Genomic DNA, 57,671 nt, shown 5'->3' with positions numbered 1-57,671 from the left:
CGAGGGCCCGTTCCAGGGCGGGGACGGCGGTGTGTACGGGCAGACTGCCGAGGATGTCGTCGCGGATCACCCGCACAGTGTCGTACGGGGCCGTACGCGCGGACGACCCCGTACGGCCTCCGCCCCGTCCCCGCGCGGACCAGCCCGGTACGCGGGCCGGTCCCGTACGCCGATCAGTCCCGTACGCGGATCAGTCCCGTACGCACACGAAGATCGCCGTGCCCGGGATCAGGCTCCCCCGCAGCGGGGACCAGCCGCCCCACTCCTGGGTGTTCCAGGCCGGCCACTCCGGCTCGACCAGATCGACCAGCCGGAATCCGGCGGCGACCACGTCCCGCACCCGGTCACCGACCGTCCTGTGGTGCTCCACGTAGACCGCGCGGCCCTCCTCGTCCTGCTCCACGTACGGCGTGCGGTCGAAGTACGAGGCCGCGACCGACAGACCCTCGGGCCCCGGCTCGTCGGGGAACGCCCAGCGGACCGGGTGCGTGACGGAGAAGACCCAGCGGCCGCCCGGCCGCAGCACCCGCCGCACCTCGCGGAACACGCCCACCGGATCCGCGACGAAGGGAATCGCGCCATAGGCGGAGCAGGCCAGGTCGAACGAGCCGTCCCGGAAGGGCAGCGTGCCCGCGTCCGCCTCCACCAGCGGGAAGCTCAGCGCGCGGCCCTCGCCGATCCGCAGCGCGTGCTGGAGCTGACGGTGGGAGAGATCCAGCGCCACCGGGCGCGCGCCCCGCGCCGCCAGCCAGCGCGAGCACTGCGCCGCGCCCGCGCCGATCTCCAGAATGTCCAGCCCGCGCAGGGACTCCTGAGGTCCCAGCAGGCCGGCCTCCACCTCGTCGAGCCCCTCGGGGCACCAGACGAAACGGTCGTCGCCGAGGAAGGTGCCGTGCTCGATCTGGTAGTCGTCCGCGTTCCGGTCCCACCAGCCGCGATTGGCCCGGCTGCTCTCCGTGGCACCGCTGTCGCGGCGTGTCGCCTCGGGTTCCGTTCCCGTGGGCTCCGTTCCGGTCTCGCCGCCGGGACTCTCCCCCGACTCGCCGGGCGGGGCTTCGGGAACGGTCTCGCAGGCGGTTTCGCGAACGGTTTCGGGTTCGTGCTCTTGGATCATCGTGTCCGTCGTCGTAGTGTGCGAGGAGTCGTCATGGGCCGTTCTGGCCTCATGGAACGCTGATTGTGCCGGGTATGGGATGTTCCGCCCCCGGTGGGGGCGTTCGCGCATTGACCGTGCCCGGCTGCCCCCGTATGCTAAAGGTTGCGCTGCGGGCCTGCGCGCCTCAGACGTAGCAGCCGCGCTCGCATCTGTATGCAAGTTCCCTCGGTTGTCGAGGCGCTTTCCCTCTTGTCCGGGGCCGGCGCTTCCTTGGCTGTCCGGCTTCTGCAGAGGCGATACAGGCTCTCGGCGTAGCAGTACCTACGACTCACTGTCCGCACCGGAGCCCTTTCCCACATGACGAGCAGCACCGAGACCACCGCCACCACCCCGCAGGTTGCGGTCAACGACATCGGTAACGAGGAAGCCTTCCTCGCCGCGATCGACGAGACGATCAAGTACTTCAACGACGGCGACATCGTCGACGGCGTCATCGTGAAGGTCGACCGGGACGAGGTCCTGCTCGACATCGGTTACAAGACCGAAGGCGTCATCCCCTCTCGCGAGCTTTCGATCAAGCACGACGTCGACCCCAATGAGGTCGTTGCCGTGGGCGATGAGATCGAGGCCCTGGTTCTCCAGAAGGAGGACAAGGAAGGCCGTCTCATCCTGTCCAAGAAGCGTGCGCAGTACGAGCGCGCCTGGGGCACGATCGAGAAGATCAAGGAAGAGGACGGCATCGTCACCGGCACCGTCATCGAGGTCGTCAAGGGTGGTCTCATCCTCGACATCGGCCTCCGTGGCTTCCTGCCTGCCTCCCTCGTCGAGATGCGCCGCGTCCGTGACCTCCAGCCCTACGTGGGCAAGGAGCTCGAAGCCAAGATCATCGAGCTGGACAAGAACCGCAACAACGTGGTCCTGTCCCGCCGTGCCTGGCTGGAGCAGACCCAGAGCGAGGTCCGCCAGACCTTCCTCACGACCCTGCAGAAGGGCCAGGTCCGCTCCGGCGTCGTTTCCTCGATCGTCAACTTCGGTGCGTTCGTGGACCTCGGCGGCGTCGACGGTCTCGTGCACGTCTCCGAGCTGTCCTGGAAGCACATCGACCACCCCTCCGAGGTTGTCGAGGTCGGCCAGGAAGTCACCGTCGAGGTTCTCGACGTGGACATGGACCGCGAGCGTGTCTCCCTGTCGCTCAAGGCGACGCAGGAAGACCCGTGGCAGCAGTTCGCCAGGACGCACCAGATCGGTCAGGTCGTCCCGGGCAAGGTCACCAAGCTCGTTCCGTTCGGCGCGTTCGTCCGTGTCGACGAGGGCATCGAGGGTCTGGTGCACATCTCCGAGCTGGCCGAGCGCCACGTGGAGATCCCGGAGCAGGTCGTCCAGGTCAACGACGAGATCTTCGTCAAGGTCATCGACATCGACCTGGAGCGCCGCCGCATCAGCCTCTCGCTGAAGCAGGCCAACGAGTCCTTCGGCAGCGACCCGGCCTCGGTCGAGTTCGACCCGACGCTCTACGGCATGGCCGCGTCCTACGACGACCAGGGCAACTACATCTACCCCGAGGGCTTCGACCCCGAGACCAACGACTGGCTCGAAGGCTTCGAGACCCAGCGCGAGGCGTGGGAGGGCCAGTACGCCGAGGCGCAGCAGCGCTTCGAGCAGCACCAGGCCCAGGTCATCAAGTCCCGCGAGGCCGACGAGGCCGCCGCTGCCGAGGGTGCTGCCGCGCCCGCCGGCGGGGGCAGCGCTCCGGCCGCCTCCGGTGGTGGCTCGTACTCCTCGGAGTCCGCGGACAACTCCGGCGCCCTGGCGTCGGACGAGGCGCTCGCCGCCCTCCGCGAGAAGCTGGCCGGTGGCCAGAGCTGACGCTCCGGTCTCCTGTTCGTAGGTAGCTGAACGTAAGGCCCGTTCCCCCTCGGGGGAGCGGGCCTTACGCGTGCGTGAATTGAGGCGGAGCCCCGGAGCCCGGGGCGGTGGGATCGGTGGGATCAGGGGGTGACGGTGATGTTCGTCAGGCCCTTGCCGCCGGTCACGGTGTTGCTGCCGTAGACGGTGGTGCGGCAGCTCGAACTGTTGTTGGTGACGTTGACGGCGAGCTGGTTGGCGCCCGTGGAGCCGCGCAGATCCGAGGTGTTGGAGCGGAAGACCGTGCCGCAGCCCCAGCCGCTCTGCTGGGTGTGGGTCTCGTAGCCGTTGTTGGTGGTGTTCTTGCCGGTGTTGCCCTCGACGAGGACGTTGTTGCCCTTGACGTCCACCCAGGAGTCGTCGTAGTTGGCGCCGGTGAGGCCGCCGCCGTCGAAGGTGTTGCCGATGATGCGCGCGCCGGTGGTGCCTTCCTTGATGTCGATGTTCTCGCCGCCGACATCCGGGCCGATGGTGTTGTTGAGGATCTGCGCGTTGTCGCTGCGGTCGGACAGCGTGTTGGCGCTGCCGACGTACACGCCCTCACCCATGCCGCGGCCGTCGTTGCCGGTGTCGTAGATCCGTGAGTTCCGCAGGACGCCGTCGCTGCTGGACTGCCGGAAGTGCACGCCCTCCATGTCCAGGTTGTGCACCGTCACGGAGTCGATGACGACCCCGTTGGCCCCGTCCGCCACGATGCCCTTCTGGGCGTCGGTGATGGTGAGGCCCTTGACGGTCCAGTACGCGGCCCCGTTGAGGTGCAGGCCGTAACCCCCGCCACCCGTGGTGAGGATCGCGGCGGACGAACCGGTGAGGGTGATGCGGGAGCCGGCCGTGCCGGGCGTCGTCGCCTTGAAGTTCCCCTTGTACGTGCCATTGGCGAGCTGGATCGTATCGCCGGGACGCGCCGCGGTGAGGGCCGACTTGAGCTGGGCGGCGGTCGAGACCTGGATGACCGCGGCGGCTCCGGCGGGCGCGGACGCGGTGGGTGCGGACGCGGTGGCGGCGGCCGTGGTGGAGGCGGCTCCCGCGGTCGGGGCGACGAGCAGGGACAGCGCGCCGGTGGCGAGCAGAGGGGCCAGCAGAGCAGGAAGCAGCGTGCGGATGCGCATGGGGGGCCTTCCCGTTGAGGTCCGTGAATCGTTCTCTTATGTGGACGATGGTCGTGTTCGTGAACGCGACCATTGCCCCGTGACGGTAGGGACGCGTCCTGGGCATGTCAAGGTCTGGACCAATACCCGTCAGGCAGGTGCGCGATCCCGCCCGGCCCGCGCGCTGTTCGGTGGCGCTCGCGGGGTTAGTCCCCCCTGGTGTGGGGAATGCCCGCGCCCTGTGGGGCGTTCTTCGTTACGAACACGAGGAGGAGCGGTAATCGTGCTTGATCCGCAGGGTTTGTACGAATGGGAGCCCAAGGGCCTCGCCGTCGTCGACATGGCACTGGCGCAGGAGTCGGCGGGCTTGGTCATGCTGTACCACTTCGACGGCTACATCGACGCGGGGGAGACCGGCGACCAGATCGTCGAGAACCTGCTGGAATCGCTGCCCCACCAGGTGGTGGCCCGATTCGATCACGACAGGCTGGTCGACTACCGCGCACGGCGCCCGCTGCTGACCTTCCGGCGCGACCGCTGGGCCGACTACGAGACGCCGACGCTCGACGTACGGCTCGTACAGGACGCCACCGGCGCCCCGTTCCTGCTGCTGTCCGGCCCCGAGCCGGATGTGGAGTGGGAGCGCTTCGCGATGGCCGTACGGCAGATCGTGGAGCGCCTGGGGGTACGCCTCTCGGTCAACTTCCACGGCATCCCGATGGGCGTTCCGCATACTCGCCCCGTGGGTGTGACCCCGCACGGCAACCGCACCGACCTCATGCCCGGCCACCGCAGCCCCTTCGACGAGGCGCAGGTACCGGGCAGCGCCGAGTCGTTGGTCGAGTACCGGCTGATGCAGGCGGACCACGACGTACTCGGCGTCGCCGCGCACGTACCGCACTATGTCGCCAGATCCTCGTACCCCGACGCGGCGCTGACCGCTCTGGAGGCGATCACGGCCGCGACCGGCCTGGTGCTGCCGAGCGTCGCGCACTCGCTCCGTACGGAGGCGCAGCGCACCCAGACCGAGATCGAGCGTCAACTGGGCGAGGGAGACGAGGAACTGGTCACGATGGTGCAGGGGCTTGAGCACCAGTACGACGCGATCGCGGGCGCGGAGAGCCGCGGGAATCTGGTCGCCGAGCCCGCGGAACTGCCGTCGGCCGACGAGATCGGCCGCGAGTTCGAGAAGTTCCTCGCGGAGCGGGAAGGCGAGGGCGGCGCGTAACCGTACCCGGGCCGGATGCTCGGCCGGCCTGAGTCGGGGGCACGGCGGCCGTACGGAGTCCCTCGGGATCCGTACGGCCGCTCGTTGTTGTCCGGGCTCGCCCCCGTACAGGTACGCCCCGTCCGTACAGGTACACCCCGTCCGTGCGGGCCCGCCCCGTCCGGGGCGGTCTTCTCGTCCCGTCTAGGCTGGCCGCATGCTGAGGTTGGGACTCACCGGCGGAATCGGTTCGGGCAAGAGCGAGGTCTCGCGTCTGCTGACCAGTTACGGAGCCGTTTTGATCGACTCCGACCGGATAGCGCGGGAAGTGGTGGAGCCGGGGACGCCCGGTCTGGCGGCCGTGGTGGCCGAATTCGGACCGGACGTACTGACTCCGGACGGCGGTCTCGACCGGCCGAAACTGGGCGGGATCGTCTTCGGCGATCCGGACCGGCTGCGGGCACTGAACGCGATCGTGCACCCGCTGGTCCGCGCACGCTCGGCCGAACTGGAGGCGGCGGCGGGACCGGACGCGATCGTCGTGCACGATGTGCCGCTGCTCGTCGAGAACGGCATGGAGGCGCTGTACGACCTGGTCGTCGTCGTGGACGCCTCGCCCGAGACCCAGCTCGACCGGCTCGTACGACTGCGGGGAATGGCCGAATCCGAGGCACGCAAGCGGATGGAGGCCCAGGCGGGCCGCGAACGCCGCCGTGCCGCCGCGGATGTCGTCATCGACAACGACGGTCCGCTGGAGCAACTGGAACCGCAGGTCAGACGGGTATGGCAGACACTGGAGGACCGCGCCGCGGCCGGGCGCTGAGGGCCGGCGCGGGCAGATGCGAGGAATAGCGTCGTCATACGCGGCGTTGAACGCGCGCAGCTAGGGAAGGATGCGACCGTGTCGGAGAGTCCGGAAACCCACGTCATCGACTATCGCGCGGCGGAGCAACTCCTGGCCGCGCGGGATCCGCGCGGGGCCGTGAAGCTGCTCGATTCGGTGATCGCGGCGCATCCGGAGAACACCGCGGCCCGGCTGCTGCGTGCCCGCGCGTTCTTCGCCGCCGCCCAATTGCGCCCCGCCGAGCTGGAATTCGAGCTGGTGCTGGAGCGGGAGCCCGACAACGCGTTCGCCCATTTCGCGCTGGCCCGCACCTATGAGCGCGCAGGCCGCCCCGAGCAGGCGAAACGCCACTTCAGACTGGCGGCGGCGCTGGATCCCAAGCCGGAGTATGTGAAGGCGGCCCAGTTCGACGCCGACCCGCGCGCGGGCGACTGACTGGCGCCGACGGCTGGACGGCTGGACAACTGGACCGCTGGACGGCTGGCGGGCTGAACGACCGGCTGGACGGCTGGCGGGCTGAACGACCTGGCTGTACGGAGCCGGTGGCCCGTATGCGGCCGGCGCCACCGGCCACCGGCCACCGCGCGGGGCCGGTCAGGGGTGGTGTCCGTGCACGCTGCGATGCCGGATGCGGCCACCGCGCTGCGCCGGGTCCGGCTCGCGCATCCACTCGCGGACACGAGTGCCGAGATCATGGTCGAGACTCCGCTCGCGGTCCGGATCCGAGCCATGGGTCCCCGGCTCGTACGGGGGGACGTCTCTTCCGGGCTGATAGCCCGACCCCTGCCGGCGGTGCCGCACGACCAGGACCAGATCCGTGGCCACGATCAGCATCAGCACACCGCAGGCGAGTGCCCACCCGAAGCGCCCGGTGAACGCGAACGCCGCCGTGCCGAACGCGGTCCAGATCAGACCCCATACGCTCAGCCAGAACCGCATGCGCAGCGGACTGCGCGCGGTGACCGGCTCATTTCCGGTGCGCATGACTCCTGCACCTCCCATATCCCCGTCCCCCCAGTGCCCCCTACCCGCGTTCGCGGCTTTTGACCCGCTACGGGGGCGGTGAGGGCGGGCCCGTGCCGGACTCCGTGCCGGGGTCAGTGCGCGATGGTGTAGCTGCGCCACGGCCCTTCGCCGGGGGCGATCACATCGGACAGGGTGGTGGCGATATACGTCGTGCCCTTGCCCGTGCAGTCGGGCGTCCCGTACATCACGAAGTCGACCAGGGTGCGGTTCGTGAGCGCGACGGCACCACCGGGCGCGAGCCGGTGGCAGCCCGTGACCAGAGGGTTGGAGACCTGGACGTGCCGGCCGCGCGGGGTGTCGTACGCGACGGTCCCCGCCGCGTTCCGGCCGAGGCCCGAGCAGCCCGCGACAGTGACGGTCAGGAACGCGGCCCCGGCAGCGATGCCGAGGCGCCGGTGATGGGTCACGGACATGAGCGGGTCCTCGTCTCTGCGGAGTGCCCGGCCACGGGGCCGCCACGGCCACCGGCCACAGTGGCGGGTGCCGGCGGTGGTGGCGGGTGCCGGCGGTGCCGGTGCTGGTGGCGGGTGGCGGGTGGCGGTGGTGGCGGGCGGTGCCAGTGCCGGTGTGGGTGCGGGTGCCGGTGTGCTGGTCGGTGCGGGTGAGTCTGCTGGTCACACTGCCGGATCCCCGAGATGGCGGCACCAGATACGCGGCCGGGCGGGCTATGGCCGGGGTGTACACGATCGTGTCTACGGCCCGGTAATTTCCCCGCCGCACGCTTCTCGACCGCCGGTCATACAAGGCATACCGTAGTTATTAGCACCTCGGTCCGGCGTCGTCAGGGGGCCCAAGATGGTCGAGGAACTGGTCATTGCTGTCATAGCGGCGGTATGCGCGTGCGGGCTGTACGCGATGGCGGCCGCGCGGGTCGTCAGGCAGTACGAACGGGGCGTGGTCTTCCGCCTCGGCAGGCTGCAGGAAGGAATCCGCGGACCCGGATTCACCACGATCCTTCCCTTCGTGGACAAGCTGCACAAAGTCAATTTGCAGATCGTGACGATGCCCGTACCGGCCCAGGACGGCATCACGCGGGACAACGTGACCGTGCGCGTGGACGCCGTGATCTATTTCAAGGTGGTCGACGCGGCGGAGGCGCTGGTCCGGGTCGAGGACTACCGGTTCGCCGTGTCGCAGATGGCGCAGACGTCTCTGCGGTCGATCATCGGCAAGAGCGATCTGGACGATCTGCTCTCCAACCGGGAGAAGCTCAATCAAGGCCTGGAGCTGATGATCGACAGCCCGGCGATCGGCTGGGGCGTGCAGATCGACCGTGTCGAGATCAAGGACGTGTCACTGCCGGAGACCATGAAGCGGTCGATGGCGCGCCAGGCGGAGGCCGACCGGGAACGCCGCGCCCGAGTGATCAACGCGGACGCGGAGCTGCAGGCGTCGAAGAAGCTCGCCGAGGCGGCCAAGGAGATGTCCGGCCAGCCGGCCGCGCTTCAGCTGCGGCTGTTGCAGACGGTCGTGGCGGTCGCCGCCGAGAAGAACTCGACACTCGTGCTGCCCTTCCCCGTCGAACTGCTCCGCTTCCTCGAACGCGCCACACCGGCCGAGGCGGTACAGGCCGTGCAGGCGGTCTCGGGAGCCGTGCAGGCGGCCCCGTCGCCTCCCGCCGACAAGTCGCCCGCTGCCGCCGCCACCGACGGAGCCCACGCGGCCGACGCGGCCGACGCGGTCGAACCCGGCGCGCCCGATCTCGCGGTGCCCGGCCTCACCACGCGGCCCAAGGTGTCGTCCGTACCCACGACGTCGTCGCCCATGCCGGCGCCACCGCTGGAGGAGGAGCCACAGAAGCGGCAGGACGCGCAGCCGGTCTGAGCCCCTTCCTCGCGGACGGTTCCCCATCGACCGTCTCGCCGTCCGTTCCGCACCGAGCAGTCATGCGTCCGTACGTCCTGTCCGCTGTCTTCCCTCCCACCTCGGACCATGCTCTGAGCTGCGGAAACAGCGATTGGAGATCGACTGTCAGACCCCCGGCCTAGACTCGCAGAGGAATCAGATCCTGAGGTGATCCCGGGCCGGGAGGGAGGCGGTGACCATGACGCAATCCGTGCATCACCCCACGTCTCTGTCCGCGAATGCCGCGACGGCGGCCCTGACCCGCTGCGCCGCCGTCTTCCTGCCCGCCGGGCTGCCGCGGGAGGGGCGGGTCGCCTTCTGGTCCCCGGAGGGGGAGCTGCCCGCCGATGCTCTCGGCGCAGCCGGTACGGCACCGGGCGCGTCGGGTGATCCGGGGGCGACGGGGCTCGGACCGAGCCCGCTGACGGTCGTACGGCGTCGGGACGACGGCGCGGTCGGCGGGGATGGTGGCGCAGGCGGCCGGGGCGAGGGCGATGTCCATACGCGCTCCGTCCCCGCCGTGCTGCTGTCCGTCGCCGACGCCATCCCGCTGCTGGTGCGCGCCCGGCGCGACAGGGCCGCGCATCCCGCCGCCGCGTGCTGGGGCGCCGCCGCGCTGCACGCGCTCCAGCTGGCCGGGCGCGGCAGACTGCTGCCAGGTCTCACCGCGTCCGACCACGACGCCTGGCGCGCCGGGCCGCTGGACGCCGATGACATCGCGCAGTTGAGAGCGATCGCCGCGGCCATGCCCCCCGAGGCACATGCCGTGCCGGTCCCGGATCTGAGCCCGCTCCAGCTGCCCGATCCGGAAGCGCTGGTACGGGCGTTCCTCGACGCGGTGGCGGACTCCCTGCCGCGTACGCCCGCCGCCGCCTACGCCGCGGGCGCGCCGTTCGCCGCCCAGGAGGCGCAGCATCTGCCGGGCGCCCGGACCTGGGCCGCGGAGGCGGCGGCCGGTATGGACGCGGGGGTACGGGTCTCGCTGCGCCTCGACCTCTCCGCGTACGACCTCTTCGATCAGGCGGATCAGGTGGATCGGGTGGGTCGGGCGGAGACGGCCCCGGCCGAAGGCACCGCCTCGGATCCGGAGACGGATTCCGGCCGGGCGGGACGTCCTCCCGGTACCGGCAGGGACATCGGGCCCGGCGCCGAGGAGGCCCAGGTCGCCCGGCGGGCCGGGGCCGCCCTCGTCCAGATCCACAGCCTGGCCGACCCGACCCTGGTCATCGACGCCTCGGGGCTCTGGGCGGGCCATGGCGACGAGAGCTTCGGCCCGCGCGCCCGGATCGACGCGATGCTCGCCCTGCGCCGCGCGGCCCGCGTCTGGACCCCGCTCGCCCGGCTGCTGGAGCGGGACGTCCCCGACGCGCTGTCACTCTCCGAGGACGAGCTGTACGAACTGCTCGGACCGGGCGCGGCCCGTCTCGCCGCCGCGGGGGTCGCCGTCCACTGGCCGAGGGAGCTGGCGCGTACGCTCACCGCCGCGGCGGTCGTCCGCCCCGCGCCCGGCTCGGCCACCGACGGCACCCCGTTCTTCGACAGCGCCGAACTGCTCACGTTCAACTGGCAGCTGGCGCTCGACGGCGATCCCCTCAGCGAGCGGGAGATGGACGCGCTCGCCGAGTCGCACCGCCCGATCGTCCGGCTGCGCGACCAGTGGGTCGTCGTCGACCCGGCCCTCGTACGGAAGGCGCGCAAGCGGGAGCTGGGCCTGCTGGAGCCGGTCGACGCGCTCGGCGTCGCCCTGACCGGCACCGCCGAGGTGGACGGCGAGACGGTGGAAGCGGTTCCGACCGGTGCGCTGGCCGCGCTGCGCGACCGTCTCACCACCGGCCCGGCCGCGATCGCCCAGCCACCCGCCCTCGCGGCCACCCTGCGCGACTACCAACTGCGCGGTCTCGCCTGGCTGGACCTCATGACCTCGCTCGGTCTCGGCGGCTGTCTCGCGGACGACATGGGTCTCGGCAAGACGGTCACCGTCATCGCCCTGCATCTGCACCGGGCCCGCACCGCCCCCACCCTCGTCGTCTGCCCCGCCTCCCTCCTGGGCAACTGGCAGCGTGAGATCACCCGCTTCGCGCCCGGCGTCCCCGTACACCGCTTCCACGGCGCCGGGCGGAGCCTGGCCGGGCTCTCGGAAGCGGGGACCCCGGGCGGGTTCGTGCTCACCACGTACGGCACGATGCGCGGCAGCGCCGACGCGCTGGCCGCGCACGGCTGGGGGATGGTCGTCGCCGACGAGGCCCAGCACGTCAAGAACCCCTTCTCGTCCACGGCCAAGGCGCTCCGTACGATCCCGGCGCCGGCCAGGGTCGCGCTGACCGGCACGCCCGTCGAGAACAACCTCTCCGAGCTGTGGGCGCTGCTCGACTGGACCACCCCCGGTCTGCTCGGCCCGCTGAAGGCGTTCCGGGCCCGGCACGCGCGCATCGTGGAGAACGTCGAGAACGCGAAGAGCGCCGACATCAAGGACGCGGACAACGCGGAGGCGGTGGAGCGGCTGTCCCGGCTGGTCCGGCCGTTCCTGCTGCGCAGGAAGAAGTCCGACCCCGGCATCGTGCCCGAGCTGCCGCCCAAGACGGAGAGCGATCACCCCGTCGCGCTCACCCGTGAACAGGCATCGCTCTACGAGGCCGTCGTCCGCGAGACGATGGCCGCCATCGAGGCGGCCGAGGGCATCGCGCGCCGCGGCCTCGTCATGAAGCTGCTCACCTCCCTCAAACAGATCTGCAACCACCCCGCGCAGTATCTGAAGGAGGACGCGGCCCGGCTCACCGGCCGGTCAGGCAAGCTCGCCCTCCTCGACGAGCTGCTCGACACGATCCTCGCGGAGGACGGCTCGGTCCTGCTCTTCACCCAGTACGTATCGATGGCGCGGCTGCTCTCCGCGCATCTCGCCGCCCGCGCCGTCCCGTCCCAGCTTCTGCACGGCGGTACGCCCGTCGCCGAGCGCGAACGCATGGTGGACCGGTTCCAGTCCGGGGAGGTCCCGGTCTTCGTCCTCTCCCTGAAAGCGGCCGGCACCGGTCTCAATCTGACCAGGGCCGGCCATGTCATCCACTTCGACCGCTGGTGGAACCCGGCCGTGGAGGAGCAGGCCACGGACCGCGCGTACCGCATCGGCCAGACCCAGCCCGTACAGGTCCACCGGCTGATCGCGGAGGGCACGGTCGAGGACAGGATCGCCGAGATGCTCTCGTCCAAGCGGGCGCTGGCCGACGCCGTCCTCGGCTCGGGCGAGGCGGCCCTCACCGAGCTGACCGACCGTGACCTCGCGGATCTGGTCTCCCTGCGGAGGCTGTCATGACCCCCCGCCGCGCCCCCGCCCCACGGCACGACGACCGTCGGCGCACGTTCCCCGCGCTGCCCCCACGACCGGCGGCCGCGGGCGACTTCGCCAGCACCTGGTGGGGCAACGCGTGGGTGGAGTCCATGGAGGACACCGCGCTCGACGCGGCCCGCCTGGAGCGCGGCCGTGCCTACGCGGGCAGCGGCCATGTCGACGCGATCACCGTCACGCCCGGCCGGGTCATGGCGTACGTCCACGGTTCGAGGCCCCGCCCGTACCGTACGGAGATCCGTCTGCGTACCCTCGACGACACCGGCTGGGAGGATCTTCTCGACGCCGCGGCGGCCCGTCCGGACCACATCGCCGCCCTGCTCGACAAGGACATGCCGCACACCCTCGCGGCCTCGGCCGATCTCCTCCCCACCGGGCGCGATCTGACCCCCGACTGCTCCTGCCCGGACGACGGTTACCCGTGCAAGCACGCCGCCGCCCTCTGCTACCAGACGGCGCGGCTCCTCGACGAGGACCCGTTCGTGCTGTTCCTGATGCGCGGTCGCGGTGAACACGAAGTGCTGGCCGATCTCACCCGGCGCAACGCCACCCGTTCCGCGGCCGAACGGACCACCGCCGCGCCGCCCATGCCCACGGTCGAGGCGCGCGTCGCCCTCGCGCCCCGTACCCGCCCGGTGCTTCCGCCGCCGTTCCCCGTGCCCGCGCAGCCGGGCCGGCCCCCCGTCTATCCGCAGACCCCCGGAGCGCCCGACCCGCTCGCTCTCGACCTGCTCGCCACCGAGGCGGCGGCCCGCGCCCATACGTTCCTGACCACCGGCCTCGACCCCATCGGCGCCCTCACGCCCTGGCAGGACGCGGTACGGCTGGCCGCCGCCCACCCCGGCTCCGGGCTGACCGCCTCCACCCGTGCCCTCTACCGGGACCTGGCCACCGCGCTCGACCGCACCCCCACCGACCTGGCCCGTGCCGTGGCGGCCTGGCGGCAGGGCGGTCTGGCGGGCCTCGCCGTACTGGAAGAGCCCTGGGATCCGCCGGCCGGCCCCTTCGACCGTGCCCGCCCCGCCCTGGCGGCCGCCGACTTCCCCCACTTCCGCCCCTGGCGCAACCACCTCTCCACCCCGTCCCTCCAGCTCCGCTTCGGCCGCGATGCCCTCTGGTACGGCTATGAGTCGGACCGGGACCGCGAGGACTGGTGGCCGAGGGGCACCCCCGACACCGACCCGGTGGGCGCCCTGACGGCCCTCCTCGGCCGGTGACGCGAGGCGGTGAGGCGAGAGGGGTGACGGGGCGACGGTGGCGCGGAGGGGCGCAGGGGGCTCGGTCAGCGGGAATGACCGAAGCCGGGAGTACGGGACGAGCGCGCCGTACCGCTGCGCGCGCTCTCCGTACCCCCGGCCTCGTCAACCACTCCGCCGGCCTGCCCCGCAAGGGTGGCCCCCGAAAGGGCTACCCCCGAAAGGGATGACCTCCCCGAAGGACTGATCTCCCCGCGAGCGAGGCAGACGCCGTTGCGGGTCGGACGGTGTCGTGGGTCAGGCGGTGTGAAGGGTCAGGCCGTAACGGCCCAGGATTTCGTTGATCGGCTGGTACCAGGTCTCGCCGCCGCTGCTGCAGTTGCCCCAGCCGCCCGAGGTCACGCCCTGGGCCTGGTCGCCGCTGATGAAGGAGCCGCCCGAGTCGCCGCCCTCGGCGCAGACGCTGGTCTTGGTCATCTGGTGGACGGCGCCCTGGCTGTAGTTGACGGTCTCGTTCTTGGCCAGGAGGTTGCCGCAGCGCCAGTGGGTCGTGGAGCCGGAGCGGCAGATCGAGGCGCCGATCGGGGCCTCGTTGGAGCCGCGGACCAGCTGGTCGGAGACGGAGCCCCAGCCGAGGACCACCGGGACGGTCCACCAGCCGCTGCCGACATTGACCCACGCGTAGTCGTTGTCGGGGAAGGAAGAGCCCTGGAAGTTGCCGATGTACGAGCCGTCCCAGCCGCTCACCGAGGCGCCGGCCTGGCCGCAGTGGCCGGCTGTGACGAAGCCGCCGTGTACGGAGAAGCCGATGGAACAGCGGACGTTGCCCGTGTAGTACGGGTCGCCGCCGACGGTGCCCGCGGCGAAGGTCTGCGGAGCCTGGGCGGTCTCCTCGACCGTGACGGGGCCGGCCTGCCGGGCGCGGTCGAGGAAGTCACGGACATCGTTGTCGTTCTTCTGCGCCGCGACGACATTGACCACGACACGGTTGGCCTTGGGGTCGACATGCCAGCTGCTGACACCGGCCGGCGCGGAGAGCGCGTCGATCCGCTCCTTGGCCGCGTCGAGCTGCCGGGCGCTGTGCTCGACGAGCTGTACGGTCGCGCCGGTCGCCCGTACGGCGTCGGCCTTCTGGGCGCTGGTGACCGTGACGGTCAGCGTGCCGCTGTCCGCGTTGAACCAGGAGCCCCCGTACGAGGCTCCCGCCGCGCGCTTCGCCTTGCCCTCGACAGCCGTCGCTGTCTTCTCCGCGGCCAGACGCGCCTTGGCCTGACTTGCCGTCAGGCCGAGGTCCTTCTGCATGGCGGTGAGCAGACCGGTGGACGCCGGTGCCTCGGAGGCGGGGGAGGGCGCCGCGGCGGCCGGCGCGAGACCGGCGGCGGCCCACGTGCCGAGGAGGAGGAGTGCGGACAGACCGGTGCGTATCACTGTCGTACGTCTCAAGGGATGTGGCCCTTCTGTGTTCCAGCATGGTGGGGGTGGAACAGCAGGCGCCTGAGAGCGCTCTCAGGCGGTGCCAGCCGGAGCGTAGCCGAGGATTCTGAACAGGTCCATGCCAACGGGCGGCGTCCGGTGAACCCGCCGGTCAGGGCTTCGGTCATCTCGGTACAGGTGTGCGGGCACCGGCCGCCGCCGTCAACAGCCGCCTCCGCCCGGCCTCTTAGGATGGGATCATGGCCATCACGGAACCCGGCGCGTCAGCACGATCGCTCTACGATCCGACGAGCGAGCTGCTGGCGGATCCGTACGAGGTGTACGCGCGGCTGCGTGAGACCGCGCCCGTTCGGCGGATCGTCGGGCCCGACGGACGGCCCGCCTGGATCGTCACGCGCTACGAGGACGTACGGACGTCGCTCGCCGATCCCCGGCTCTCCCTCGACAAGAGCCGCGCGCTGCCCGGTGGTTACCGGGGCTTCGGGCTGCCGCCCGCCCTCGACGCCAACCTCCTCAACATGGATCCGCCGGACCACACCCGTATCCGGCGCTTCGTCGCGCGGGCGTTCACCACGCGGCGGATCGAGGAGCTGCGGGGGCCGGTCAGGCGCACCGCCGACGAACTGCTCGACGCCCTCGAACCCGGCGGTCGCGCTGATCTGATCGCCTCGTACGCCGCGCCGCTGCCCATCGTCGTCATCTGCGAACTGCTGGGCGTACCCGCGCGCGACCGGCGTGACTTCCGGGAGTGGACGGACGCCCTGATCGCCCCCGATCCCGCGCGGCCCGAGCGGATGAGGGAGGCGATCGCCGCCATGCTCGCCTTCTTCACCGGACTGCTCGCCCATAAGCGGGCCGAGCCCGGGGAGGATCTCCTGTCGGCGCTGATCGCGGTGCGCGACGAGGGTGAGGAGGCCGGCGACGGCACGCCGCCCGGCGCGGGAGCGTCACGTGGCGACGGCGGCGACCGGCTCAGTGAGGACGAGCTGATGTCGCTGGCCTTCCTCATCCTCTTCGCCGGGTACGAGAACACCGTCCAGCTCATCGGCAACTCCGTCCTCGCCCTGCTCCAGCACCCCGAGCAGCTGGCGGCCCTGCGCGCCGAGCCCGGCAGGACGGCCGCGGCGGTCGGGGAGTTCGCGCGGTACGAGGGGCCCGCGCTGCTGGCGATCCGGCGCTTCGCGGTGGAGGATCTGACGATCGGCGGGGTGGCCGTGCCGGCGGGGGAGACCGTCATGCTGTCCCTCGCCGCCGCCAATCGCGACCCGCGCCGCTTCACCGACCCCGACCGGCTCGACCTCGACCGCGATACGGCGGGGCAGGTGGCCCTCGGGCACGGCATCCACTACTGCCTCGGCGCGCCGCTCGCCCGGCTGGAGACGGAGATCGCGCTCAACGCGCTGCTGGAGCGGTTCCCGCGGCCGGCGCTCGACGTCCCGTACGAGGACCTGCGGTGGCGCCCCTCGACCCGTGCCCGGGGCCTGATCGAGCTGCCCGTACGGCTCTGAGCCGCCGGGGGCCGGAGCCGCCCGGGGCGCGCGGGTCATTGGCGGTAGCCGCTCAGGAAGCGGCCGATCCGGCTGATGGCCGCGTCGAGATCGTCCGCGTACGGAAGCGTCAGGATCCGGAAGTGGTCGGGACGCGGCCAGTTGAACCCCGTACCCTGCACGACCTGGATCTTCTCCCGCAGCAGCAGGTCCAGCACGAACCTCTCGTCGTCGTGGATCCTGTGCACCTTGGGATCCAGCCGGGGAAAGGCGTACAGCGCGCCCTTCGGCTTCACGCACGAGACCCCGGGGATCTCGTTGAGCTTCTCCCAGGCGCGGTCGCGCTGTTCGTACAGCCTGCCTCCCGGCGCGATCAGCTCCTTGATGGACTGCCGGCCGCCGAGCGCGGCCTGAATGGCGTACTGCGCGGGCGCGTTGGGGCAGAGCCGCATCGAGGCGAGCATCGTGAGGCCTTCGAGGTAGCTGCGGGCATGCTGCTTGGGGCCGGTGACCACGAGCCAGCCGGAGCGGAAACCCGCCACGCGGTACGTCTTCGACAGCCCGCTGAAGGTGAGGACCACCAGATCGGGGGCGAGGGCCGCGGCGGTGTGGTGGACCGCGTCGTCGTAGACGATCTGGTCGTAGATCTCGTCCGCGAACACCATGAGCTGGTGACGGCGGGCGAGATCGAGGATGCCCTCGACGATCTCGCGCGGATAGACCGCGCCGGTGGGGTTGTTGGGGTTGATGATCACGACGGCCTTCGTACGGTCGGTGATCTTCGACGCCATGTCGTCCAGGTCCGGGTACCACTCCGCGGACTCGTCACAGAGATAGTGCACGGGACGGCCGCCCGCCAGCGTCGTGACAGCGGTCCAGAGCGGGAAGTCGGGGGCCGGGATCAGGACTTCGTCACCGTCCTCCAGAAGCGCCTGGACAGCCATCGAGACCAGCTCGGAGACGCCGTTGCCGAGGAAGACGTCATCGACCGTGACCTCGGGCAGCCCCATGGTCTGGTAGCGCTGCGCCACGGCGCGGCGCGCGGAGAGGACACCGCGCGAGTCCGTGTAGCCGTGTGCCCGGGGCAGCATCCGGATCATGTCCTGGAGGACTTCTTCCGGCGCCTCGAACCCGAAGAGGGCGGGGTTGCCGGTGTTGAGGCGCAGGACGCTGTGGCCCGCCTCCTCCAGGGCGTCGGCGTGCTCGATCACCGGGCCGCGGATCTCGTAGCAGACCTCGCTGAGCTTGCTCGACTGCCGGAATTCCATGCGGTGGCCTCCCAGACCTTGGTGCGATACTTGGTTTTACCAAGTCCGAGCTTGGAAAGTCCAACAACATGTCTGGAATCCGTCACATGTCACGTCGCCGAAGCTACGACCAGTACTGCGCCACCGCCCGTGCCCTCGACTCCGTGGGTGACCGCTGGACCCTGCTGATCGTCCGGGAGCTGCTGGCGGGCCCCCGCCGGTACACCGATCTGCACGCCGATCTGCCGGGTGTCAGCACGGATGTGCTCGCCTCCCGGCTCAAGGACATGGAGCGCGATGACCTGGCCCTGCGCCGCAAGCTGCCGCCCCCGGCCGCGGCGTATGTGTACGAGCTGACCGAGCGGGGGCGGGGGCTGCTGCCGGTTCTCACGGCTCTGGCGGAGTGGGGCGCGCCGGCGCTGGAGGAGCGCAGGCCCACCGACGCCGTACGGGCGCACTGGTTCGCCGTGCCGCTGCTTCCGGTGCTGGACGGGCTGTCGGGCCCGGCGGGCCCGGGAGCGGACGGCGGGACGGGGGCGGGCGTGGTGGAAGTCCGGCTGGACGAAGGGGCGTTCCATGTGCGGCTCGGGGAGGGTGATCCGGTGTACGGCGACGGGCCGGTGGAGAGCCCGGACGCCCGCCTCGTGCTCGACGCCGACACCTGCCGCGCGTTGAGCGGGGGCGCGCTGACGGTGGGCGACGGGGTGCGTGACGGACGGATCGAGGTGTCGGGCGACGGGCCGCTGGCCAAGGTGCTGCGAGGGGAGTGAGCGAGGCGACCGCCGCGGCCGCGCCCGGTGACGTTCCGTCGCCCCGTCGCCGACGTTCCGTTGGCGTATCGCCAAAGGTGACAGAAATAGCCGTATTCGTCACTGATGTCATACTTGGAGGCGTCAGTAGCCACTGGAGGTCCGCCGGGGCCGGGATCTCTTCCCCGGCGGTCGGGGGCAGGCAGGGTGAGATGAGCGACGATGAGGCGACCGGACTCCGCGCGGGACGACCAGCCCGTCCGGTCGAACGATCCCGACACGACCGATCCCGACGCGACCGATCGCCACGACGAGCCGCCCGATCCGTTTGACGAGGCGGCCACGGCCAGGGTGGTCATCGACGCGCGGGGCACCGTGACGGACTGGAGCGAGGGCGCCCGCAGGCTCCTCGGCCACCGGCCGTCGGAGATCATCGGCCGGCCGGCCGCCGGGCTGCTCGCGGACGGTGCGATGGCGCGGTCCCGCTCCGGCACGCCCGATCCGGTGGAGCTGGACCCGGCGGCGCTGGACCCGGCCGCCCTGCCGGACCGATGGAGCGGGACGGTGACGCTGCTGCACCGCAACGGCGAGCGTCTGGACGTACGGCTGCTGGCACACCGCCGTACGACGGACGACGGCGCCACCGAGTGGTTTCTCGTCTCCCCGCTGACGGGGACGGCCCCGCGCTCCGAGGACCCGGATTCCGAGGACCCGGATTCCGAGGACCCGGATTCCGAGGATCCGCGCCTGCTCGAACTGGTCTTCATGCAGTCGCCCTGTCCGATGGCCGTCTACGACGCGCGGCTGCGGCTGCGGCACGTGAGCGAAGACATGGAACGACTGCTGGGCCTCGCCGAGGACGACGTACGCGGGCTGCGGCTGCCCGAGGCCATGCCCGCCCCGGAGATCGACAACACCGAACGGCACATGCTGCGGGCGCTGGAGACCGGCGAATCGCAACGCCTCGAATTCTCGCTGCGCCTGCCGGGCCGCGACCAGGAGTTCGCCTGGTCGGTGTCCATCGCCCCGCTGCGCGACGGCGACGGCCGGACCTGCGGTGTCGTCGTGGCGGTACACGACATGACCAAGCAGAACCGGGCCCAGCAGCGGCTGCTTCTCGTGAACGAGGCAAGTACCCGTATCGGCAGCGCCCTCGACGTCGCGAGCACCGCGCAGGAACTGGCCGATGTCGCGGTCCCCGTCCTCGCCGACTACGTCACGGTCGATTTGCTCCCCGAGGTCAGCGGGGGCAGCCGCGAGACCCCCGCGGGACCGCTGCCCGGCCACATCAGGCTGCGGCGCGTGGCCCTCCGGTCCGTCCTCGATGGGGCCCCCGAAGCCGCGGTCGAGCTCGGGGACACCTCCTTCTACCCCGACAGCTCACCCGCCGCCGAGTCCCTGCTCACCCAGCGGGGCGTCATGAAGAGGGTGACGGACTCCTCCGTGGCCATCTGGGAGCTCACCGACCCGGTGCGCGCCGCCAAACTGCGCGCGTTCAAGTTCCACTCGAACATGGCCGTACCCCTGCGTGCCCGCGGCGCCATCCTCGGTGTGGCCACCTTCTCCCGGCACCGGAGCCCGGCCCCCTTCGAACTGGACGATCTGCTGCTCGCCGAGGAGATCACGGCGCGGGCGGCCGTCTGTATCGACAACGCCCGCCGGTACACGCGCGAACGAGAAACGGCGCTCGCCCTCCAGCGCAGCCTGCTGCCGCGCGCGCTGCCCGACCACGCGGCGGTCGAGTTCGCCTTCCGCTACCTCCCCGCGGACACGGGAGCCGGGGTCGGCGGCGACTGGTTCGACGTGATCCCGCTGTCCAGCTCGCGGGTGGCCCTGGTCGTGGGCGACGTGGTCGGCCACGGCGTCCAGGCGTCGGCCACGATGGGCCGGCTGCGTACGGCCGTCCGTACCCTCGCCGATGTCGATCTGCCGCCCGACGAACTGCTCACCCACCTCGACGACCTCGTCAACCATCTGGCCGCGGAGGCGTCGAGCGGACAGAACGCGGGTGCCGCGGCCGAGGGCGCCGGGGATGTCGGCGCCACCTGCCTCTACGCGGTCTACGACCCGGTGTCCCGGCGCTGTTCCCTCGCACGCGCCGGACACCCGCAGCCCGCGATGGTCACCCCGGACGGCACCGTCGACTTCCTCGACCTGCCCGCGGGGCCCCCGCTCGGTCTGGGCAATCTGCCCTTCGAATCCGTCGAGGTGGAGCTGCGCGAGGGCAGCGTGCTCGCGCTGTTCACCAACGGGCTCGTCGAATCACGCGAGCGCGGTATCGACGAATCGTTCGCCGCGCTGCGCACCGCCCTCGCACAGCCCGCCGCGCCGCTGGAGGACACCTGCGACAACGTACTGAAGGCGCTGCTCCCCAGCCGCCCGGCCGATGACGTCGCGCTGCTCCTCGCCCGTACCCGCGCTCTCGACGCGAACCAGGTCGCGACGTGGGAGCTGGACTGCGATCCCGCCGGGGTGGCCCAGGCGCGCAGGGACGTCGCCGGACAACTGGCCGCCTGGGGGCTGGAAGAGGCCGTCTTCACCACGGAACTGGTGGTCAGCGAACTGGTCACCAACGCCATCCGATACGCCGAGGCACCCATTCAGCTGCGCCTCATCCATGACCGCAGCCTCATCTGTGAGGTCTCGGACGGGAGCAACACCGCCCCGCATCTGCGCCGGGCCCGGGTGTTCGACGAGGGGGGCCGCGGCCTCCTGCTCGTCGCTCAGCTCACCCAGAGCTGGGGCACCCGCCAGGGCACGGCCGGCAAGACCATCTGGGCCGAACAGGCGCTTCCCGTGGCCGGGATCTGAGACGGGCCGGGACCTGAGACTGGTCGGGATCTGAGACGGGCCGGGACCTGAGACTGGTCGGGATCTGAGACCTGCCGACCGGAGGCCGGTGGGGGCGACGCGCGGTGAGTGAGCGGTGCTGGACGATGATGGGCTGGTGCGACTCGAAGCGATCACGTGGGAGCGGCTGACCGAGGCCGTCGCCGACCGGGTGCTGGAGACCGGGGCGGCGGACGGCGGTCCCTGGCTCCGTGTCGCCATCGACGGCGCACCGGCCGCCGGGACCGGCGAGCGGGCCGCCGCGCTCGCGGAGGCGCTGCGCGTACGAGGCCGGTCCGTACTGGTCGTCGGGACCTCCGGATTCCTGCGGCCGGCGTCGCTGCGGTACGAGTACGGGCGCGAGGACCCGGAGTCGTACTACAGCGGCTGGTTCGACACCGGGGCGCTGTGGCGGGAGGTCTTCGGGCCGCTGGAGCCCGGCGGTACCGGGCGGGTGCTGCCCGACCTCTGGGACCCGGCCACCGACCGGGCGACCCGCAGCCCGCACCGCGAACTCGCGCCCGGCGGTGTGCTGGTGCTGCACGGACCGCTGCTGCTGGGGCACTGGTTCCCGTTCGACCTCACGGTGCATCTGAGGCTGTCGCCGGCCGCGCTCCGGCGCCGTACCGACGAGCGCGAACGCTGGACGCTTCCCGCTTTCGAGCGGTATGAGCGGGAGACGGACCCGGCCGGGGCCGCCGATGTGGTCGTACGGACGGACGATCCGCGCCATCCGGCGTGGGGCGGCCTCGGCTGAACGGCCGTGCCGGGGCGACCTCGGACCTGGGCTGACGGCTGCGGACCGACGGTTTCGGACGGCGTGGGGCTCCGCTGCTGCCCCCCGCGTCAGGGTCGGCCACCCACTGTCGCCACCGCTCGCGCCCCCGCCCCGCAGCCCGCCGCCGCGGCCGCCACCGGGTCCGCCCCCGCGAGCCGGGCAGCGAGGAACGCGCCAGTGAAGGCGTCGCCCGCACCCGTCGAGTCCACGGCACGCGCCGGGACCGGCGGGACCCGGGCCGTGACGGTCCCCGCCTCCGCCACCAGCGCGCCGTCCCCGCCCAGGGTCACCACCGCCACCCCCGCCCGCCGGCTCAGCGCGGCGGCCGCGTCCGCCACGCTCGTCAGCCCGGTGAGGAGCCTGGCCTCGTCCGCGTTCGGGAGCAGCGTCTCCACGTCCTTCGCCGACGCCAGAAAACGGTCCGCGCCCAGCTCCTTGATGAACCCCGCGGAGGCGGGGTCCACACTCACCGGGATGCCGCGCTCCCCGGCTGATTCCATTGCGGCGAGGGCCAGTTGCCGGCTCGCCCCCGCGAAGAAGAGATAGCCGGAGAGATGCATCCGGCCGACCCCGTCCAGCAGGGAAGGCGACCAGTCGGCGGGAGACAGCCGCAGCGCGGCGCCGCTGTCGGTGAGCAGGGTGCGCTCGGCGGACGCGTCGACCAGACAGATCACCGTCGCGGTCGGCACCCGGTCGTCGACGACGAGACGTGGACGTACCCCCGCCTGTCGCAGCCGCTCCTCGTGCCACTCCCGCGCCTCCGTCCCCACCCGCGCCAGGAGCCGTACGTCCGCGCACCCGGAGCGCGCCGCCCAGCAGGCCGCGTTGGCCCCGGCGCCGCCCGGCAGCGTACGGATCTCGGCGGCCGTGTCCGTGCCGTGCGCGAGCGGGGTGCGGTAGCGGGCCACCACATCGGTGACCACGTCCCCGATCACCAGCAGCCCACCGCCCGTGGCACCGGCGCTCATCCGCCCGCCGCGGTCCGCGCCGCCGTGGTCCGTGCCACCGCGATGCGCGCCGCGAGCCACACATTGCCGCGCACCGCCGCGAGATTGGCCTCCAGCGACGCGCCGCCCGTCCGCCGCATCAGCTGGTCCAGCAGGAACGGAGTGACGGCCTGGCCGCTGATACCCCGCTCATGACACTCCGTCAGCGCCTCCGCGAGCACCGCGTCGTGCAGCCTCGGATCCAGCTGCTCCGCTTCCGGTACGGGGTTGGCGACGATGAGTGCCGCCTCCGGCCCGCCGAGCGCGTCCTGAGCGTCCATCACCGCCGCGACCTCCTCGGGCGTACGGACCGTCCAGTCGACCGGCTCGCCGGACGAGGCCAGATAGAAGCCGGGGAACCGGTCGGTCCCGTAGCCGAGCACGCCGACGCCCAGCGTCTCCAGCCGCTGGAGCGTCGCCGGTACGTCGAGGATCGATTTGACGCCCGCGCACACCACGGTGATCCGGGTCCTGGCCAGCAGCCGCAGATCGGCCGACTCGTCCTGGGTGTCGGTCCAGCCGCGGTGGACCCCGCCGAGCCCGCCCGTCGCGAAGACCCGGATCCCGGCCCGCGCCGCCAGGAACGCCGTCGCGGACACGGTCGTCGCACCGCTCGCGCCCGCCGCGAGCGCGGGCGCCAGATCGCGCTGGCCCAGCTTCCGTACGGAGTCGTCCTGGGCGACCCGTTCCAACTGGTCCTTGGACAGGCCCACCTGGGGCCGGCCGTCCAGCACGGCGACCGTGGCGGGTACGGCGCCGCTGGACCGTACGAGCGCCTCCAGTTCCTCCGCGACCGCGAGATTGCGCGGGCGCGGCAGTCCGTGCGCGATGATCGTCGACTCCAGGGCGACCACGGGACGGTGCGCGGCGAGCGCCTCCCGTACCTCGGGGGAGAGCTGCGAAGTGATGTCTGGCATGTCCCCATCCATGGCACATCCCGCGCGGACGCAAACGTCGACGCGGGGAAACGCGCCGGGTGAACGCCCGCCCGATCCCTCGTGCCCCGATCCCCCGTGCCATGTGCCCCGTGCCATGTGCCCCGTGCCCGTGCCGGAGGGCGCGGTGCCGACCGCGCCCTCCACCGCTCGGGAATCACTCAGGCGGCCACCACCCCGTTCAGCGCGCCATGCGGATTGAGCACGTACTTCCGGCTCGCGCCGTGGTCGAACTCCTCGTAGCCGCGCGGGGCGTCCTCCAGCGAGATCACGGTGGCGTTGACGGCCTTCGCGATGTGGACCCGGCCGTGCAGGATCGCCATCGCCAGGCCGCGGTGATACTTCATCACCGGGCACTGTCCCGTGCTGAACGTGTGGCTCTTCGCCCAGCCCAGGCCCAGCCTGACCTTCAGCGTGCCGCTCTTGGCGTCGTCGTCGATACCGCCCGGGTCGTCGGTGACGTACAGCCCCGGGATACCGAGCGCGCCGCCCGCCCTGACCACACCCATAAGGGAGTTGAGGACGGTCGCGGGAGCCTCCTTGGAGTCCTTGCCGTGCGCGCGTGCCTCGAAGCCGACCGCGTCGACCGCGCAGTCCACCTCGGGCTCGCCCAGGATCTGGGCTATCTGGTCCTCGACCGATCCCTTGGTGAGATCCACGGTCTCACAGCCGAAACTGCGGGCCTGCGCGAGCCGTTCGGCGTTGAGATCGCCGACGATGACGACCGCGGCGCCGAGCAGCTGGGCCGAGGCCGCGGCGGCAAGACCGACAGGTCCCGCGCCCGCGACGTACACCGTGGAGCCGACGCCCGTGCCGGCCGTGACCGCGCCGTGGTAGCCGGTGGGGAAGATGTCCGACAGCATCGTCAGATCGAGCAGCTTCTCCAGCGCCGCGTCGCGGTCGGGGAAGCGCAGCAGGTTGAAGTCGGCGTACGGCACCATCACGTACTCCGCCTGTCCGCCGACCCAGCCGCCCATGTCGACGTAGCCGTACGCCGCGCCGGGACGGGCGGGATTGACGTTCAGACAGATACCGGTCTGGCGCTCCTTGCAGTTCCGGCAGCGGCCGCAGGCGATGTTGAAGGGCACCGACACGACATCGCCGACGTTGATGAACTCGACATCGGGGCCGCGCTCGATGACCTCACCGGTGATCTCGTGGCCGAGGACCAGACCTTCGGGTGCCGTGGTCCGGCCGCGCACCATGTGCTGGTCGCTGCCGCATATGTTGGTCGCGAGTACCTTGAGGATGACCCCGTGGCGGCATTTCCGGCCTACGTTCGCGGGGGCCACACCCGGCCCGTCCTGCAGTTCGAGCGTCGGGTATTCGGTGGTCCTCACATCCACCTCACCCGGCTTGATGTATGCGACTGCCTTGTTTCCTCCGCTCATCCTGACTCGCCGTCCCTTCGGCTCTCCTCGTCCAGCGGATGACTCGGCCTGTGTGCTGGAGACGGCCACCGTCCGGGCAGTGCGGCCGAGGTGCGTGCCGGTACGGGACGTGCCGGTACGGAACGTGTCCCTCCCCGGGGCAGGTCGCCCCGGGGAGACATCTGCGGCCCGCCGGGCTGTAAGCGCCGTGGTTCTCCACCGATAAGCCTAATCCCGGCACTGAAAGCGGACAAGTGGCGGTAAATGCGCATAATCCGGCCTGTTTCGGGTACGACAGGCGGCTCAGAAGAGTGGTTCCGGGAGCACGCCCTCCAGAGCCAGCAGCCGCCGCTTCGTCTCAAGGCCGCCCCCGAAGCCGCCGAGTCCGCCGTCGCTCTCCACCACGCGATGACACGGCACCACCACCGGCAGCGGGTTGGAACCCATCGCCGCGCCGACCGCCTGGGCGGCCGAGGGCCGGCCCACCCGCCTGGCCAGATCGCCGTAACCGACCACGGTGCCGTACGGGACGCCCGTCGCCAGCTCGCGCAGCACCTGCCGGTTGAAGCCCGTGGAGAGCGACCAGTCGAGCGGCAGCCCGAACTCCCGCAGCTCGCCCGCGAAGTACGCGGACAGCCTGCGTATCGGCTCGGCCAGCAGCCCCGACGCCGACTCGGCGGGCTCGGTGCCCAGCCGGTCCCTCAGCTGTCCGAGCGCCTTCTCCCGCACCGGTCCGTCGACATGGAAGACGACGCTCACCAGCCCCTGGCCGGTCGCGGCCAGCAGCAGCGGCCCGATGCCGGTCGGCACGACCGTCCACTCCACCGGCGACCGCCCGTAGTTGTCCATGCCGACCACGGTACGGGCCACCACCGACAACGGCCCCGGGGCCGGTCTCCGGCCCCGGCGCACCGGCCTCAGCCCACCGCGTCCCGCACCAGGTCCGGCTTGTTGGTGATGATCCCGTCCACGCCGAGATCCCGGACGCGCACCGCGCCCGCCGCGTCGTCGACCGTCCAGGTGCTCACCGTGAGCGGCTTGCCGTGCGGGCCCCTGAGCCGGTGCACCGCGGCCACATAGTCGCCGGTGAGCGCCGCGTGCGCCGGGTTGATCTGGTCCGTGAACGCCGCGTACGCGGGCAGATCGGCCACCGCGGGCGCGCCCAGGAAGCCGGTCGTGAGGTCCGGGCGCAGCTGGTGCACCGTACGGATGCTGTCCGCGCCGAAGCTCTGGATGACCAGCTTGTTCCGGACGTGCGAGCGGCTGAGCCAGCCCTCCTGGCCCAGCACCCGCAGGATGTCCTTCTCGACGCCGGGGTACTGCTCGGGTGCCTTGATCTCCAGGAGCAGCTTCTGCCGGTTGGACTCGACGGCGTCCAGATACTGCCGCAGCGTGGGTACGCGCTCGCCCGTCCACCGCTCGCCGAACCAGCTGCCCGCGTCCAGCCGGGCGATCTCCGCCGCCGTGAAGTCCTTGACCTTCCAGGGCGCCCGGTCGGGGAAGACCTCTTCCACGTCGGTGGTCCGCCGGAGGTTGTCGTCGTGGATCACCACGAGCCGGCCGTCCTTGGTGCGCTGGACGTCGTTCTCCACCCAGTCGATGCCCAGGTCATCGGCCGCTTCGACGGCCGCGAGCGTGTTCTCCGGGGCGTAGGCGGAGGCGCCGCGGTGCGCGATGACGACCGGGCTCCCGCCCCTGGGCCCGGCGGCCGGGCCGGCGCTCGCGGTGGCGGCACCGGGCAGGACCAGTGCCGTGACTCCCAGCAGTGCGGCGGCCGTTGTCACTGAGGTGCGTGTGGACACGTGTACTCCTCGCGTCGTGCGATGACGGTCGGCCAGAGCGTGGCAGCCCCCGGCCAACGGGGAACAGGCGAAGGCTGGCCACCACGTGAAGTCACGCGGTGGACCGGGACGACGGGGTGAGACCATGAAGCCACACCGGCGCGGGGCCGCCCCGTATCGTGGGTTCGCGCCGTTTCGTGTCGACAAAACGCCGGTCGCCTGTTTGCTAACCGGGCCGGCCGTCCTACCCTCGCCCGAGCCGGCGCTTTCGCACAGGGAGCACGAGGGGTGAGGGGCATACCGCTATGCAGGGCACGATCGACGGATTCAGCTACGGTCTCGTCACCCCCGTAGTGGCCTTTCTGATGGCCTGCCTCGGCGCGGCTCTGGGCCTGCGCTGCACGGCGAGATCCCTCCGTACCAGACGCTCCTGGAAGCCCGGCGGGCTCGCGCTGGGATCGGCCGCGATCGGCTCCGGTGTCTGGACGATGCACTTCATCGCGATGATGGGGTTCAGTGTCTCGGAGGTGCCGGTCGGCTACGACCGGCTCACGACGTTCGCCAGCCTCGTCGTGGGGATCGTCATGGTCGGGGTGGGGATATTCATCGTGGGGTACCGCGGCACGACCCCGATGACCCTCGTCACCGGCGGCATCATCACCGGCCTCGGTTTCGCCACCATGCACTACCTCGGCATGGCCGGTTTGCGGCTGCAGGGCCGCGTCGGATACGACACCGTCACCGTCGCGCTCTCCGTCATGATCGCCGTCGTCGCGGCGACGGCGGCGCTCTGGGTGGTCGTCTCGCACCGCGGGTTCCTGGCCGGTCTGGCCGCCAGCGCGGTGATGGGCGTCGCGTCGACCGGAATGCACTACACCGCGATGGCCGCGGTCCACGTCCACCTGGACGGCGCCGTCGACGACTCGGGCGGCGCCCCGCCCACCGAACTGCTGGCCCCGATGCTGGTCGGCCCGGCGTTCTTCCTGCTGCTGGCCGGGGTGGCCGTGCTGGTCGATCCGCTGCTGGTGACGGGCCGTCCCGAGCGGTCACGCTCCGCGGGGTCCGTGACCGGGCCGTGCGGGCGCGGCGGCGTGCCCGCCCAGCGGATCAGGCCGCGGCCCGCCCTTCGCGAGCACGCCGACCGTACGGCCGCCCGCTCCCCGCGCCGCGGCTCCCAGGACCTCCACGACCGGTGACGCGGGTGAGCAGACGGTCACCCCGGGTGATCCGCCACCGCTCACCGCCCCACTGTCGGTGCGGGGTCGTACGGTGGATCCATGCGGCCCGTTTCCAAGATCGAACGTACGGTGGCGCCTTTCGAGGTCGTCAGCTCCTACCAGCCCAGTGGCGACCAGCCGACGGCCATCGCCGACCTGGAGCGGCGTGTCCGCGCGGGCGAGAAGGACGTCGTCCTGCTCGGCGCGACCGGCACGGGAAAGTCGGCGACGACCGCCTGGATGATCGAGAAGCTCCAGCGGCCCACGCTCGTGATGGCGCCGAACAAGACGCTCGCCGCCCAGCTGGCGAACGAATTCCGCGAGCTGCTGCCCAACAACGCCGTCGAGTACTTCGTCTCGTACTACGACTACTACCAGCCCGAGGCGTACGTCCCCCAGTCGGACACCTACATCGAGAAGGACTCCTCCATCAACGAGGAGGTGGAGCGGCTGCGCCACTCCGCGACGAACTCCCTTCTCACCCGGCGCGACGTGATCGTCGTCGCCTCGGTCTCCTGCATCTACGGCCTCGGTACGCCCCAGGAGTACGTGGACCGGATGGTGCCGCTGAAGGTCGGCCTTGAGCTGGACAGGGACCAGCTGCTGCGCCGCTTCGTCGACATCCAGTACACGCGCAACGACCTCGCGTTCACCAGGGGCACCTTCCGGGTCCGGGGCGACACCATCGAGATCTTCCCGGTCTACGAGGAGCTGGCCGTCCGCATCGAGATGTTCGGCGACGAGATCGAGGCGCTCTCCACGCTCCACCCGCTCACCGGCGAGGTCATCAGCGACGACGAGGAGCTGTACATCTTCCCGGCGAGCCACTACGTGGCCGGCCCCGAGCGCATGGAGAAGGCGGTCAACGGCATCGAGCGGGAGCTGGAGACCCGGCTGGCCGAGCTGGACAAGCAGGGCAAGCTGCTGGAGTCACAGCGACTGCGGATGCGTACGACGTACGACATCGAGATGATGCGCCAGATCGGCTCCTGCTCGGGGATCGAGAACTACTCGATGCACTTCGACGACCGCGCGCCCGGCTCCGCGCCCAACACGCTCCTCGACTACTTCCCCGAGGACTTCCTGCTGGTCATCGACGAGTCGCATGTCACCGTGCCGCAGATCGGCGCGATGTACGAGGGGGACGCGTCCCGCAAGCGGACGCTGGTCGACCACGGCTTCCGGCTGCCGTCCGCACTCGACAACCGCCCGCTGAAGTGGGAGGAGTTCCAGCAGCGGATCGGCCAGACCGTCTATCTCTCCGCCACCCCTGGGACCTACGAGCTGTCCCGCTCCGACGGCTTCGTGGAGCAGATCATCCGTCCCACCGGCCTGATCGACCCCGAGGTCGTCGTCAAGCCCACGGAGGGCCAGATCGACGATCTGGTCCATGAGATCCGCGAGCGGACCGCGAAGGACGAGCGCGTCCTGGTGACCACGCTCACCAAGAAGATGGCCGAGGACCTCACCGACTACTTCCTGGAGCTGGGCATCCAGGTGCGGTACCTGCACAGCGACGTGGACACCCTGCGCCGCGTCGAGCTGCTGCGTGAGCTGCGCGCCGGTGAGTACGACGTCCTCGTCGGCATCAACCTGCTGCGTGAGGGCCTCGACCTCCCGGAGGTCTCCCTGGTGGCGATCCTCGACGCCGACAAGCAGGGCTTCCTGCGCTCGGGCACCTCACTGATCCAGACCATCGGCCGGGCCGCGCGCAATGTGTCCGGCCAGGTCCATATGTACGCGGACAAGATCACGCCGGCGATGGCGCAGGCGATCGACGAGACGAACCGGCGCCGTGAGAAGCAGATCGCGTACAACACCGAGCGCGGTATCGACCCCCAGCCGCTCCGCAAGAAGATCAACGACATCGTCGCGACCATCGCGCGCGAGGAGGTCGACACCGAGGCCCTGCTCGGCACGGGCTACCGGCAGTCGAAGGACGGCAAGCCGGCCAAGGCCCCGGTCCCCTCGCTCGGGGCGAAGGCCGCGAAGGGCGGCAAGGCCGGGACCGCGGGCGCGGTGCTCACCGACCGGCCCGCCGCCGAACTGGCCGGGATCATCGAGGAGATGACCGACCGGATGCGGGCCGCCGCCGCCGAGCTGCAGTTCGAGATCGCCGCGCGGCTGCGCGACGAAGTGGGCGAACTCAAGAAGGAATTGCGGCAGATGAGGGAGGCGGGACTCGCCTGACACACCGGGACACCTGGTGTGTTGCAAGACCGACACAAAAACGGTCCACGTCTCCTGCGCTGTCCGCGTGACTGCGTAGGGTGCTGCGCAACCGCATACGGACGGTTGCGGGGGAACCATTCGAGAGGGGACAGCGCGTGGCGGACGTATCCAAGGGCGGCGCGCCCGGAGGCCCTGGCGTCAATCTGACCAAGGGTCAGGCCATCAGCCTGGAGAAGAGGGGTGGCGGCACCCTGACGGCCGTGCGCATGGGGCTCGGCTGGCAGGCCGCCCCGCGCCGGGGCCTGTTCGGCTCCCGTACCCGCGAGATCGACCTGGACGCCTCGGCGGTGCTGTTCGCCGACAAGCAGCCGGTCGACGTGGTCTTCTTCCGTCATCTCGTCAGCGACGACGGCTCGGTACGGCACACCGGCGACAACCTCGTCGGCGGCGCGGGCCAGGGCGGCGACGACGAGGCGATCCTCGTCGACCTCCAGCGGATCCCGGTCCATATCGACCAGATCGTCTTCACGGTGAACTCGTTCACCGGCCAGACGTTCCAGGAGGTCCAGAACGCCTTCTGCCGCATCGTCGACGAGACCAACGGCCAGGAGCTGGCCCGCTACACGCTCGACGGCGGGGGCCAGTACACCGCGCAGATCATGGCGAAGGTCCACCGCGTCGGCTCCGGCTGGCAGATGACGGCCCTCGGCAACCCGGCCAACGGCCGTACGTTCCAGGACCTGATGCCGTCGATCCTGCCGCATCTGTAGGACGCGGCGACGCCGTTGTCCCGTACGCGCAGCTCCCGGAGGCCGGCGCAGGCCACCGGGGGCTGCCGCGCCTCCGGCGTCGCACCGCACCCTCGCCCCCGCACCTGAGCATCCGCACCGGAACACCCGTACAGAGCTGTACGCCCACAGAGCTGTACACCCACACCTGGACACCGACGCGTAACCAATGAGGGGACAGAGGCGATGACGGCCGAGCTGGTCCGGGGGCAGAACCACCCCTTGCCCCACACCCGACTGGAGATCCGGGTGACGGCCGGCACCCCGGTCATCGGGTGCGCGACGCTCGCGGACGACCGGGGCACCATCGGCGGCACGGAGTGGATCGTCCACCCCGGTTCGCCCTCGCTCCCGGGCATCGAGGTGTCCCGCCAGGCCGCCGCGGGCCTGCGCTTCCATGTCGATCTCGACGCCCTGCCCCCGCGCGTGCGGCTGGTGCGCGCGCTGCTCGCTCTCCCCGAGGGGGTCGGCGGTCCCGCCCGCTTCGGCGCCACCGCGGCCCCCTTCGCGGCCGTCACCGCCACCGGGGGCGCGGAGATCGCCAGCTTCACCCTCACCGGACTGGACTCCGAGACCGCCGTCGTGGCCCTGGAGCTGTACCGCCGCCAGGGCGCCTGGAAGGTCAGGGCCGTCGGCCAGGGGTACGCGGGCGGCCTCGCCGAGCTCTTCGGCGACCAGGGTCTGCCGCAGGCCCTGGTCTTCGCCGCCGGTATCCAGGAGGCGGTGGCCCGGCATCTGGCCGACGCCGTACAGACACCGCTGCCGGGTGCGGCGGACGGCAGACGGCGCAGGTCCGAGGGGCTGCCCCCGGCTCCGGGGCCCGCCCCCGCGCCGCAGTCCGCGCCCGACACCGTGCCATCCGCCGGGCCGTCGCCCTCCGGACCGCCATCGCCCGGCGGTCCGCACCCCGGTACGGGCGGGACGGGCGATGTGGGCGGCGCGGGCGGGGCGGTCAACTACACGCATCCGGGCCGCCGTACCTCCACGCCTCCGACTCCGCCCCCGGCCACGGCCCCCGCGCAGCCGGGCCGCCCGCCCCGCCCCGTCGCGGGCGACGCCACGGGCTGGTCCATGGACGAGCGCCTCTACAACCAGGTCTGGGGCATGTTCGAGGACCTGGCTCGTACGGTCGCCGCGTACCGCAGCGCCATGGACTTCGCCGAGTCGCGGCTCGACCAGGAGCTGGACGGCGTCCTGTCCGACCCCCGCCGGCGCATCGGCGGCGCGGGAGACACCGCCCGCGAGGCCGCCCGCGCCAAGCACGACCAGCTCGCCGGCCAGGCGCGCGAGGCCCTCGACCGCGATCTCGCCCAGCTCGTGGCCGAGTCCGAGGTCGTCGAGCCCGCGCTGCCGCCCGCCTACGCCCGCTGGGACAACCCCGTCTGGCACGGCTACCGCGTACCGATGGAGATCCCGATGGCGCTCCGCCTCGGCGATGTCCATCTGCCCGAGCGTCCCGACCTGCGGATACCGATGCTGGTGCGGCTGCCCCTGGAGCGCGGGCTCTGGGTCGACAGCGGCCGTTCCGGCTCCGAGGCCGCGCTGATGATGGACGACGCCCAGCTGCGCGGGCTGGCCATGGACACCGCGGTCGCCCATGCCGCGCGTCTCCTGGCCGTCTACCCGCCGGGCGAGTTCACCGTCCATGTGATCGACCCGGCCGGCTCGGGGGCGCGCTCACTGGTCCCGCTGACCGCCTCCGGGGTGCTGGACCAGCCGCCCGCGGCGGGCGCCGGGGGAGTGTCGACCGTCCTCGCGGCGCTCACGCAGCGGGTGGATCTGGTGCAGATGGCGGTTCGCGCGGGGGCGGCCGAATCCCTGCCGCCCGGTCTCGACACCGCCGAGCAGCTGCTGATCGTCAATGACTTCCCGCACGGCTTCGACGACCGCGCGGTCACCCAGCTGCGCTATCTCGCCGACGAGGGGCCCGCCGTCGGTGTGCATCTGCTGATGGTCGCGGACCGCGAGGACGCGAGCGGCTACGGACCGGTGCTCGATCCGCTCTGGCGGACCCTGCTCCGGGTCACCCCCGTCCCGGACGATCACCTCGCCGATCCCTGGGTGGGCCATGCCTGGACGTACGAACCACCGGCGGTGCCGCCGCGGAGCGGGGTGCTGCGACAGGTGCTGGAACAGGTGGCGTCCGCTCGCCGTACGTGGCGTCGCTGATCCCCTCTGAACCGCTCTGACCTGCACACTTGGCGATCGTTTACCTCTTTCTTTACCTTTCCTTGGCCTTTCCTGTACTCTTCTTGGCAGCGGAGGGGAGTACTCCCACATCGCGACGTGCCCGTCAATACGGATCGCCATCGATCCCGGGGCGTCGGCCCGGGGAGCGGCGGAAGCCGCCCGGGTGGAAGAGACCTCCGGCAGCGACGACGCTGATTTGTAGCCGTACGAAGCCGGAGGCACAGTGGACGTTTCCATGAATCTTTGGGTGCTGACCATTCTCGGTCTGTCCGCCCTGATCGCTGTCGACTTCTTCATCGGGCGCAAGCCCCATGACGTGTCGATGAAGGAAGCCGGTATCTGGACGATCGTCTGGATCGCCCTCGCCGCGCTGTTCGGCCTCGGTCTGATGGTGTTCGGGACGGGCCAGGCGTCCGGCGAGTTCTTCGCCGGCTTCATCACCGAGAAGTCGCTCAGTGTCGACAATCTCTTCGTCTTCGTCCTGATCATGGCGAAGTTCTCGGTTCCCACACATCTGCAACAGCGCGTGCTGCTCATCGGTGTGCTGATCGCCCTGGTCCTGCGCGCGATATTCATCGCGGCCGGTGCCGCGATCATCGCCAGCTTCTCGTGGGTCTTCTTCATCTTCGGCGCGTTCCTGATCTACACCGCCTGGAAGCTCATCCAGGAGGCACGCTCGGACGACGAGGAAGAGGAGTTCGAGGAGAACCGTCTCCTGAAGTCCATCGAGAAGCGCTTCGGGGTCGCCGACAAGTACCACGGCACCAAGCTCTTCATCCGGAGCAACGGCAAGCGGATCCTGACCCCGCTGATGGTGGTCATGCTGGCCATCGGCACCACCGACGTGCTGTTCGCGCTGGACTCCATCCCCGCGATCTTCGGTCTGACCCAGGACCCGTACATCGTCTTCACCGCCAACGCCTTCGCCCTGATGGGTCTGCGGCAGCTCTACTTCCTCATCGGGGGGCTGCTCAAGAAGCTGGTGCACCTCAGCTACGGCCTGTCGGTCATCCTGGGCTTCATCGGTGTGAAGCTGGTGCTCCACGCGCTGCACGAGACCGGGGTGCATGTCCCCGAGATCTCCATTCCGGTCTCGCTGGCGGTCATCTGTGGTGTCCTGATCATCACCACGATCACGAGCCTGATCGCCTCGAAGAAGCAGGCGGAGCGCGACGCGGCCGCCGCCGAGACGGACAGCGGCAAGGACAGCAAGGACAGCGTCGAGGCCTGATCCGCACGGTACGGCCTGATCCGCACTACGGCCAGATCCTCGCGGTCCGGCCTGATCCGCGCGGAGCGGGCGCAACGGAGAGGGGGCGAGCGGCAGTACTGCCGCTCGCCCCCTCTTTCGCGTCAGCGCTCTCGCGTCAGCGGAGAGCCGGACCCGCCGTCACCAGCCCCGCGCCCGCCAGGCCGCGAGGTGCGGGCGCTCGGCGCCGAGGGTGGAGTCGTTGCCATGGCCCGGGTAGATCCACGCCTCGTCCGGCAGCGCCGCGAAGATCTTGGTCTCGATCCCGTCCATCAGGCTCGCGAAGTCCGCCGGGGTCCCGGTCCTCCCGGGGCCACCGGGGAACAGGCAGTCGCCGGTGAACAGATGCGCGTGGTCGTGCGGGTCGTCGTAGACCAGCACGATCGAGCCGGGGGTGTGACCCACCAGACGCAGGGCGGTGAGCTCGATCTCACCGACGCGGATCGTGTCCCCGTCCTCGACCGGGACATCGGTGGGGACGGGGATGGCCTCGGCGTCGTACCGCCCCGCATACGTCCGCGCGCCCGTGGCCGCCACGACCTCGGCCAGGGCCTGCCAGTGGTCGCCGTGGCGGTGCGTGGTGACGACGGACGCGATGCCGTCGTCACCGATCAGGGTCAGCAGCGTGGCGGCGTCATTGGCCGCGTCGATCAGCAGCTGCTCGCCGGTGGCCCGGCAGCGCAGCAGATAGGCGTTGTTGTCCATCGGCCCGACGGCCACCTTGGAGATCATCAGGGCGGGCAGTTCATGCACATCCGCCGGTCCGCCGACCTTCACCGTTCCGCTGTACGTCATACGGATCAGCCTATAGCGGGGGCAGTACGGGGAGGGGGCCGTCCGGAGACTTCAGGGCGGCGCCGTCCCTGCGGCCCGCGAGCCAGCCCATCAGGTCCGCGGCGGGTCCGCTCACGGCGAGCGCGGTGCCCTCCGTACGGCCCGTACGCCAGCTCCGTCCGCCGGGCGCGGTCAGGACCAGCGGCGGGACCGCGGGGTTCCCGGAGAAGCGCTCCACGAGGAAGAGGGTCTCGCGCTCGGTGAACTCCTCGGAGAGGTCTTCCAGCTCGTGGCCGATGCCGAGATCGACATGGTGCAGCTCGATCTCGATCAGCCGGCGGAACGGAAGGCGGGCCGCCACGTCCGTGACGCCGTTGCGCATCGTGACGACGCGCGTCCAGTCGGCGGGCGCGGCGGCGGAATGCTGGAAGCCGTCGGCGGTGTTACGTACATCGGTGAGCTGTACGTCCAGCGGGCGGGACGCGTCCCGCCCGATGTCCGCGTCACGGGTTTCGGCGTCGCGGTACATGGGCTGGCCTTCGAGCACATTGACCAGTGCGTCCGCGTTCCTGGCGAGATGTGCCAGCACATGTCCCCGGCTCCAGCCCGGGAGCCGTGACGGTGCGGCGAGGGCCGCGTTGTCCAGTCGGGCGACCGCGCTGAGGAGCCGGTCCGTCGCTTCACGTACAGCCGCCAGGTCACGCTCGTGATCGATCATGGCGCCGACGATAGCGCCGCCACTCGATCGGGTGAAGACGGTGACGGGCGGCCGTAAATCGAATGCGCGTGCTATAGGCTCGGAAGAGGCATCCTGGCATGTAGGAATCCCGACCGGCGCTCCGAAGCCCGGCAAATCGACCACTTGGCAATCCATCGTTCTGGCGACCCCCATGAGTGTGGGAAGGGGGCTCCGCCCCTGGTTCTCTTCAGAAAGGTGCGGACAGGCGTGGCCGACCGTCTCATCGTCCGTGGCGCGCGCGAGCACAATCTCAAGAACGTGTCGCTCGACCTCCCCCGTGACTCCCTCATCGTCTTCACCGGGCTTTCCGGGTCGGGCAAGTCCTCTCTCGCGTTCGACACGATCTTCGCCGAGGGACAGCGCCGGTACGTGGAGTCCCTCTCCTCGTATGCCCGGCAGTTCCTCGGCCAGATGGACAAGCCGGACGTCGACTTCATCGAGGGGCTCTCCCCGGCAGTCTCCATCGACCAGAAGTCGACCTCGCGCAACCCGCGCTCGACGGTCGGCACGATCACCGAGGTCTACGACTACCTCCGGCTGCTCTTCGCCAGGATCGGCAAGCCGCACTGCCCCGAGTGCGGCCGGCCGATCTCGCGGCAGTCGCCGCAGGCCATCGTGGACCGGGTGCTCGAACTGCCCGAGGGCAGCCGGTTCCAGGTCCTCTCGCCGCTCGTCCGTGAGCGCAAGGGCGAGTTCGTCGATCTCTTCGCCGACCTGCAGACGAAGGGCTACAGCCGGGCCAGGGTCGACGGGCAGACGATCCAGCTCAGCGAGCCGCCCAAGCTCAAGAAGCAGGAGAAGCACACCATCGAGGTGGTGGTCGACCGCCTCACGGTGAAGGACAGCGCCAAGCGCAGGCTGACCGACTCGGTCGAGACCGCGCTCGGCCTCTCCGGCGGCATGGTCGTGCTCGACTTCGTCGACCTCCCCGAGGACGACCCCGAGCGCGAGCGGATGTACTCCGAGCATCTGTACTGCCCGTACGACGATCTCTCGTTCGAGGAGCTGGAGCCCCGCTCCTTCTCCTTCAACTCGCCCTTCGGCGCCTGCCCCGACTGCACCGGTATCGGTACGCGCATGGAGGTCGACCCGGAGCTGATCGTCCCCGACGAGGAGAAGTCACTCGACGAGGGCGCGATCCACCCCTGGTCCCACGGCCATACGAAGGAGTACTTCGGACGGCAGATCGGCGGCCTCGCCAAGGCCCTCGGGTTCCGTACGGACATCCCGTGGGCCGGACTGCCGCAGCGCGCCAGGAAGGCCCTGCTGTACGGCCACAAGACCCAGGTCGAGGTCCGGTACCGCAACCGGTACGGCCGCGAGCGCGCCTACACCAGCCCCGCCTTCGAGGGAGCGGTCTCCTTCGTCAAGCGGCGGCACACGGAAGCGGAGAGCGACACCAGCAGGGAGCGCTTCGAGGGCTATATGCGCGAGGTGCCCTGCCCGACCTGTGAGGGCACCCGCCTCAAGCCGATCGTCCTCGCGGTCACGGTCATGGAGAAGTCCATCGCCGAGGTCGCCGCGCTGTCGATCAGCGACTGCGCCGACTTCCTGGGCGAGCTGAGGCTGGACGCCCGGGACAAGAAGATCGCCGAGCGGGTGCTCAAGGAGGTCAACGAACGGCTGAAGTTCCTGGTCGACGTCGGTCTGGACTACCTCTCGCTGAACCGCGCGGCCGGGACCCTCTCCGGTGGCGAGGCCCAGCGGATCCGGCTCGCGACGCAGATCGGCTCGGGGCTGGTCGGGGTGTTGTACGTGCTGGACGAGCCGTCGATCGGTCTGCACCAGCGGGACAACCACCGGCTGATCGAGACCCTGGTGCGGCTGCGGGACATGGGCAACACCCTGATCGTCGTGGAGCACGACGAGGACACCATCAAGGTGGCCGACTGGGTGGTCGACATCGGCCCCGGCGCCGGTGAGCACGGCGGCAAGGTCGTGCACTCGGGACCGCTGAAGGGGCTGCTGGCCAACAAGGAGTCGATGACCGGCCAGTACCTCTCCGGGAAGAAGGCCATCCCGACCCCGGGCATCCGCCGGCCGGTCGACCCGGGCCGGCAGCTCACCGTGCACGGCGCCCGGGAGAACAATCTGCGGGACATCGACGTGTCGTTCCCGCTGGGTGTGTTCACGGCCATCACCGGTGTCTCGGGCTCCGGCAAGTCGACGCTGGTCAACGACATCCTGTACACGCATCTGGCGCGCGAGCTGAACGGCGCGAAGTCGGTGCCGGGCCGGCACACCCGGGTCGACGGCGACGATCTGGTCGACAAGGTCGTGCATGTCGACCAGTCGCCCATCGGCCGTACGCCCCGGTCCAACCCGGCCACGTACACCGGTGTCTTCGACCATGTCCGCAAGCTCTTCGCCGAGACGATGGAGGCCAAGGTCCGCGGTTACCTCCCCGGGCGCTTCTCCTTCAACGTCAAGGGCGGCCGCTGCGAGAACTGCTCGGGCGACGGCACGATCAAGATCGAGATGAACTTCCTGCCGGACGTCTACGTCCCGTGCGAGGTCTGCCATGGAGCCCGCTACAACCGGGAGACCCTGGAGGTCCACTACAAGGGCAAGTCCATCGCCGAGGTGCTGGACATGCCGATCGAGGAGGCCCTGGACTTCTTCGAGGCCGTCCCGACGATCTCGCGGCACCTCAGGACGCTCAACGAGGTCGGCCTCGGCTATGTCCGGCTGGGCCAGTCCGCGCCGACCCTCTCGGGCGGCGAGGCACAGCGGGTGAAGCTGTCGAGCGAGCTGCAGAAGCGGTCCACCGGCCGCACGGTCTACGTCCTGGACGAGCCGACGACCGGTCTCCACTTCGAGGACATCAGCAAGCTGATCACGGTGCTCTCCGGACTGGTCGAGAAGGGCAACACGGTGATCGTGATCGAGCACAACCTGGACGTCATCAAGACGGCGGACTGGGTGATCGACATGGGACCGGAGGGGGGCAACGGCGGCGGTCTGGTGATCGCGGAGGGCACCCCGGAGCAGGTGGCCGGAGTCCCGGCCAGCCACACCGGAAAGTTCCTGCGGGAGATCCTGGACGCCGAGAGCATCAGCGACGCGGCGCCGACGAAGAAGGCCACGACCCGCAGGACGGCGGCCAAGAAGCCACCGGCGAAGACGGCGGCGGCGAAGACGGTGGCGAAGAAGACCACCGCGCGCTCGCGCCGCGCGTGACCCAGGGGCGCGGGGGCGCGGGCGCGCGCACGGAGTGTCCGCGCCCACGCCTCGCGCCGCCTCGTCCGAACGGCTGTCCGTCTGAACCGGCTGTCCCACCGCTCCCGGACTCGGCACCATCCTGGGATGGACGTGACGGGTGTGGACACGACGGGTGCGGGCGAGACGGTTCTGACGGACGACGGGGTACGGCTCTGGGCCGCGCGCACGGGCGGCGACGCGGGCGAGCCCGTGATCCTCTGCCATGGCGGGCCGGGCCTCTGGGACACCCTGGAGGAGCCGGCCGCCCTGCTCCCCGGCAACCCCGCGTACCGCTGGGACCAGCGGGGCCCCGGCCGCTCCCAGCGCCCGGGCCCGTACAGCACCGACCGCCCGGTCGCCGACCTCGAAGCCGTACGGCGCCACTTCGGGCTGGAGCGGGTCACACTGCTCGGGCACTCCTGGGGCGCGCGGCCGGCCCTCGCGTACGCGCCGGCCCATCCCGCCCGGGTCGGCGGGCTGAACTATGTCTCGGGCACCGGCATCGACGACGACTCCACCTGGCATCCGGCGCACAAGGAGGCGTTCCACCGCAGGCTCGGCGAGCGCCCCGGCCGGCGGGAGCGCCGGCAGGAGCTGCGAGAGCGCGGCGACGGCCGTACGGACGCGGAGGACCGGGAGTACGCGGTCCTCCAGCGGTCGGTGGACTTCACCGACCACGACCGCGCCGAGGCACACGCCGAGGCCATGGCGACCCCGTGGTTCGGCGTCAACTACGCCTGCGACGCCGCCATCGGCGCGGAGCTGAAGCGGCCCTCGGCCACCCACGGACTGCGGGAGCGGTGCGCCGCGCTGCGTGTCCCCGTACTGCGTGTCCCCGTACTGATCGTGGACGGGGAGGACGACATCCGGCCCCGCTGGTCCGTGGACTCGCTGGAGAAGGCGCTCCCGGACGTGACCAGGACGACGCCGGCGGGCGCCGGACACCTGCCCTGGACCGAGGATCCGGAGGGTTTCCGGGCGGCGGTCGGGGCATTCCCCGGGGGCGTGCGCCACCGGCGGGGCAGCCGCTGAAGAGCCGCCGGAACGGCCCCGGTATCGTCGCGTATGTCACCGACCCCCCCGACTCAGTGGAGACACCATGGCCGGCCCGTCCGCCGCTCGTCGCACCGTGCTGAAGGGCGCCGCGCTCGCCGGTGCGGCCGGGCTGGGGGTGGCGGCCTGCTCCACCGAGTCGAAGCTGGGCCACGCCGAGAACCCCACCCCCACCGCACCGGTCGACCTCGGCGCGGCGGAGGAGGTACCGGTCGGCGGCGCGAAGCTCTACCGGGAGCAGCGACTGGTGGTGAGCTGCCCCGCGAAGGGGGAGTACAGGGCGTTCAGCGCGCAGTGCACCCACGCGGGCTGCCTCCTGGAGAAGCTGGAGGGCACGGTCGGTGACTGCCCGTGCCACGGCAGCAAGTTCGACGTCACCAACGGCACGGCGCTCCAGGGCCCGGCGACCGAGCCGCTGCCCGAGGTCCCGGTGACGGCGGAGGGCGGCAAGCTCATCGCGGGCCCCCGGGCCTGACAGCCGTCGCGGTACCCCCGGCGCGGTCCTGCTGTCGGTCCCCGACAGTAGGGTGGACGGCATGGCCGACCCCTCCAGCTACCGCCCCAAGCCGGGACAGATCCCCGACTCGCCGGGGGTCTACAGGTTCCGTGACGACCACCGGCGGGTGATCTATGTCGGGAAGGCGAAAAGCCTGCGCCAGCGGCTCGCCAACTACTTCCAGGACCTCGCGGGTCTGCACCCGCGTACCCGCACCATGGTCACCACCGCGGCGTCCGTCGAGTGGACCGTCGTCTCCACCGAGGTCGAGGCGCTCCAGCTGGAGTACTCCTGGATCAAGGAGTACGACCCGCGGTTCAACGTCAAGTACCGCGACGACAAGAGCTATCCGTTCCTCGCCGTCACGCTGAACGAGGAGTTCCCCCGGGTCCAGGTGATGCGCGGCGCCAAGAAGAAGGGCGTGCGCTACTTCGGTCCCTACGGACACGCGTGGGCCATCCGCGAGACCGTCGATCTGATGCTCCGTGTCTTTCCCGTACGGACGTGCTCCGCCGGGGTGTTCAAGAACGCCGCGCGGACCGGCCGCCCCTGTCTCCTCGGCTACATCGGCAAGTGCTCGGCGCCCTGCGTCGGCCGCGTCACCCCCGAGGAACACCGCGAACTGGCCGAGGAGTTCTGCGACTTCATGGCCGGCCGCACCGGCACGTACATCCGCCGCCTTGAGCAGCGGATGACGGACGCCGCCGAGGAGATGGAGTACGAGAAGGCGGCCCGGCTGCGCGACGACATAGGCGCGCTGCGCCGCGCGATGGAGAAGAACGCGGTCGTGCTCGCCGACGCCACGGACGCCGACCTCATCGCGGTGGCCGAGGACGAGCTGGAGGCCGCCGTACAGATCTTCCACGTCCGCGGCGGCCGGGTCCGCGGCCAGCGCGGCTGGGTCACGGACAAGGTCGAGGCCGTGGAGACGGCGGGGCTCGTCGAGCACGCCCTCCAGCAGCTGTACGGCGAGGAGCGCGGGGACGCCGTCCCCAAGGAGGTGCTCGTCCCCGCCCTGCCGGAGGACGCGGAGGCCGTCGCCCAGTGGCTCAGCGAGCGCCGCGGATCCCATGTCTCGCTGCGGATTCCGCAGCGCGGCGACAAGAAGGACCTGATGGCGACGGTCGGGCGCAATGCCCAGCAGTCACTGGTCCTGCACAAGACCAAGCGCGCCAGCGATCTCACCACCCGCTCCCGGGCCCTGGAGGAGATCGCGGAGGCCCTCGGTCTGGACAGCGCGCCGCTGCGTATCGAGTGCTACGACATCTCGCACCTCCAGGGTGACGACGTCGTGGCGTCCATGGTGGTCTTCGAGGACGGCCTCGCCCGTAAGGGTGAATACCGCCGGTTCCAGATCAAGACCTTTGAGGGACAGGACGACGTCCGGTCGATGCACGAGGTCATCGGGCGGCGCTTCCGGCGCTACCTCCAGGAGAAGGAGCGGACCGGGGAGTGGCCCGAGGCGCCGGACCGGCCCGAGGAGCCGGGGGAGCCCGGGGAGTCCTCGGTTCAGGCCGGGCAGCCCGCGGAGTCCCCGGCCGGGACCGGCCCGCTGGAGCGGCTGGAGCGGCTGGAGCGGCTGGAACAGCCCGGACACGAGGACGACGGCCGCCCCAGGCGCTTCGCCTATCCGCCGCAGCTGGTGGTCGTCGACGGCGGACAGCCGCAGGTCGCGGCGGCCAAGCGGGCCCTGGACGAGCTGGGCATCGACGATGTCGCCGTCTGCGGTCTCGCCAAGCGCCTCGAAGAGGTCTGGGTGCCGGGCGAGAGCGACCCGGTGGTCCTGCCGCGCTCCAGCGAGGGGCTCTATCTGCTCCAGCGCGTACGGGACGAGGCGCACCGCTTCGCCATCACGTACCAGCGGGCCAAGCGGGCCAAACGCGTCAGGTCCAGCCCGCTGGACGATGTGCCCGGCCTCGGCGAGTCCCGGAAACAGTCGCTGATCAAGCATTTCGGCTCGGTGAAGAAGCTGCGGCAGGCGACAATCGACCAGATCTGTGAGGTTCCGGGCGTGGGCCGCAAAACGGCCGAGTCGGTCGTCGTGGCCTTCGCCAAGGCGGCCCCGGCGGCACCCGCCGTGAACACGGCAACAGGAGAGATCATGGAAGACAACGGGGGCAGCACGCATGACTGAGCACGACCGGGACGGAGCAGGGCACGTGAGTACGGGCACCACAAACGAGACGGGTGAGGCCGTCGAGGCGGCCATCCCCGAACTGGTGATCATCTCCGGTATGTCGGGCGCGGGCCGCAGCACCGCGGCCAAGTGCCTGGAGGACCTCGGCTGGTTCGTCGTCGACAACCTGCCGCCCGCGCTGATCCCCACCATGGTGGAGCTCGGCGCCCGCTCGCAGGGCAACGTGGCGCGGATCGCGGTCGTGGTCGACGTACGGGGGCGGCGGTTCTTCGACAACCTCCGCGAGTCCCTCGCCGACCTCGACGCCAAGGAGGTGACCCGGCGGGTCGTCTTCCTGGAGTCCTCCGACGAGGCGCTGGTGCGCCGCTTCGAATCCGTACGGCGCCCGCACCCGCTCCAGGGCGACGGCCGGATCGTGGACGGCATCGAGGCGGAGCGGGAGCTGCTGCGCGAGCTGCGCGGCGACGCGGATCTGGTGATCGACACCTCCAGCCTCAACGTCCACGAACTGCGCGCCAAGATGGACGCCCAGTTCGCCGGGGACGAGAAGCCGGAGCTGCGGGCCACCGTCATGTCGTTCGGCTACAAGTACGGCCTGCCGGTCGACGCCGACCTGGTGGTGGACTGCCGCTTCCTGCCCAATCCGCACTGGGTCCCCGAGCTGCGGTCCTTCACCGGGCTCAACGAGGAGGTGTCCGCGTATGTCTTCAACCAGCCGGGCGCCAAGGAGTTCCTGGACCGCTACACCGAGCTGCTCCAGCTGATCGCCTCGGGCTACCGCCGCGAGGGCAAGCGCTATGTGACCGTCGCCGTCGGCTGTACCGGCGGCAAGCACCGTTCCGTCGCCATGTCCGAGAAGCTCGGCGCGCGCCTCGTCTCCGAAGGCATCGAGACCGTCGTCGTCCACCGGGACATGGGGCGCGAGTGACCGGACGCACCTTCCGCATGCGCCGGCTGCGCAGGGGTGTCCCCGCGCTGTCGGCGCGCGGACGCGGCGCCCAGCCCAAGGTCGTCGCGCTCGGCGGCGGAATGGGCCTGTCCGCGTCCCTCGCGGCGCTCCGCCGGATCACCGGCGATCTCACGGCCGTCGTCACCGTCGCCGACGACGGCGGCTCCAGCGGCCGCCTCCGGGAGGAGCTGGGCGTCCTGCCGCCCGGCGATCTGCGCAAGGCCCTGGCGGCGCTCTGCGGCGACGACGACTGGGGCCAGACCTGGGCGCGGGTGATCCAGCACCGCTTCCAGTCGAAGGGCGACCTCCATGAGCACGCGGTGGGCAATCTGCTGATCGTCGCCCTCTGGGAGCAGCTGGGCGACCATGTGCAGGCCCTCGACCTGGTCGGCAAGCTCCTCGGGGCGCATGGCCGGGTGCTGCCCATGTCCGCCGTGCCGCTGGAGCTCCAGGCGCTCGTACGGGGCCATGACCCGGCGCGCCCCGACCAGGTCGACACGGTGCGCGGCCAGGCCACCGTCGCGCTCACCCGCGGTGAGGTGCAGTCCGTCCATCTGGTGCCGCACGACCCGCCGGCCGTCCCCGAGGCGGTCGCCGCGGTGCTCGACGCCGACTGGGTGGTGCTCGGCCCCGGCTCCTGGTTCTCCTCGGTCATCCCCCATCTCCTGGTGCCCGAGCTGCTCGACGCGCTCGTCGAGACGAAGGCGCGCCGGGTCCTCTCACTGAACCTCGCGCCGCAACCCGGTGAAACCGAAGGCTTCTCACCGCAGCGTCATTTGGAGGTTTTGGGGCGACACGCCCCTAAACTCGCCCTGGACGTGGTGCTGGCCGACCAGGCCGCCGTGCCCGACCGCGATTCACTCTCCGATGCCGCCAAGCGGTTCGGTGCCGCGGTCGAGCTGGCGCCGGTGGCAGCGCCCGACAGTTCCCCGGTCCATGATCCGGAGCTGTTGGCAGCCGCGTACGACCGTATTTTTCGGATGCATGGAAGGATCGGCCCATGGCGATGACGCCAGCGGTGAAGGACGAGATCGCCCGCCTCCCCGTCACCCGGACGTGCTGCAGGAAGGCTGAGGTCTCGGCGATCCTCCGGTTCGCGGGCGGGCTGCACCTGGTGAGCGGCCGCATTGTGATCGAGGCGGAGCTGGACACCAGCATCGCCGCGCGCCGGCTCCGGAAGGACATTCTGGAGATCTTCGGGCACAACTCCGAGCTCGTCGTGATGGCCCCGGGCGGACTGCGCCGCGGCAGCCGTTACGTCGTACGGGTGATTACGGGCGGTGATCAGCTGGCCCGGCAGACCGGACTGGTCGACGGCCGCGGCCGCCCGATCCGCGGACTGCCCCCGCAGGTCGTCTCCGGCGCCACCTGTGACGCGGAGGCGGCCTGGCGCGGCGCGTTCCTGGCGCACGGCTCGCTCACCGAGCCGGGCCGCTCCTCCTCGCTGGAGGTGACGTGCCCGGGACCCGAGGCGGCCCTCGCGCTGGTCGGTGCCGCCCGCAGGCTCCAGATCGCCGCCAAGGCGCGTGAGGTGCGCGGGGTGGACCGGGTGGTCGTACGGGACGGCGACGCGATCGGCGCGCTGCTGACCCGGCTCGGCGCCCATGAGTCGGTGCTGGCCTGGGAGGAGCGGCGGATGCGCCGCGAGGTCCGTGCCACCGCCAACCGCCTCGCCAACTTCGACGACGCGAATCTGCGCCGGTCGGCGCGGGCCGCGGTCGCGGCGGGCGCCCGGGTGCAGCGCGCGCTGGAGATCCTCGGCGAGGAGGTGCCCGAGCATCTCGCCGCCGCGGGCCGGCTGCGGATGGAGCACAAGCAGGCGTCGCTGGAGGAACTGGGCGCGCTCGCCGACCCGCCGCTCACCAAGGACGCGGTCGCGGGCCGGATCAGGCGGCTGCTGGCCATGGCCGACAAGCGGGCACAGGACCTCGGGATTCCGGGTACGGAGTCCAATCTGAGCGAGGACCTGGCCGACGGTCTCGTGGGCTGAGCCCGCCCGCTGCCCCAACTGCCCGCTGCCGGCGCCGAATAGGTGTCGGCAGCAGGCATTTCACCACCTCCCGGCACACCCTTGACATGATCATGGAGGGTGGTGAGCCTGGCGTCTGTCCACGGATGTGGCAGACAACAGCAAGGGGGGCACATGAGACGAAGAGCGGGATCGATCCTCGCGGCGGGCGCGCTGCTGCTGGCGGGCATATCGGCGGCGCCGACCGCCCAGGCACGGCCCGGATCCGCACCGGGAGCCGAGGCGGCACCGGGCGCGGACGCCGTGAAGGTCTTCGAGGCGGAGGTCACCAAGGAGCAGATACCCCTGCTTCTCGCGGCCGGCCAGGACGCCCATGAACTGACGGAGCGCGCGCCCGAGAAGGGGACGGCGAACGTCGAGCTGTTCCTCACCGACGCGCAGGCGCGCGCCCTCGCGAAGCAGGGGGTCGAGGCCACCGAGCGGAAGGTCTCCGAGAAGGCGGGCGCCCGGCTGCGGGCGGCGGGGGACGGGGTGTTCCGCCCGTACAGCGGCGCGGGCAACCTCCAGGAGGAGATCGTCGAGACGGGACAGGCCAACCCCCGGATCGCCAAGGTCGTCTCCATCGGCAAGACCCTCAAGGGCCAGGACATCCTGGCCCTCAAGCTCAGCAAGGGCGCCCGGACGACCAAGGACGGGGCCAAGCCGTCCGTGCTGTACATGTCCAACCAGCACGCCAGGGAGTGGATCACTCCCGAGATGACGCGCCGGCTGATGCACCACTACATCGACAACTACGGCAAGGACCGGCGGATCACCAGGATCGTCGACTCCACCGAACTGTGGTTCGTCCTCTCCGCCAACCCCGACGGCTACGACTACACCCACAGCTCGGACAGCGCCCGGCTGTGGCGCAAGAACCTCCGGGACGTGGACGGCGACGGGAAGATCGCCCCCGGCGACGGGGTCGACCTCAACCGGAACTTCCCCTACAAGTGGGGCTACGACGACGAGGGTTCGTCGCCACGGCCCGCCAACGAGACCTACCGCGGCGCGGGGCCCGGCTCCGAGCCCGAGACGCAGGCGATCGACCGCTTCCAGAAGCGCATCGGCTTCGACTACGGCATCAACTACCACTCCGCGGCCGAACTGCTGCTCTACGGCGTGGGCTGGCAGGTCGCCACCCCGACACCCGACGACGTGCTCTACAAGGCGCTCGCCGGCACCCCCGAGAACCCCGCGGTCCCCGGCTACTACCCGCAGGTCTCCTCCGAGCTGTACACCACCAACGGCGAGGCCGACGGGCACGCGGCGAACGTCAACGGAACGATGATGTTCACCCCGGAGATGACCACCTGCCAGACCGCGTCCGCGCTCGACCCGGACGACGCCTGGGAGGTCAGGGACTGCCGGTCCGGCTTCAACTTCCCCGACGACGAGAAGCTGATCCAGGGCGAGTTCGCCAAGAACGTCCCCTTCGCGCTCTCCGTCGCCGAGACCGCCGCCCACCCGGACCAGCCCTCCTCCCCGGTCGGCCTGACCGCCCCCGACTTCACGCCCGACCCGTTCACCACCTCGTACGCGCGCGGCGCCGACCAGGAGGTCTCCGTCACCGCCCGCAAGTCCGTGCGTGACAAGCAGCTCAACTACCGCGTCAACGGCGGCCGTACGCACGACGAGGACCTCAAGGCCTGGAAGGGCGGCGAGACCTACGGAGGCGAGGACAACCTTCACTTCGACGAGTACCGCGCCGAGATCGAGGACGCTCGTCCGGGTGACACCGTCGAGGTCTGGTTCACCGGACGGACCAGGAGCGGAAAGCCCACGTCCAGCGAGCACTTCAGCTACACCGTGGCCGAACGCCCCCGCGCCGACACGCTCGTGATCGCCGAGGAGGGGGCGCCGGCGCAGCAGCTCCGCGCCTACACCGACGCCCTGCGCGCCAACGGCCGTACCGCCGCCGTCTGGGACGTCGCCACCCAGGGCGCTCCGCACCCGCTGGGCGTCCTCGGCCACTTCTCCACCGCGGTCCACTACACCGGCGCGGCCGTCCCCGGCGGCCCCACGCAGCTGGCCCTGCGCGCCTTCCTCAACGAGGGCGGCAAGCTGATCGAGGCCGGACGGCGCGCGGGCGGCGACGCCCAGGTCGGACGGACCCTGACCGACGACTTCAGCCAGTACTACCTGGGCGCGTACGGACGGTCGTCGACGCCGGGTGCCACCGGCTTCACCGGTACGGGAGCACTCGCGGGCGCCGGCGGCTCGCTCGCCGGGCTGCCCGGCAACCCGCTGGACCCCGCGGGCGCCTACACCGTCACCTCCGACACCCTCGACCCGAAGGAGTTCCCGCAGTTCAAGAGCGCCGCGTCGGGCTCGTACACGGGGGTCACCAACCCGTACGCGCCGTACGCCGGCCAGTGGATGGCGGCGGCCCTGCACCAGGACAGCGAGTGGAGCCGGCTCACCCGCACCGTCGACCTCACCGGGGTCACCGCCGCCGACAGGCCCGCACTCCGCTTCGCGCTCAACTGGAACACGGAGCGGGGTTACGACCACGCCGCCCTGGAGGCCCGCACCGCCGGGGGCGAGGACTGGACCACCCTTCCCGATGCCGGCGGCGCGACCAGCGCGGCCGTCCCCACCGAGTGCGAGGCGGGGTTCTACCTCGACGGCCATCCCTTCCTCGGCCACTATCTGACCCTCGGCGCGAACGGCTGCACGGCGACCGGGAGCAGCGGCTCCTGGAACAGCTTCACCGGCAGCTCGAACGGCTGGCGGCAGGTCTCCTTCGACCTGAGCGCCTACGCGGGCAAGAAGGCCGAGATCTCGCTCAGCTACATCACCGACCCCGGCAGCGGGGGACTCGGGCTGTTCGCGGACGACGCGAGGCTCGTCGTGGGCGGCGCGGACCGTGAGTCCGAGGGCTTCGAGACCTCCCTCGGCGCCTGGGCCACGCCCGGCGCACCGGCCGGGAGCCCTGTCGTGGAGGGGGACTGGGCGCGCTCCCAGGAGCTGTTCACCTCGTACGCGTCCGTCACTACGCGTGACACCGTGCTGTTCGGATTCGGCCTGGAGCATGTGCCGGGCGCCGGGGAGCGCGCGACGCTGCTGGGCAAGGCGCTGCGCGCCCTGCGCCGTTAGGCAGGCGCCCCGCGCCGTCAGGAAGGCGCCGGGCACCGGGTCGGCGGCGGCTCGTCACCCCGTTTCGACGGGAACGGGCCGCCGCTGGACCGGGTGGCCACTCGATGTCACCACGCGGCCCCCGGAGAGGTAGGGTCATAAGCGGTCGGGGACATCCCATACAACTCGCCGGCGTCGAAAACCGGCGTACCAACGAGGAGATCGGTTCGTGACGATCCGCGTAGGCATCAACGGCTTTGGCCGCATCGGTCGTAACTACTTCCGCGCGCTGCTGGAGCAGGGTGCAGACATCGAGATCGTGGCTGTCAACGACCTGGGTGACACTGCGACCACGGCGCATCTGCTGAAGTACGACACCATCCTGGGCCGCCTCAAGGCCGAGGTGACCCACACCGCCGACACGATCACGGTCGACGGCCACACCATCAAGGTGCTCTCGGAGCGCAACCCGGCCGACATCCCCTGGGGTGAGCTGGGTGTCGACATCGTCATCGAGTCGACCGGCATCTTCACCAAGAAGGCCGACGCCTCGAAGCACATCGCGGGCGGCGCCAAGAAGGTCCTCATCTCGGCTCCGGCCAAGGACGAGGACATCACTATCGTGATGGGCGTCAACCAGGACAAGTACGACGCGGCCAGCCACCACGTCATCTCGAACGCCTCCTGTACCACCAACTGTGTGGCGCCGATGGCCAAGGTTCTCCTGGAGAACTTCGGCATCGTCAAGGGCATGATGACGACGGTCCACGCGTACACCAACGACCAGCGCATCCTGGACTTCCCGCACAGCGACCTCCGCCGTGCGCGGGCCGCCGCGGAGAACATCATCCCGACCACCACCGGTGCCGCCAAGGCCACCGCGCTGGTGATCCCGGAGCTGGCGGGCAAGCTCGACGGCATCGCGATGCGCGTCCCGGTCCCGACGGGCTCCGTCACCGACCTGGTCATCGAGCTGGAGCGCGAGGTGACCAAGGACGAGGTCAACACCGCGTTCCAGAAGGCCGCCGAGGGCCAGCTCAAGGGCATCCTGGACTACACCGAGGACGCGATCGTCTCCTCGGACATCGTCAACTGGCCCGCCTCCTGCACGTTCGACTCCTCCCTGACCATGGTCCAGGGCAAGAACGTCAAGGTCATCGGCTGGTACGACAACGAGTGGGGCTACTCCAACCGTCTGGTCGACCTGACCGTCTTCGTCGGCGGCCAGCTCTGATCCAGGGCCGCTGAGTTCGCTGAGTTCAGGGCCGGCAGGCATCTCGGTATGAGCGACAGGGTTCGGCCGGCGCACACGCGGCGCTGTTCGAGCCCTGTCGGCCTGTCCAGACATCTCAAGGAGTCCCGCAGCAGATGAAGACGATCGACGAACTTCTCGCCGAAGGGGTCGCCGGACAGCGCGTATTCGTCCGCGCCGACCTCAATGTGCCGCTCGCCGGCACCACCATCACCGACGACGGCCGTATCCGGGCCGTGCAGCCGACGGTCGCCAGGCTCGCCGAGGCGGGCGCCCGGGTGATCGTCGCCTCCCATCTGGGCCGTCCCAAGGGCGCCCCGGACCCCGCCTTCTCGCTCGCCCCCGCCGCCGCGCGCCTCGGTGAACTCCTGGGCACCGACGTGGCGTTCGCGGCCGACACGGTCGGCGAGTCCGCCAAGGCCGTGGTCGCGGCCCTCGCCGACGGCCAGGTCGCCGTCCTGGAGAACCTCCGCTTCAACCCGGGCGAGACCTCCAAGGACGACACCGAGCGCGGCGCCTTCGCCGACCAGCTCGCCGGGCTGGCCGATCTCTACGTGGGCGACGGCTTCGGGGCCGTGCACCGCAAGCACGCCTCCGTCTACGACCTGCCCGTCCGGCTGCCGCACGCCGCGGGCTATCTGATCGCCACCGAGGTCGGTGTCCTCAAGAAGCTCACCGACGACGTCAAGCGGCCCTACGCCGTGGTCCTCGGCGGCGCCAAGGTCTCCGACAAGCTCGGGGTGATCGACCATCTCCTGGAGAAGGCCGATCGCATCCTGATCGGCGGCGGCATGGTCTTCACCTTCCTGAAGGCGCAGGGCCACGAGACCGGCTCCTCGCTGCTCCAGGAGGACCAGATCCCGGCGGTCCAGGAGTATCTGCGGCGGGCCGACGCGCGCGGGGTGGAGTTCGTGCTCCCCGTGGACGTCCTGGTCGCGCCGGAGTTCCCGGACCTCGGGACCAAGGCTCCCGCGCACCCCACCACGGTGGCCGCGGACGCCATTCCGGCCGGACAGATGGGCCTGGACATCGGCCCCGAGACCGGCCGGCTGTACGCCTCGAAGCTCGCCGACGCGGAGACCGTGTTCTGGAACGGTCCCATGGGCGTCTTCGAGCACCCCGACTACGCCGAGGGCACCAAGGCCGTCGCCCAGGCGCTCGTCGACTCCCCGGGCTTCTCCGTCGTCGGCGGTGGCGACTCCGCCGCCGCGGTCCGGATCCTGGGCTTCGACGAGAAGGCATTCGGCCATATCTCGACCGGTGGCGGCGCGAGCCTCGAATATCTTGAGGGCAAGACGCTCCCCGGCCTCGCGGCACTGGAGGACTGACCCCCGTATGACTGCTTCATCCGAAAAGGCCGGCCGTACCCCGCTGATGGCGGGCAACTGGAAGATGAACCTCAACCACCTTGAGGCCATCGCCCATGTCCAGAAGCTCGCCTTCGCGCTGGCCGACAAGGACTACGACGCCGTCGAGGTCGCCGTCCTGGCGCCCTTCACCGACCTGCGGTCCGTACAGACCCTGGTCGACGGCGACAAGCTCAAGATCAAGTACGGCGCCCAGGACATCTCGGCGCACGACTCCGGTGCGTACACCGGCGAGATCTCGGGGCCGATGCTGGCGAAGCTGAAGTGCGCCTACGTCGCCGTGGGCCACTCCGAGCGGCGCCAGTACCACGCCGAGACGGACGAGATCTGCAACGCCAAGGTGAAGGCCGCTTTCAAGCACGGTCTGACCCCGATCCTCTGCGTCGGCGAGGGCCTGGACGTCCGCAAGGCGGGCCGGCAGGTCGAGCACACGCTGAACCAGCTCGACGGCGGACTCAAGGACGTACCGGCCGACCAGGCCGAGTCCGTCGTGATCGCGTACGAGCCGGTGTGGGCCATCGGCACCGGCGAGGTCGCCACCCCGGAGGACGCCCAGGAGGTCTGCGGGGCGATCCGCGGCCGGCTGGCCGAGCTGTACTCGCGGGAGCTGGCCGACAAGGTCCGGATCCAGTACGGCGGCTCGGTGAAGTCCGGGAACGTGGCCGCGATCATGGCGCAGCCCGATGTGGACGGCGCCCTGGTGGGCGGCGCGGCGCTGGACGCGGACGAGTTCGTCAAGATCGTACGCTTCCGAGACCAGTGAGTATGCGGTAGCACGGATCCGTCGTACCCTGGCGGGGGCCGAAAGGGCATCGTCCGCGTACGCGTAGCGCGACTATGCGTATCGGGGGAGCCCGGTCGGTCCCCGTCGTTCGTTTCGTGCTGTTCGTTCTGCGTCGTTCGTTCTGCGTCGTTCGTTCTCAGTGTTCGTTTTCAGTCCTGTCGGTCCTGTCAGTCCGAGGAAGTTGGTCCAGCCGTGGTTATGGGGTTCTCGATCGCCCTCATCGTCTTCAGCCTGCTGCTGATGCTGCTGGTGCTGATGCACAAGGGGAAGGGCGGCGGCCTCTCCGACATGTTCGGTGGCGGAATGCAGTCGTCCGTCGGTGGTTCCTCCGTCGCGGAGCGTAACCTCGACCGCATCACCGTGGTTGTCGGTCTGCTGTGGTTCGCGTGCATTGTCGTTCTCGGCCTGGTGCTGAAGCTGGACAGCTGACCGTACGCACGGTACGGCGGCGCGGGCGCGGCCTATCATGGGTTCCGCGCCCGGCGGGAGGGGGTAACTCCCTTCACTGGACGCGCGTTGGGCCTTACGTAGACTGGGGCGCCCGGCAGCGGAGCTGCCTCTCGATGCTTTGCGGCACCATCACGCAGGGAGTTACGACCGTGGCAAGTGGCAACGCGATCCGGGGAAGCCGGGTCGGAGCGGGGCCGATGGGTGAGGCCGAGCGCGGCGAGTCCGCGCCCCGCCTGCGCATCTCCTTCTGGTGCTCGAACGGGCACGAGACGGTGCCGAGCTTCGCCAGTGACGCGCAGGTTCCGGAGACGTGGGACTGCCCGCGCTGCGGATTCCCGGCCGGTCAGGACCGGGACAATCCGCCGGACCCGCCGCGCACCGAGCCGTACAAGACGCACCTCGCCTATGTACGGGAACGGCGCAGCGACGCCGACGGCGAAGCGATCCTCGCCGAAGCGCTCGCCAAACTGCGCGGCGAGATCTAGCCAGGCTTTTCCGGCCGGACATCTCACAGGTGTCCGGCCGAAGCGTTTTTGCCCCCTTTCGCACCGCTTTCGCGCCCGTGGTGTCCCCGTAGCGTCGCCGTTCACCCTGATCAATTAGGTTGGACAGGCAACAGGGCATGCACGCAGGCACGAGAAGAAGTGGGCTGATGTCCGAGATGAACGCGGAAAGCCGTACCAGGCTGACCCGGAGGCCCGAGTGGGACGCACTGGGCAAGCACCGGGAGCAGCTGGGGCAGACGCATCTGCGCGAGCTGTTCGCCGCCGATCCGGCGCGCGGCGCCGGCTACACCCTCCAGGTGGGCGACCTCTACCTGGACTACTCCAAACACCTGGTCACCGACGAGACACTGGCGCTGCTGCGCGAGCTGGCCGCGGCCACCGGAGTCGCCGAGCTGCGGGACGCGATGTTCCGCGGCGAGAAGATCAACACCACCGAGGACCGCGCCGTGCTGCACACGGCGCTGCGCGCCCCGCGTGACGCCGTCATCGAGGTCGACGGCGAGAACGTCGTACCGGCGGTGCACGCCGTGCTCGACAAGATGAGCGCGTTCTCCGACAGGATCAGGTCCGGCGAGTGGACCGGCCACACCGGCCGCCCCATCAAGAACGTCGTCAACGTCGGTATCGGCGGCTCCGACCTCGGGCCCGCGATGGCGTACGAGGTGCTCCGGTCCTTCACCGACCGCGCGCTGACGGTGCGATTCGTCTCCAATGTCGACGGAGCCGATCTGCACGAGGCCGTACGGGACCTGGACCCGGCCGAGACGCTGTTCATCATCGCGTCGAAGACCTTCACCACCATCGAGACCATCACCAACGCGACCTCCGCGCGCGACTGGCTGCTCAGCGGGCTCGGGGCCGGACAGGAAGCCGTCGCCAAGCACTTCGTGGCGCTCTCCACGAACAGCGAGAAGGTCTCCGGGTTCGGTATCGACACGGCCAACATGTTCGAGTTCTGGGACTGGGTCGGCGGGCGCTACTCGTACGACTCGGCCATCGGGCTCTCGCTGATGATCGCGATCGGCCCCGACCGGTTCCGCGAGATGCTCGACGGCTTCCACCTCGTCGACGAGCACTTCCGCACCGCCGCCCCGGAGGCCAACGCGCCGCTGCTGCTCGGCCTGCTGGGCGTCTGGTACGGGGCCTTCTTCGACGCCCAGTCGCACGCGGTCCTGCCGTACAGCCACTATCTGTCGAAGTTCACCGCCTACCTCCAGCAGCTCGACATGGAGTCCAACGGCAAGTCGGTGGACCGGGACGGCAATCCGGTCGACTGGCAGACCGGGCCCGTCGTCTGGGGCACGCCGGGCACCAACGGGCAGCACGCGTACTACCAGTTGATCCACCAGGGCACCAAGATCATCCCGGCCGACTTCATCGGCTTCGCCCGGCCCGTCGCGGATCTGGCGCCCGGACTCGTCGCCCAGCATGATCTGCTCATGGCCAACTTCTTCGCCCAGACCCAGGCGCTCGCCTTCGGCAAGACGCCCGAGGAGGTACGGGCCGAGGGGGTGCCGGAGAAGCTGGTGCCGCACAAGACGTTCCGCGGCAACCACCCGACGACCACCATCCTCGCCGAGGAGCTGACCCCGTCCGTCCTGGGTCAGCTGATCGCGCTCTACGAGCACAAGGTGTTCGTCCAGGGCGCCGTCTGGAACATCGACTCCTTCGACCAGTGGGGCGTCGAGCTGGGCAAGGTCCTCGCCAAGAAGATCGAGCCCGTCCTCACCGGCGACGAGCCGGGCGACGGGCTGGACTCCTCGACCTCCACGCTGGTCGGGGCGTACCGCTCGTTGCGGGGGCGCTGAGCCGATGACGGGGGAGGGGGGCCGGCGGCTGCGGCCGCCGAACAGCACGCTGGACCGGCGTGCCATCGGCTGGTGGCGCGTGCGGTGGCTGCTGCTGACCGCGGCGCCGGTGGGGGTGCTGGTCCTGCTCGGGGCGCTGATCACCCCGGCACGGACCTGGCTGCTGGTCCCCGCCGTCGTGCTGGCGGTGCTCGGGCTGGCCTGTACGGCACTGATACCGATCTGGTCGTTCAGGGTGCACCGCTGGGAGGTGACGGACGAGGCCGTCTATGTCCGCACCGGCTTCTTCTGGCAGAAGTGGCGGATCGCGCCGATGTCCCGGATCCAGACCGTGGACACCGTGCGCGGTCCGCTGGAGCAGCTGTTCAGGCTGGCCACGGTGACCGTCACGACCGCGTCCGCCAAGGGCGCCGTACGGATCGCCGGGCTCGACCACGAGCTGGCCGCGGGCCTGGCCGAGCGGCTGACGCACATCACCCAGGCCACTCCGGGGGACGCGACATGAGCGGGCCCGCGGAGTCCAGGTGGCCCGCGGAGGGGGAGTGGCCCGCGGAGGGGGAGTGGCGGCGGCTGGACCGGCGTACGCTCCTGGTCACCGTAGTGATCATGATCGGGGTCGCCGTCGTCGCCGGTGTGCCGTCCTTCGTCGGCATGGCCGGCGGCCTGGGGTCCCTGACGGCGATCGGCTGGGTGTCGGCCGGTGCCGTGCTGCTGATCGTCTGCGTCACGGGCGCGGACTACATACGGTGGCGCCGCACCCGCTACCGCATAGGGCCCGAGCGCGCCGAACTGCACACCGGCCTGTTTCTGCTGAAACGCCGCTCGCTGGCCCGTGAGCGGATACGCAGCGTCGACCTGACGGCCCATCCCCTGCTCCGGGTCCTCGGGCTGGTGAAGGTCCGGATCGGCACCGGCGAGCAGACCGGCGGGGAATCCACGCTGGAACTCGACCCCGTCACCCGTACCGAGGGCGAGTGGCTCAGAAGAGAGCTGCTCGACCGGGTCCCCGAGACGTCCGGGACGTACGGCGACGGCACACTCGCCTCCTTCGACCGGCGGTGGATCCGGTACGCGCCGCTCTCCTTCATCGCTCCGGTGCTCGGCGCCTCGGCGGCCGGGGGGCTGGTGCAGCTCAGTGACTGGGTCGGCATGCAGTTGCGGTTCTTCGCATGGCTGGGCGACTACTTCCGGGCCGTCTCGATCCTCTGGGGGAGCGTGATCCTGCTCGCCGTGCTGGCCCTCGTGGGGGTCATAGGGTCGCTGGGGCTGTGGATCGAGATGTGGTGGAACTACCGTCTCGACCGGGAGCCCGGCCGTACGCTCCGGGTCCGCCGCGGACTGCTCACCTCCCGCTCCGTCTCCATCGAGGAGCGCCGGCTGCGCGGTGTCGAGCTGGTCGAGCCGCTCGGGATCCGGATGGCGGGCGCGGCCAGGGTGGACGCGGTCGCCACCGGTCTCGCCCAGGAGGAAGAGGACGGGCACAGCGACAACAAGACGCTGCTGCCGGCCGCGCCCCGGGCGCTGGCCGACGCGGTGGCGGCGCAGGTCCTGCGCGAGCCCGTGTCCCCGACGAACAGCGTGGTCCTGATCCCTCACCCGCGTGCCGCGCGGGGGCGCCGGCTGCGCTGGTCACTGGCGTACGCGCTGGTGCCGGTCGTGATCCTCGCCGTCCTCGGCCTGCTGCTGACCGATGTCCTGCTCTACACCGCGGCGGTCTGCGCGGTGATCCTGCTGCCGGTGGCCGTCCTGCTGGCCCTGGACGCCTACCGCAACCTGGGCCATGGCCTCAGCGGCGGCTATCTCGTGGCCCGCTCCGGCACGGTGCGCCGCGCGACGGTCGCCCTCCAGCGTGGCGGTGTGATCGGCTGGACGGTCAAACAGTCGTACTTCCAGCGCCGCGCGGGCCTGCTGACACTGACGGCGACGACGGCCGCGGGCGCGGGTGCGTACCACGTGTACGACGCGGCGCGGGGCGAGGGCCTGGCCTTCGCGGACGAGGCGGTCCCGGGCCTGCTGGCGCCTTTCCTGGAGCCGGATCCGGCCCCGGACGAGACGCCTCGGCAGCCGTAGGACACGCCGGACGTAGGACACGCCGGACGTACGACACAGCAGCCGTAGGACACGGCGCGCATACGCGTCGGGGGGGGGGGGGGGGGGGGGGGGGTGGGGGGGGGGGGGGGGGGGGGAAGGGGGGGGGGGGGGGGGGAGGGGGGGTGGGGGGGGGGGGGGGGGGGAGGGGGGGGGGGGGGGGGTGGGGTGGGGTGGGGGGGGGGGGGGGGGGGAGGATTTCGTGAGATCAACACGCAGGCA

General features: G+C 70.8%; 45 protein-coding genes and 1 pseudogene (1 of these 46 running past the window's edge). 32 read left to right on the top strand and 14 right to left on the bottom strand.

Annotated features, from left to right (window positions below; genetic code table 11):
* Together ACZ7LS_RS00230 and ACZ7LS_RS00225 are read right to left on the bottom strand one after the other, a co-directional pair.
* On the bottom strand, positions 1 to 70 hold the 5' portion of the coding sequence (locus ACZ7LS_RS00230; protein WP_385132245.1) for an ATP-dependent RNA helicase. It extends 2,684 nt beyond the left edge of the window; the window shows 70 of its 2,754 coding nt (coding positions 1–70); its start codon is at positions 68 to 70; its stop codon lies off the left edge, out of view.
* 120 nt (positions 71 to 190) lie between these two features.
* Positions 191 to 1,114, bottom strand: a complete 924-nt coding sequence (locus tag ACZ7LS_RS00225) for a class I SAM-dependent methyltransferase (protein ID WP_382876406.1) — start codon at positions 1,112 to 1,114, stop codon at positions 191 to 193.
* 339 nt (positions 1,115 to 1,453) lie between these two features.
* On the opposite strand from ACZ7LS_RS00225, the gene rpsA reads away from it, so the two are divergent.
* Positions 1,454 to 2,962, top strand: a complete 1,509-nt coding sequence (rpsA, locus tag ACZ7LS_RS00220; protein WP_030353622.1) for a 30S ribosomal protein S1 — start codon at positions 1,454 to 1,456, stop codon at positions 2,960 to 2,962.
* Between the two features lie 122 nt (positions 2,963 to 3,084).
* Here the strand turns inward: rpsA and ACZ7LS_RS00215 are convergent, their stop codons facing one another.
* Positions 3,085 to 4,110, bottom strand: coding sequence for a right-handed parallel beta-helix repeat-containing protein (locus tag ACZ7LS_RS00215; RefSeq protein ID WP_382663740.1), 1,026 nt, complete (start codon positions 4,108 to 4,110; stop codon positions 3,085 to 3,087).
* A gap of 262 nt (positions 4,111 to 4,372) precedes the next feature.
* On the opposite strand from ACZ7LS_RS00215, the gene ACZ7LS_RS00210 reads away from it, so the two are divergent.
* The 3 genes from ACZ7LS_RS00210 to ACZ7LS_RS00200 all read left to right on the top strand — a co-directional run bounded on the left by ACZ7LS_RS00210 (position 4,373) and on the right by ACZ7LS_RS00200 (position 6,575).
* The gene (locus ACZ7LS_RS00210) at positions 4,373 to 5,317 is read left to right on the top strand and encodes a PAC2 family protein (RefSeq protein ID WP_382525373.1); all 945 of its coding nucleotides are present in this window, start codon (positions 4,373 to 4,375) and stop codon (positions 5,315 to 5,317) included.
* A 196-nt stretch (positions 5,318 to 5,513) separates the two neighbouring features.
* Positions 5,514 to 6,119, top strand: a complete 606-nt coding sequence (coaE, locus tag ACZ7LS_RS00205) for a dephospho-CoA kinase (RefSeq protein ID WP_382525372.1) — start codon at positions 5,514 to 5,516, stop codon at positions 6,117 to 6,119.
* Between the two features lie 78 nt (positions 6,120 to 6,197).
* Positions 6,198 to 6,575 (top strand): tetratricopeptide repeat protein, encoded by a 378-nt coding sequence (locus ACZ7LS_RS00200; protein ID WP_382525371.1) that lies wholly within the window; start codon positions 6,198 to 6,200, stop codon positions 6,573 to 6,575.
* 303 nt (positions 6,576 to 6,878) lie between these two features.
* Here ACZ7LS_RS00200 and ACZ7LS_RS00195 read toward each other — a convergent pair.
* Positions 6,879 to 7,124: pseudogene (locus ACZ7LS_RS00195) on the bottom strand (DUF6343 family protein); the annotation flags it as partial.
* A gap of 113 nt (positions 7,125 to 7,237) precedes the next feature.
* Complete coding sequence (locus ACZ7LS_RS00190) at positions 7,238 to 7,579, bottom strand: hypothetical protein (protein WP_382525369.1); 342 nt, start codon at positions 7,577 to 7,579, stop codon at positions 7,238 to 7,240.
* 382 nt (positions 7,580 to 7,961) lie between these two features.
* Between ACZ7LS_RS00190 and ACZ7LS_RS00185 the strand changes: the two genes are divergently transcribed.
* From ACZ7LS_RS00185 to ACZ7LS_RS00175, 3 genes are all read left to right on the top strand, one after another.
* Positions 7,962 to 8,990: a slipin family protein gene (locus ACZ7LS_RS00185; RefSeq protein WP_385132239.1), complete on the top strand. Its 1,029-nt coding sequence runs from the start codon at positions 7,962 to 7,964 to the stop codon at positions 8,988 to 8,990.
* Between the two features lie 220 nt (positions 8,991 to 9,210).
* Positions 9,211 to 12,318 carry a DEAD/DEAH box helicase gene (locus tag ACZ7LS_RS00180; protein ID WP_385132236.1) on the top strand — a complete coding sequence of 1,036 codons (3,108 nt, stop codon included), beginning with the start codon at positions 9,211 to 9,213 and terminating at the stop codon, positions 12,316 to 12,318.
* Positions 12,315 to 13,568 carry an SWIM zinc finger family protein gene (locus tag ACZ7LS_RS00175; RefSeq protein ID WP_382525364.1) on the top strand — a complete coding sequence of 418 codons (1,254 nt, stop codon included), beginning with the start codon at positions 12,315 to 12,317 and terminating at the stop codon, positions 13,566 to 13,568. The genes ACZ7LS_RS00180 and ACZ7LS_RS00175 overlap by 4 nt, the downstream gene beginning before the upstream one ends.
* A gap of 276 nt (positions 13,569 to 13,844) precedes the next feature.
* Here ACZ7LS_RS00175 and ACZ7LS_RS00170 read toward each other — a convergent pair whose 3' ends face one another.
* Entirely contained in the window at positions 13,845 to 14,975 is a 1,131-nt protein-coding gene (locus ACZ7LS_RS00170; protein WP_382874620.1) for a S1 family peptidase, read from the bottom strand.
* A 245-nt stretch (positions 14,976 to 15,220) separates the two neighbouring features.
* On the opposite strand from ACZ7LS_RS00170, the gene ACZ7LS_RS00165 reads away from it, so the two are divergent.
* Positions 15,221 to 16,489, top strand: coding sequence for a cytochrome P450 family protein (locus tag ACZ7LS_RS00165; RefSeq protein WP_385132232.1), 1,269 nt, complete (start codon positions 15,221 to 15,223; stop codon positions 16,487 to 16,489).
* Positions 16,490 to 16,524: 35 nt separating this feature from the next.
* Here the strand turns inward: ACZ7LS_RS00165 and ACZ7LS_RS00160 are convergent, their stop codons facing one another.
* The gene (locus ACZ7LS_RS00160) at positions 16,525 to 17,736 is read right to left on the bottom strand and encodes a pyridoxal phosphate-dependent aminotransferase (RefSeq protein ID WP_382663722.1); all 1,212 of its coding nucleotides are present in this window, start codon (positions 17,734 to 17,736) and stop codon (positions 16,525 to 16,527) included.
* Positions 17,737 to 17,804: 68 nt separating this feature from the next.
* Here ACZ7LS_RS00160 and ACZ7LS_RS00155 point away from each other — a divergent pair, with 68 nt between their 5' ends.
* The 3 genes from ACZ7LS_RS00155 (at position 17,805) to ACZ7LS_RS00145 (ending at position 22,050) form a co-directional block, all read left to right on the top strand.
* Complete coding sequence (locus ACZ7LS_RS00155; protein ID WP_469448260.1) at positions 17,805 to 18,485, top strand: winged helix-turn-helix transcriptional regulator; 681 nt, start codon at positions 17,805 to 17,807, stop codon at positions 18,483 to 18,485.
* 201 nt (positions 18,486 to 18,686) lie between these two features.
* Complete coding sequence (locus ACZ7LS_RS00150; protein WP_385132225.1) at positions 18,687 to 21,275, top strand: SpoIIE family protein phosphatase; 2,589 nt, start codon at positions 18,687 to 18,689, stop codon at positions 21,273 to 21,275.
* 136 nt (positions 21,276 to 21,411) lie between these two features.
* Positions 21,412 to 22,050 (top strand): nucleoside/nucleotide kinase family protein, encoded by a 639-nt coding sequence (locus tag ACZ7LS_RS00145; RefSeq protein WP_385132221.1) that lies wholly within the window; start codon positions 21,412 to 21,414, stop codon positions 22,048 to 22,050.
* Positions 22,051 to 22,139: 89 nt separating this feature from the next.
* Here ACZ7LS_RS00145 and ACZ7LS_RS00140 read toward each other — a convergent pair whose 3' ends face one another.
* From ACZ7LS_RS00140 to ACZ7LS_RS00120, 5 genes are all read right to left on the bottom strand, one after another.
* Positions 22,140 to 23,039 (bottom strand): carbohydrate kinase family protein, encoded by a 900-nt coding sequence (locus ACZ7LS_RS00140; protein WP_385132218.1) that lies wholly within the window; start codon positions 23,037 to 23,039, stop codon positions 22,140 to 22,142.
* Positions 23,036 to 23,974 (bottom strand): pseudouridine-5'-phosphate glycosidase, encoded by a 939-nt coding sequence (locus tag ACZ7LS_RS00135; protein ID WP_382525351.1) that lies wholly within the window; start codon positions 23,972 to 23,974, stop codon positions 23,036 to 23,038. Before ACZ7LS_RS00135 ends, ACZ7LS_RS00140 begins: the two co-directional genes overlap by 4 nt.
* Before the next feature lie 179 nt (positions 23,975 to 24,153).
* Positions 24,154 to 25,383, bottom strand: coding sequence for a formaldehyde dehydrogenase, glutathione-independent (fdhA, locus tag ACZ7LS_RS00130; RefSeq protein ID WP_382525349.1), 1,230 nt, complete (start codon positions 25,381 to 25,383; stop codon positions 24,154 to 24,156).
* A gap of 282 nt (positions 25,384 to 25,665) precedes the next feature.
* Positions 25,666 to 26,211, bottom strand: a complete 546-nt coding sequence (locus ACZ7LS_RS00125) for a methylated-DNA--[protein]-cysteine S-methyltransferase (RefSeq protein WP_382525347.1) — start codon at positions 26,209 to 26,211, stop codon at positions 25,666 to 25,668.
* Positions 26,212 to 26,279: 68 nt separating this feature from the next.
* Positions 26,280 to 27,164 carry a glycerophosphodiester phosphodiesterase gene (locus ACZ7LS_RS00120; protein ID WP_382525346.1) on the bottom strand — a complete coding sequence of 295 codons (885 nt, stop codon included), beginning with the start codon at positions 27,162 to 27,164 and terminating at the stop codon, positions 26,280 to 26,282.
* A 284-nt stretch (positions 27,165 to 27,448) separates the two neighbouring features.
* On the opposite strand from ACZ7LS_RS00120, the gene ACZ7LS_RS00115 reads away from it, so the two are divergent.
* The 5 genes from ACZ7LS_RS00115 to ACZ7LS_RS00095 all read left to right on the top strand — a co-directional run bounded on the left by ACZ7LS_RS00115 (position 27,449) and on the right by ACZ7LS_RS00095 (position 34,741).
* The gene (locus tag ACZ7LS_RS00115) at positions 27,449 to 28,339 is read left to right on the top strand and encodes an MHYT domain-containing protein (protein ID WP_382525344.1); all 891 of its coding nucleotides are present in this window, start codon (positions 27,449 to 27,451) and stop codon (positions 28,337 to 28,339) included.
* Between the two features lie 81 nt (positions 28,340 to 28,420).
* Positions 28,421 to 30,550, top strand: a complete 2,130-nt coding sequence (gene uvrB / locus ACZ7LS_RS00110) for an excinuclease ABC subunit UvrB (protein ID WP_382525342.1) — start codon at positions 28,421 to 28,423, stop codon at positions 30,548 to 30,550.
* A gap of 185 nt (positions 30,551 to 30,735) precedes the next feature.
* The gene (locus ACZ7LS_RS00105) at positions 30,736 to 31,302 is read left to right on the top strand and encodes a TerD family protein (RefSeq protein ID WP_385132394.1); all 567 of its coding nucleotides are present in this window, start codon (positions 30,736 to 30,738) and stop codon (positions 31,300 to 31,302) included.
* A gap of 204 nt (positions 31,303 to 31,506) precedes the next feature.
* Positions 31,507 to 33,489, top strand: a complete 1,983-nt coding sequence (locus tag ACZ7LS_RS00100) for a TerD family protein (protein WP_382525340.1) — start codon at positions 31,507 to 31,509, stop codon at positions 33,487 to 33,489.
* A gap of 244 nt (positions 33,490 to 33,733) precedes the next feature.
* Positions 33,734 to 34,741 (top strand): TerC family protein, encoded by a 1,008-nt coding sequence (locus tag ACZ7LS_RS00095; protein WP_382525338.1) that lies wholly within the window; start codon positions 33,734 to 33,736, stop codon positions 34,739 to 34,741.
* Between the two features lie 159 nt (positions 34,742 to 34,900).
* Here ACZ7LS_RS00095 and ACZ7LS_RS00090 read toward each other — a convergent pair whose 3' ends face one another.
* Positions 34,901 to 35,554 carry an MBL fold metallo-hydrolase gene (locus tag ACZ7LS_RS00090; RefSeq protein WP_382530749.1) on the bottom strand — a complete coding sequence of 218 codons (654 nt, stop codon included), beginning with the start codon at positions 35,552 to 35,554 and terminating at the stop codon, positions 34,901 to 34,903.
* A 10-nt stretch (positions 35,555 to 35,564) separates the two neighbouring features.
* Positions 35,565 to 36,251 (bottom strand): maleylpyruvate isomerase family mycothiol-dependent enzyme, encoded by a 687-nt coding sequence (locus tag ACZ7LS_RS00085; RefSeq protein ID WP_385137165.1) that lies wholly within the window; start codon positions 36,249 to 36,251, stop codon positions 35,565 to 35,567.
* Positions 36,252 to 36,479: 228 nt separating this feature from the next.
* Between ACZ7LS_RS00085 and uvrA the strand changes: the two genes are divergently transcribed.
* The 16 genes from uvrA (at position 36,480) to ACZ7LS_RS00005 (ending at position 57,431) form a co-directional block, all read left to right on the top strand.
* Positions 36,480 to 39,452 (top strand): excinuclease ABC subunit UvrA, encoded by a 2,973-nt coding sequence (uvrA, locus tag ACZ7LS_RS00080; RefSeq protein WP_385137163.1) that lies wholly within the window; start codon positions 36,480 to 36,482, stop codon positions 39,450 to 39,452.
* Positions 39,453 to 39,578: 126 nt separating this feature from the next.
* A complete protein-coding gene (locus ACZ7LS_RS00075; RefSeq protein WP_385137162.1) occupies positions 39,579 to 40,505 on the top strand; it encodes an alpha/beta fold hydrolase in 927 nt (308 codons plus the stop codon).
* A 67-nt stretch (positions 40,506 to 40,572) separates the two neighbouring features.
* The gene (locus tag ACZ7LS_RS00070; protein WP_382530739.1) at positions 40,573 to 41,001 is read left to right on the top strand and encodes a Rieske (2Fe-2S) protein; all 429 of its coding nucleotides are present in this window, start codon (positions 40,573 to 40,575) and stop codon (positions 40,999 to 41,001) included.
* Between the two features lie 61 nt (positions 41,002 to 41,062).
* Positions 41,063 to 43,156 (top strand): excinuclease ABC subunit UvrC, encoded by a 2,094-nt coding sequence (gene uvrC / locus ACZ7LS_RS00065; protein ID WP_385137159.1) that lies wholly within the window; start codon positions 41,063 to 41,065, stop codon positions 43,154 to 43,156.
* Positions 43,149 to 44,087, top strand: coding sequence for an RNase adapter RapZ (gene rapZ / locus ACZ7LS_RS00060; protein WP_385137157.1), 939 nt, complete (start codon positions 43,149 to 43,151; stop codon positions 44,085 to 44,087). The genes uvrC and rapZ overlap by 8 nt, the downstream gene beginning before the upstream one ends.
* Positions 44,084 to 45,118, top strand: coding sequence for a gluconeogenesis factor YvcK family protein (locus tag ACZ7LS_RS00055; protein ID WP_382530733.1), 1,035 nt, complete (start codon positions 44,084 to 44,086; stop codon positions 45,116 to 45,118). Before rapZ ends, ACZ7LS_RS00055 begins: the two co-directional genes overlap by 4 nt.
* Positions 45,109 to 46,098, top strand: a complete 990-nt coding sequence (whiA, locus tag ACZ7LS_RS00050) for a DNA-binding protein WhiA (protein WP_030353658.1) — start codon at positions 45,109 to 45,111, stop codon at positions 46,096 to 46,098. Before ACZ7LS_RS00055 ends, whiA begins: the two co-directional genes overlap by 10 nt.
* A 153-nt stretch (positions 46,099 to 46,251) precedes the next feature.
* Positions 46,252 to 49,215 (top strand): M14 family metallopeptidase, encoded by a 2,964-nt coding sequence (locus ACZ7LS_RS00045; protein ID WP_385137155.1) that lies wholly within the window; start codon positions 46,252 to 46,254, stop codon positions 49,213 to 49,215.
* Between the two features lie 208 nt (positions 49,216 to 49,423).
* A complete protein-coding gene (gene gap / locus ACZ7LS_RS00040) occupies positions 49,424 to 50,428 on the top strand; it encodes a type I glyceraldehyde-3-phosphate dehydrogenase (protein WP_356517154.1) in 1,005 nt (334 codons plus the stop codon).
* A 134-nt stretch (positions 50,429 to 50,562) separates the two neighbouring features.
* Complete coding sequence (locus ACZ7LS_RS00035; protein ID WP_385137153.1) at positions 50,563 to 51,774, top strand: phosphoglycerate kinase; 1,212 nt, start codon at positions 50,563 to 50,565, stop codon at positions 51,772 to 51,774.
* Between the two features lie 7 nt (positions 51,775 to 51,781).
* On the top strand, positions 51,782 to 52,576 hold the full coding sequence (gene tpiA, locus ACZ7LS_RS00030) for a triose-phosphate isomerase (protein WP_382530727.1): 795 nt from the start codon (positions 51,782 to 51,784) through the stop codon (positions 52,574 to 52,576).
* A 219-nt stretch (positions 52,577 to 52,795) separates the two neighbouring features.
* A complete protein-coding gene (gene secG / locus ACZ7LS_RS00025; RefSeq protein WP_030353663.1) occupies positions 52,796 to 53,026 on the top strand; it encodes a preprotein translocase subunit SecG in 231 nt (76 codons plus the stop codon).
* A gap of 170 nt (positions 53,027 to 53,196) precedes the next feature.
* Positions 53,197 to 53,532, top strand: a complete 336-nt coding sequence (locus tag ACZ7LS_RS00020) for an RNA polymerase-binding protein RbpA (RefSeq protein ID WP_078615979.1) — start codon at positions 53,197 to 53,199, stop codon at positions 53,530 to 53,532.
* Between the two features lie 176 nt (positions 53,533 to 53,708).
* Complete coding sequence (gene pgi, locus ACZ7LS_RS00015; RefSeq protein ID WP_382968151.1) at positions 53,709 to 55,361, top strand: glucose-6-phosphate isomerase; 1,653 nt, start codon at positions 53,709 to 53,711, stop codon at positions 55,359 to 55,361.
* 4 nt (positions 55,362 to 55,365) lie between these two features.
* Positions 55,366 to 55,866, top strand: coding sequence for a PH domain-containing protein (locus tag ACZ7LS_RS00010; RefSeq protein WP_382530725.1), 501 nt, complete (start codon positions 55,366 to 55,368; stop codon positions 55,864 to 55,866).
* Complete coding sequence (locus ACZ7LS_RS00005; protein ID WP_385137151.1) at positions 55,863 to 57,431, top strand: PH domain-containing protein; 1,569 nt, start codon at positions 55,863 to 55,865, stop codon at positions 57,429 to 57,431. The genes ACZ7LS_RS00010 and ACZ7LS_RS00005 overlap by 4 nt, the downstream gene beginning before the upstream one ends.
* Positions 57,432 to 57,671 lie beyond the last annotated feature (240 nt).

Source organism: Streptomyces sp. NPDC039430 (genome assembly GCF_055639435.1).
This window is presented reverse-complemented; position numbering and strand designations above follow the sequence as displayed.

Excerpts from the sequence above, each read along its gene's own strand:
- ACZ7LS_RS00100 (WP_382525340.1), top strand. The coding sequence starts at position 31,507 with ATGACGGCCGAGCTGGTCCGGGGGCAGAACCACCCCTTGCCCCACACC.
- whiA (WP_030353658.1), top strand. The coding sequence starts at position 45,109 with ATGGCGATGACGCCAGCGGTGAAGGACGAGATCGCCCGCCTCCCCGTC.
- ACZ7LS_RS00155 (WP_469448260.1), top strand. The coding sequence starts at position 17,805 with ATGTCTGGAATCCGTCACATGTCACGTCGCCGAAGCTACGACCAGTAC.
- ACZ7LS_RS00180 (WP_385132236.1), top strand. The coding sequence starts at position 9,211 with ATGACGCAATCCGTGCATCACCCCACGTCTCTGTCCGCGAATGCCGCG.
- ACZ7LS_RS00125 (WP_382525347.1), bottom strand. The coding sequence starts at position 26,211 with ATGGACAACTACGGGCGGTCGCCGGTGGAGTGGACGGTCGTGCCGACC.
- tpiA (WP_382530727.1), top strand. The coding sequence starts at position 51,782 with ATGACTGCTTCATCCGAAAAGGCCGGCCGTACCCCGCTGATGGCGGGC.
- uvrB (WP_382525342.1), top strand. The coding sequence starts at position 28,421 with ATGCGGCCCGTTTCCAAGATCGAACGTACGGTGGCGCCTTTCGAGGTC.
- ACZ7LS_RS00115 (WP_382525344.1), top strand. The coding sequence starts at position 27,449 with ATGCAGGGCACGATCGACGGATTCAGCTACGGTCTCGTCACCCCCGTA.
- pgi (WP_382968151.1), top strand. The coding sequence starts at position 53,709 with ATGAACGCGGAAAGCCGTACCAGGCTGACCCGGAGGCCCGAGTGGGAC.
- ACZ7LS_RS00215 (WP_382663740.1), bottom strand. The coding sequence starts at position 4,110 with ATGCGCATCCGCACGCTGCTTCCTGCTCTGCTGGCCCCTCTGCTCGCC.
- ACZ7LS_RS00185 (WP_385132239.1), top strand. The coding sequence starts at position 7,962 with ATGGTCGAGGAACTGGTCATTGCTGTCATAGCGGCGGTATGCGCGTGC.
- rpsA (WP_030353622.1), top strand. The coding sequence starts at position 1,454 with ATGACGAGCAGCACCGAGACCACCGCCACCACCCCGCAGGTTGCGGTC.
- ACZ7LS_RS00090 (WP_382530749.1), bottom strand. The coding sequence starts at position 35,554 with ATGACGTACAGCGGAACGGTGAAGGTCGGCGGACCGGCGGATGTGCAT.
- coaE (WP_382525372.1), top strand. The coding sequence starts at position 5,514 with ATGCTGAGGTTGGGACTCACCGGCGGAATCGGTTCGGGCAAGAGCGAG.
- ACZ7LS_RS00005 (WP_385137151.1), top strand. The coding sequence starts at position 55,863 with ATGAGCGGGCCCGCGGAGTCCAGGTGGCCCGCGGAGGGGGAGTGGCCC.
- ACZ7LS_RS00070 (WP_382530739.1), top strand. The coding sequence starts at position 40,573 with ATGGCCGGCCCGTCCGCCGCTCGTCGCACCGTGCTGAAGGGCGCCGCG.
- ACZ7LS_RS00045 (WP_385137155.1), top strand. The coding sequence starts at position 46,252 with ATGAGACGAAGAGCGGGATCGATCCTCGCGGCGGGCGCGCTGCTGCTG.
- ACZ7LS_RS00165 (WP_385132232.1), top strand. The coding sequence starts at position 15,221 with ATGGCCATCACGGAACCCGGCGCGTCAGCACGATCGCTCTACGATCCG.
- ACZ7LS_RS00150 (WP_385132225.1), top strand. The coding sequence starts at position 18,687 with ATGAGGCGACCGGACTCCGCGCGGGACGACCAGCCCGTCCGGTCGAAC.
- ACZ7LS_RS00140 (WP_385132218.1), bottom strand. The coding sequence starts at position 23,039 with ATGAGCGCCGGTGCCACGGGCGGTGGGCTGCTGGTGATCGGGGACGTG.
- secG (WP_030353663.1), top strand. The coding sequence starts at position 52,796 with ATGGGGTTCTCGATCGCCCTCATCGTCTTCAGCCTGCTGCTGATGCTG.
- ACZ7LS_RS00175 (WP_382525364.1), top strand. The coding sequence starts at position 12,315 with ATGACCCCCCGCCGCGCCCCCGCCCCACGGCACGACGACCGTCGGCGC.
- ACZ7LS_RS00010 (WP_382530725.1), top strand. The coding sequence starts at position 55,366 with ATGACGGGGGAGGGGGGCCGGCGGCTGCGGCCGCCGAACAGCACGCTG.
- ACZ7LS_RS00135 (WP_382525351.1), bottom strand. The coding sequence starts at position 23,974 with ATGCCAGACATCACTTCGCAGCTCTCCCCCGAGGTACGGGAGGCGCTC.
- fdhA (WP_382525349.1), bottom strand. The coding sequence starts at position 25,383 with ATGAGCGGAGGAAACAAGGCAGTCGCATACATCAAGCCGGGTGAGGTG.
- ACZ7LS_RS00075 (WP_385137162.1), top strand. The coding sequence starts at position 39,579 with ATGGACGTGACGGGTGTGGACACGACGGGTGCGGGCGAGACGGTTCTG.
- ACZ7LS_RS00160 (WP_382663722.1), bottom strand. The coding sequence starts at position 17,736 with ATGGAATTCCGGCAGTCGAGCAAGCTCAGCGAGGTCTGCTACGAGATC.
- rapZ (WP_385137157.1), top strand. The coding sequence starts at position 43,149 with ATGACTGAGCACGACCGGGACGGAGCAGGGCACGTGAGTACGGGCACC.
- ACZ7LS_RS00085 (WP_385137165.1), bottom strand. The coding sequence starts at position 36,251 with ATGATCGATCACGAGCGTGACCTGGCGGCTGTACGTGAAGCGACGGAC.
- ACZ7LS_RS00225 (WP_382876406.1), bottom strand. The coding sequence starts at position 1,114 with ATGATCCAAGAGCACGAACCCGAAACCGTTCGCGAAACCGCCTGCGAG.
- uvrC (WP_385137159.1), top strand. The coding sequence starts at position 41,063 with ATGGCCGACCCCTCCAGCTACCGCCCCAAGCCGGGACAGATCCCCGAC.
- ACZ7LS_RS00035 (WP_385137153.1), top strand. The coding sequence starts at position 50,563 with ATGAAGACGATCGACGAACTTCTCGCCGAAGGGGTCGCCGGACAGCGC.
- ACZ7LS_RS00190 (WP_382525369.1), bottom strand. The coding sequence starts at position 7,579 with ATGTCCGTGACCCATCACCGGCGCCTCGGCATCGCTGCCGGGGCCGCG.